We start from the raw sequence: 52,470 nt of genomic DNA, 5'->3' as shown, positions 1-52,470 counted from the left end.
CCCCTAGTCGTCTGGATGGTGGCTCAGCCCCACCCGGTTGCCCTCCGGCTCCCGCACGTACAGCGTCCAGCGCGTCTCGTGCTCCAGCGCCACCCCCGCGCGGGACAAGGTCTCCACCACCCCACCCCGCGCCTCGCGCGGAATCCGGAACACCAGCATCAAGAGCCCCGGCGCCGGGTGGCGGAACGGCACCACCTCCGGCGTCCCGTCCACCGCCTCGATGGCCAGGAAGGCGCCCCCTGGGACGCCTACCCAGACGCTCCGCAGGGTGCCGTCCTCACGCAGGTGGCGCTTGAGTTCCGGAAAGCCCAGCAGGTCGCGATAGAACGCCGTCACGCGCTCCACGTCCTTCGCCTGGATCGCCACGTGGTGGAAGCCCTGAACGTCCTTCATGGGGTTGATGGTAGGGTCTGCCGGCCCATGGCGCGACTGCTCATCGTGGAGGACAACCAGGAACTCGCCTCCCTCATCGCCACGGTCGCGCAGACCCGGGGCCATGAGGCGCTCACCGTCTTCACCGGCGAGTCCGCGCTGGAGGCCCTGGGTCCCCACTCGCGCTTCGACGCCGCGCTGGTGGACCTGCTCCTGCCGGACATCCGCGGCAGCGAGGTGCTGGGAGCCCTGCGCGCGCACGGCATCCCCGCCATCGCCGTCAGCGGCGTCTACAAGGGCGACCGCTTCGCCCAGGAGGCCACGCAGGTCCACGGCGCGCGCGCCTTCTTCGAGAAGCCCTTCGAGCTGGACACCGTGATGGACGCGCTGGAGGAGGCCGCCGGCGTGCCGCCCGTGACGCACGGCGAGCTGCTCGACGAGGTGGACCTGCTCGTCCTGGAGGAGCTGGTCCAGGAGGAGACGCCCGCGCAGGAGGAGTCCGCGCTCGAGCCCGTCTCCGAGCCCGTCTCCGAGCCCGCCTCGGAGCCCACCTCCGAGCCCACCTCCGAGCCTGCTTTCGAGCAGCCCGAAGCCGTGCCCCCGGAAGAGGCCGCCGGTGTGTCGGAGGCCCTGCCCCTGCCCTTCGCCCAGCGCGATGCCGTGTGGACGGAGGCCGCGCCCGCGCCGGTGCGTCAGCGGCGCCAGCTGCCGGAGTGGTCGCTGGCCGGAGACCTGTCGCACACGTCCGTGCCGCGCCTGCTCAACGCCTATTACGAAGCGCGCCACCACGGCGAGCTGAAGCTGCGCCAGGGCACGGTGCTCAAGGTCGTCTACTTCGAGGCGGGCCGCGTCGTGTACGCCGCCTCCAACCTGGCCCCGGAGCGCTTCGGCCGCTTCTGCCTGCGCAAGGGCGCGCTCACGGAGGCCCAGCTCGCGGAGGCCGCGGGCTACGCGCGCGAGCACTCGCTGCGCACCGGCGATGCGCTGCTCAAGCGGGGCCTGCTGAGCCCCAAGCAGCGCCGCCACCTGCTGGAGGAGCAGGTGAAGGACATCCTCTGGTCCACCTTCGCGTGGACGGAGGGCCAGTACGGCTTCAGCCCCATGCGTCCGCAGCGCGCGGACCTGGTGCCGTTGTCGCTCTTCCCGGGCGACCTCATCCTGGAGGGCGTCGCGCGCACGGAGACGCTGGTGGCGTTGCGCCAGCGCATGGCGCCCGGACGCCGCCTGTTCCCCACGGCGGATCCGCCCTACGGCCTGCACGAGCTGAAGCTGACCGGACCGCAGGCGATGCTGCTCGCGTTCGCGGACGGCACGAAGACGGTGGAGGACCTGCTCGCCCTCACGGACCTGTCCGAGCGCGAGGCCCTGGCCACCCTGCGCGGCCTGGAGCTGTCCGGCGTGCTGGAGGAGCGTCAGCAGACGCCCAACCGCCGCCAGCGCATCAGCTTCGGGCTCTGACGCCGCGCCTGCGCCGCGCGGCCCACGCCAGCGCGCCCAGCCCGAACGCCGTCACCCCCGAGCCTCCACCAGAGCATCCGCAGCCCGACGTGGAGGGAGGCGGCGGCTCCGCCTTCGACACGGCCACCTCGCGCAGCGTCGCCGTGCCCGAGTACCGCGGCGGGGCCAGGAGCGCCGTGCGCACCACGTACGTGAGCGTCGCGGTGGAGCCCGCGGGCAGCGGCACCGGCGCCACCGCGAAGTGCCCCTCGGATGACTCCACCGGCGTCACCGGCTGGCCATTCAGCGTCATGCTCTGGGGCACCACCTGCGCGCCGGTGACGGTCTCGTCGTAGCGGATGGAGCTCACGTCGCAGGCGGTGTCGTTGCGCAGCGTCACCGTGACGCCCACCTGGCTGGAGTTCATGCCCGAGCCCGTCTCCGTGCGGCGGTCCACCGTCACGAAGGGCCGCGCGCCGATGCGCACCGAGTGCTCGCGCGTCGCCTCGCTGGCCCCATCGCCCGCGGCCGTCACGTCCAGGGTGACGTGCTCGCCCACCAGGGACTCCAGCTGCGTGTCCACCGTGGCCACCGTCACCGAGTCGCCCTGGATGACCAGCGGCTCCAGCGCCGGTCCGACGCCAGGCTTCCACGTGAGGTCCACCGACGAGCAGGCGCCTTCCGGAATCGTCTGGCGCAGCGTGCCCCGGGCCCCTTCGCCGCAGGTGGCGATGAGCTCGCCGGACAGCTCGCCCAGAAGCACGTTGCGCGCGTCCCGGGTGAAGGGCGTGAGCACCTCGGGCGCCGCGACGGTCCTGTTCACCTGGTTCTCCACCGTGCGCACGCGCAGGGCGTAGTCGCCGCTGCCGCAGGTGGGGGGCAGCTCCAGCTCGAACGTGCCGGCGGCCCACGGGTAGGTCTTCGTGTCGAACACGCGCTTCGGGTCGGCCGGGTCCTCCAGCGTCACCACCGTGGTGAGGTTGCGCGTGCTCGCGCAGTTGACCAGGGGCAGCGTCGTCACGCGGCCGCGCACCTTGCGCTCCTCCACCGCCTCCAACGTCACCGTGGGCGTCACCGAATCCAGCGGCACCCAGCGCGGCTGCACGGTGACCTCCACGTCGGACGTGGGGCTGTCCAGCGAGAAGCCGTCCACGGTGATGCGGTTGAAGGCGTGCAGCTTCACCTTCATCGCCTCCACGCACGTCGCCGAGGCGAGCAGCACCGAGCTGCCCTCGACGAACTCCGTGCCCACCCGCCGCCGCGCGTTGCCCGAGAGGGCCAGCACCTCCAGGCCCGGCGGCTCGTCCTGCAGTGACCAGAACGTCGACACCGGAGGCAGTCCAGGGGGCGCCGGAGGCTCCGCGCACAGGTGGAACTGCTGGGGGGCCAGCGCCGCTCCGGAGAAGACCTCCCGCGAGGTGGCGGTGAACGGCGCCTTGGGCGCACCCCACGGGTGGATCCGCACGGGGACGGTCGCGGGCGCGGACTTCACCACGCCGTCATCCGCGCGCACCTCGTACGAGTAGACGGTCGTGCCCGGCTTGCAGCGCTGGTCCAGGGTGGATGGAGGCGTGAGCGTGGCCACGCCTCCGTTCACGTCGAGCCTCGGTGCCCCCGCGAGCGGAGTCCAGGTGTACGTGACGGGCTCGCAGCCGGTGGTGCCCTTCGTGGGGGTGAGGGTGCCGGTGGGCCCGCCCATGAAGAAGGCGCCGCCCTCCACGGATTCGACAGCGCCCTGGGGTGCGCCAGGAGGGAGCGTGTGCTGATGCACCAACGCAATGGCCTTCGGCGTGTCGTGCGCGCGCAGTCCGTCCGAGGCCATCACGTCCAGGTACGACGTCTGGGACGCGCAGATGCCCGTGGGCGCGGTGAGCGTCAGCTTGAGCCCGCTGTCCTCGCCCGCGCCGAGCGGCGCCTGTTCGACGGCGATGGGGCTGCCCGGCGCGCGCACCGTGGCGGACAGCCGCACGGCGTCTCCGTCCGGGTCGCGCAGCCGGAGCTCCACGACCTTCCTCTCGCCCTCGTTCACGCTGATGGTGTCCGGCAGGTCGCTCACACGGGGAGGGCTGTCGTTCCGGTAGATGAGGATGTTGTTCGTGGGTGCGTTGAAGATGGCGACGCAATAGGACGCGTCCGCGCAGGCCATCTGCAGCGCGGCCTGGGGCAGGCCCGCCGGCAGGTCCTTGCTCCGGCGCCACACCGAGCCCGGGAGCGCGGGCGGAACCACCGGCTCCGCGCTGTACGCCGCCACCCGGCCGTCCGAGGCCTGCTTGAGCAGCAGCAGGCCGAAGCCCGTCCCCTCGCTGGAGCCGCTCGCCACGTCGAACGCGAGCGCGTCCACCGCGCCGGGCGCCAGCGTGATGGGGGCGAACGGGTAGCCGGTGCCAGTGCCACCCAGGATGGCCCGGAACAGGCCCACGTCGTTGCCGAAGAACGCGAGCGGCCTGTCCGGCGTCTCGCCCGGCAGCAGCGCCACGCTGTGGGCCGAGTTCGGCGGGGTGATGCCCGAGGCCACGTAGGACACCGCGGACGTGCCCCGGTACCAGAGGAAGTTGGCCTTGGTCGAAGATACGGAGAACAGCGCCTGCGGCTGGCCATCCGACTGCGGCGGCAGCACCGCGAGCTGCGGCTGCGCGTTCAGGTCCGCCACCGGGGGCGTCAGCTTGCCCCACACGGCCCCACCGCTGGGTGGCACGAGCGAGGAGCGGAACTCCGGGCTCGCCAGGGGCGGCTGGACGGCGACGGCGTAGCCCACGCCCCCATCCGCCGTGACGCGCACGGCCTTCACCGCATAGTCGAGGCTGTCCTCGGGGAACAGACGCTTGCCGTCATCCGGCGTGAAGCAGGCGCCCACACTCTGGAGCATCCCGTCCGTGCGGATGCCCACCACGCAGTCGGGCCCGCGCAGGAAGCTGCCCGCCATGCCGTTGTTGACGGGCGTCACGCTGCCATCGCGAGACACGTACAGCTGCGTGTCGGTGGCCACGGCGAAGAAGCCGGGCCGGAAGACCGTGAGGCTCTGGGGGACGCCCGTCTGGGTCTGGGCGACGGACCATTCCGCGCGAGCCACGCCCGCGCACAACCCCAGCCCCAGGATGATCCACCCGACTCGCACGTTCGACGTCCCTCTGCCCGGCGACTACCAGGCCACTTCCGCCCGGAGATAGAGGCGATCCGGAGCATCCCCCGGTTCGGTCTCCAGACCCAAGCCGCTGAAGCCCAGGACGGTGTACCCCAGGGCCACCCGCATCCGCTCGTCCAGCCGCCAGGCCACTTCCGGCCGCAGGGCCGTCAGCCCCTGGTCGTCCGCCGCGGACGTGCGTTGGGCAGCCTCCACCGCGACCTCCAGTCCGCCCAGCACCCGCACCGAGGGCCGCAGCGTGCCCGTCCACACCCAGCGCGAGGACTCGCCCAGGCTGGAGCGGCCGACGTGCAGGCCGGACGCCACGGAGAGCCGCTCGCCCAGCCGCACCGCCGGCATCAGCGACACCGTCTGGAGCACCCGGTCGCCAAAGGCGAAGCGGGCGCCGGGGGACAGCTCGCGCGTGAGGCCGTAGCGGGCCACCACCAGCCACGGCCCGGGCCGCCAGACGAGCGCAGCGAACCCCTGCGCGAACCGGGCCTCCAGCCCCTCGCGGCCCGCGGTGTGCGCGAAGTCCAGCCGCCCGGAGGCCGTGACGTCCTTCATCAGCTGGCCCTCCGCGGCCAGCGACAGCACCACCTGGGTGCGGTCCACCGGGCCCGAGCCGCCGCGCGCGGGAGTGCCCTCTTCATGGCGCAGCTCCGCGTGCACGTCCGCGCGGAAGCGCTCGCGCAGCCACTGCGCGGACACGCTGGCCACGTCGCGCGTGAGGTCGCTGGCGATGTCCAGCGGGTTGCGCACGCCGCGCTCATAGCGGGCGCCGGCGCTGAAGCCGCTGTCGCCCGCCGCCCACTGGAAGCCCACGGCGCGGGCCTGCCGCACGGAGATGGCGTCGTGCGCGCTCACGTCCTCCACGAACACGGTGGTGCCGTCGCCCACCTCCGTGCGAGCCCCCGTCACCGCGCGGCCCAGGCCGAAGTCCGGCCCGTCCACGTCCACGGAGTAGCCGCCGTAGTACGTCTCCCTGCCGCGCCGCGCGCGCGCATCCAGCCACACCTGCGGGCCCAGCTTCGGGCCCCAGCCGCCCTTCACGCCCACGGATGTGTCGTCGTCCAGGTCCACGGCCACGCCCGCGGAGGTGAACGTGTCGTTCATGCTGCCCGGGCCGGCGCCGCGCTCGTGCAGCCGCTGGCGGTGGCCCGCGGACACGGTGAGGTGGGAGGTCAGCATGCGGGACACGGACACGCCCAGCGACGTCCGGCCGCCCTCGCGCGCGTCGCCCTCGCCGGGCACGTCCGTGGCGCGCAGCCAGCTGTCGCGCAGCTCCAGCCGCACGGTGCCTTCGTCGTGCTCGTAGGCCACGCCAGCGCCCAACGTGCGGGCGCCGAAGGGCGTGTCCTCGAAGGGCAGGCGCGGATCCGCCGTCCGGCGCTCGTCGCCCATGAGCGTGAGGGCCAGCGGGCCCACGGGCTGCGTGACGCGCAGGGACAGCTGCCGGAAGCGGGCGGCGTCCACATGCGCGCCGTCGGAGAAACCCCGGGAGCGTTCACGCCACGCGGCCTCCACGGAGCCGCCCTTCGAGGGGCCCAGCACGCCGGGGCCACTCAGGCGCAGGGTCACCGCGCCGCCATGGTCGTCCTGCGTGCCCACCGGGCGGAGGAAGGACAGGCCGCCGTCGTCCGACACGCCGAACACGCTGGACTCCACCGCCAGCCCCCGGCTGCTCGCGGCCTCGGCGAGCAGCGAGTAGCCCCACAGCTTCGTCTGGCCCCGGCCTGACAGGAGTTGGAAGGGAGCGCCCAGCCGGCGCTCGCGCACCGCGGACAGGGCGACGGTGGAGCCCCGCCAGCGCGCCCAGGCCTCGCCGCCCACGGAGTCGCGCGGGTCGCCCGAGTGCAGCACGGCGTAGTCCACGACGAGCACCGGCTCCGGCGCCTCGGTGAGCGCGTCCGTGCTCAGGAGCGACGCGCCGGTGAGGAACGACAGCGGCCGCGCGAGGAGGATGCGGCCCGCGAGGTAGTCGATGTCGTAGTCGCTGCCCCGGATGAGGTGCCGTTCGCCCAGCGGCAGGCCGGTGATGCCATCGCGCACCTCCACGCGGATCAGCTCGGAGCCCTCCGCCACGGTGCCGCCGCCCAGGTAGTAGAGGCTGCCGCCGGTGGCCCGCAGCTCCTCGTGCGCGGGCGTCGCGGCCAGGCCGCGCGTGGGGTCCACCAGCCCGCCGGCGAACGCGTCCAGGCCCACGCTCACGGGGCCCAGCTGTTCACGCAGCTCCGCGTAGGGACCGAAGAGGGGGCGGTGGTAGCGGCCCACCTCGCGGTCCTGCAGGAGCGCGCGGTAGGTGCCGAAGCCCGCGCGGCCGTACCGCTCATGCCGCGCTTCCAGGCGCAGGCGCCCTTCCGTGGGGTTGGGCGTGAGGGACACGGAGGTGTCGCCCCACTCCGCCGGGGCGAGGTCGGGGTCGGGCCAGCGGTCGAAGCGCTCGGGCAGCCGGGGACGCAGCCAGTCCGCGAGCGGCGCGTCGTCCAGCTGGCGCAGGTCGGTGTCGGTCAGGTCCAGCTCGCCCACCAGCTGCACGGGCCCCACCTGGGCCTCGCCGTGGAGGGCGCCACGCCCCCGCAGCCGGAAGCCGCCGCCGGCCGGCGCGATGCTGGCCTCCAGGTCGAGCAGGCCCACGACGAAGGGTTGGGCGCGCGCTTCGACGGTCACGGTCACGGTTCCCCCGGGCGTCTGGGGAGGGGCCAGCGACATGCGGACGGTGTTGCGTCCCGGCACCAGCCGCACGGGCAGGCGGACCTCGCCGTCGGGGCCCGCGGTGACCTCCGCTTCGGGAGTCGTCACCCGGGTGCCGGGGGCGACCTCCAGGCGCAGGAAGGTGTCTCCCGTGGGCAGGGGCGCGTCCGGGGACAGCCCGCGCACGGAGCCCAGGCGCGCCTTCGCGCGAGGGATGACGATCCAGCCGTGCTCGCCGCGCCGGACCGCGTCGAAGGACTGCTGGGAGAACTCCACCGCGCCGCCGGGCGACGTGGTGGTGATGGCGATGACGTTCTCGCCCGGATGCATCAGCACGGTCGCGAGCCAGGCGCCGGAGTCCTCCACGGTGGCGTCCACGTCGCCCGCGCGGACCTGGTCGCCGGGAGAGGCATGGCCGCTGATGAGGAAGCGCAGGTTCCCGTGCTCGGCCGTGCGCGCTTCGGGAGGACGGCTGGCGGCGGAGGTGGGGGCCGCGCGCGGGCGCGTGGGTGGAGGCCTCACGGCGAAGTCCTGGAGGACGGCGGCACCCCAGGGCACCTCCACGGTCGCGACGCGGGGGACCACCTGGCTGGAAGCCGGCAGGCTGCGTGGATCCACCTTCAGCGCATGGCGGCCGGGACGCAGGTGCGGACCGCCAGTGAGATCCGGCACGCGCGAGTCCACGCCGGTGAGGTGGTAGCGGCCGAAGGCATCGGTGCGAACCTCGCGGCCGGTGGCCAGCACCAGTCGCACACCCGCGAGCCCGGGCTCGTCGGGGTCACAGAGGCCATCACCGTTCAAGTCCACGCAGACGCGCCCGGCGATGGTCGAAGCCTGCGTCGGCAGGTCCGCCGACAGCGACTGCGCGGAGGCCACGGAGGACAGCAGGAGCAGCGCGAGCAGGAGGCACGCAGTGGCGCCCGAGCGCGCGGCCCAACGCCACGCCACGGCACCCGCCTGGACCCTTCCGCTCACATGCGCGCCGTCACGCATCGCCGCGCATGCAGGCGCTTGCGCCGGGTCCATCCCGGTCGCGTGCGCGGCTCCATGCGCCGGGCGCGAGGGCCTCAAGGACGCACCTCTTCCACCGCCGTCACGCCGGAGCGCACGTCCGCCACGGACACGCTCACGGGACCCTTCGCGCCGCGCACGGTGAAGCGCGTGAGCCCGTCCTCCACGGACAGGTCTCCCCGCTCGCCCTCGGACAGCGCGACGTGCACCGGGCGGTCCTTCAGCACCTTCCCGTCCGGGTCCTCCACCCAGCACGTCACCCGGGCGCCCTCCACGCGCACGCGCACGTTGACCGGCAGCGGTGGCGCCAGCTTCACCCGCTCATGGATGCGCGCGGGCACCAGCGGCTCCGACAGCGGGAACACCGGCCCCTGGGGGCCCAGCACGTGCACCGTGACGTCGAGCCCCGGCCACACGGCGTGCGACACGCGCACCTTGCCGGGCACCATCCCGGACACGACCACCGTCCCGTCCTCCCCTGTCGTCCACTCCTTGCCATTCACCCGCAGCGGCTGACGGGGCACCGGCCAGCCCGCCAGGTCCACCACCCCCGCGACGAGCCCCGAGTCATTGCGCCACACCGCGAGCCGCGCGGGCTCCGTCCCGAGCGGACCGTACGCGCGCGCCGTCACGAGCGCGTCCACCCCGGAGCCGTTCGCCGTCCACGGGACCGTGAACGTGCCCGGCGGAGACTCCACCGCCGGCCCCACGGCCCCGTCGTTCGACAGCACCTCCACCTTCGCCTCCGGGCGGGGTTGCCCGGCCGCGTCCCGCGCCACCACCACCACCCGCGCCACCGAACCCGCGTGCACCATCGGGTCGGACAGCGACACCGTCACGTCGCGCACCGCACCCTGCACCAGCTGCATCGGCAGCGACTCGCGCGACCCCGGGCCCCGCTGCGGCCACGCCGCCTCGATGCGCTCATCCGCCGCCAGCGTGCGCGGCGCCGTGTAGCGCCACTCCAGCATCCCGTTCGGGTCGCGCACGGGCCCGTCCAGCCGGCCGTACTTCGCCTTCGCCGTGACGCGCGCATCCACCACGGGGAGCCCCTTCGGATCACTCGTCGCGCACAGGAGCCGGGCCTGGGACACGCCGTCCGCGGGCAGCCGCTGCGGGTTGAGCACGCACGCCAGGCCATCCGTGGGCGGCAGCTGGAGGTCGAAGGCGATGCTCGACACGCGGCCCGATTCGTCCTTCACCTCGCCCCGGGCCAGCGGGTAGCCCGGAGGCACCACCAGCGGCAGCACGAAGCGCCCGTTCGCGTCCACCGGCACGGGCCCGAAGCGCGTCCCAGCCACCTCCAGCGACACCTGGCCTCCGGGCTCGCTCTTGCCGGGCAGGTTCACCGACGTGGCCAGCGGCACCAGGAGCCGCCCGTACGCCCCATGCACCGACTGCGGATGCGGCCACGCGGACAGCGCGACGAGGATGGCGGCCTCCGGCAGGCGCGTGGGGGGCAGCACGTAGCGAGCCGTGTACGTCCCCGGTCCGGCGTGCCGGAGCGCCTCCACCTGCCCGGTGCTCGCGCGCAGCACCGGAGGCGCGCCGCTGTCATCCGGCGACCCGTCCGGCCGCAGCCGTTTCACGGTGAGCGTCGCCTCCGTGTCGCGTCCTTTCACCGGCAGCGCGGGTTCCAGGGACAACTCCATGCGGCTCGCGGGCGGCCCGACCTCGTAGCGGGCCTGGGCCTCCTCGCCGTCGCCCTTCACGCGCACCACCACCTCGCGCGCCTGGGCCTTGGGCACCACGACATACGTGCGCAGCGGCGGAGCGTCCGGTCCGGTCTTGAGCTCCGCGCCCTCCGCCGTCACCGACGCCGGGGTGAACGCCACCGGTTGTCCGCTGGCGTCCCGGCGCACCACCGCGACCGTGAAGCCCTCGGGGGCCACGGGCACGTCCGGGCCGAGCAGCTCCAGCGAAGCCGCCCAGACCGGGGCACAAACCAAGACCAGCGCGGAGAGCAGGAGACGTTCCAGGGCTTCCCGACTCTACAAGGCCCTCCGCAGGGACTGCACGACTTTGCTGTCCCTGGCGCCCTACTTGAAGAGGCCCTCGGTCTCCGGCTTGAAGATCACCGGCTTGGGGGGCTTCGGCGGCGGAGGTGTTTCGAAGGTCAGCACCTGCTGTTCGGTCTGGTGCGCGCCACCGACCCCCATGGCGCTCACCTGGATCGGGTTGGGGCCCTGGTTGAGCGGCAGGGTGAGCTTGAAGCGCCCCTCCTCGTCCGTGGGCACGCTGGCGCCGGCCACCATCACCCGGCTGCCCGGGTCGGTACGGCCGGCGATGACGACCTCGCCCTTGGTCTGCTTCGCCGCGGGCCACTCCATCTTCAGGAACACGGTGCTGGGGATGGGGGCCGGCTTGGAGGGACCTTGGCCGGGACGGACGATGGACTGCTGGCCGGCGCGGACGATGACGTACCTGCCCTCCTTGTCGGACAGCTTCACGTCGCCATCGCGCGTGCCCACGCTCACGGTGCCCTTGCCGTTGTTGCTCATGGTGAAGGTGCCCTGGGCGGTGCTGGCCTCCGCTTCGGCGCCCTTCGCCTTCAGGATGAAGGTGTGCCGGACGTTGGGGCGGCCCCGCACGGTGGCGGTGGCCATGCCGTTGTTCAGGAGGAACTCCGACAGCTGATCCGACAGCTCCGCGACGGAGACCTCCGTCTCGGCTTCCATCCGCAGCTCCACGGCCTCGCCGTTGAGCACCACGGCCCAGGAGCCGCGCCCGGTGCGCACCACGTCCGTGGGACGCAGCGGCATGTCCTTGGTGGCGGGCATCCAGGCTCCGGCCTCGCCGTGCTTCACGTCCACGGAGCCCTCGAAGGAGCTCAGCACCAGCTCCACGGCCTTCTTCACCTCCACCGGCGTGGCGACACGGGGAGGCTCGGGCGGCGGCAGCGGCGCGGGAGGCTCGCGCAGGAACACGAACCAGCCCACCGGCAGCGCGGCCAGGATGAGCACGAGCCCGATGAGGAACGGCGCCTGTCGCCTGCGGGAAGGGGGAGCAGCCATGCGATGGCCCTAGCTACCACACGCGGCGGGCTTCATGCCCGGGGCAGCACCACGGTGAAGCGGGCCCCCTGCCCTTCTTCCGAGCGGACCTCCAGCGTCCCCCCGGCCTCCGTGACGATGCGCCACGCGACGCTCAGGCCCAGGCCCACATTGGACCAGATGTCCTTGGTGGTGAAGAACGGCTCGAAGATGCGCGGGCGGATGCTCTCCGCGATGCCCTTGCCCGTGTCCTCCACCTCCACGATGCACATCCCGTCGCGCTCACCCGTGCGCAGCGTGAGCTTCTTCACCGGCGTCTTCAGCATCGCGGTGCGCGCGTTGGACAGGAGCGCCAGCACCACCTGGGACAGATGCCCCGGATCCGCCTTCACCCGAGGCACCGCCGTGCTCAGCTCCGTCAAGAGCTCGATGCCCTCCCCGAGCGTCTGGTTCTCCGTGAGGCTCAGCGCGTCGCGCACCACCGCGTTCAGGTCCACGGGCCGCAGGTCCGGGCGCTCGCGCTGCTGGGAGAAGCGCAGCAGGTTCTGGGTGATGTCCTTGCAGCGCTTGGCGCTCTGCTCGATCTTCCGCAGCGTCTCGAAGTCCACGTCGTCCGCGCCCCGGTCCAGGAGCAAGAGCTGCACGTTGCCCAGGATGCCGGCCAGCGGGTTGTTGATTTCGTGCGCCACGCCCGCGCCCAGCTGGCCCACCGCCGCCAGCTTCTGCGCCTCCACCAACTGGAGCTGCGCCGCCCGCAGGTCCGCCGTCGCCTCTTCCACGCGCACGCGCAGGTCGTCGTTCCAGCTCATCAGCCGCGCGCGGGACGCCTCCAGCTCCTCGCCCATGCGGTTGAACGTGGACGCCAGCTCGCTCAACTCGTCCTGGCCCTCCACCGGCAGGCGGCGCTCCAGTTCACCGCGGCCATAGGCCTCCGCGCCCTGCACCACCTGCGCGAGCCGCCGGTCCAACCGCCGCGTGAAGAGCGCGCCCAGGGCCAAGAGCACCAGCAGCGCGCCCGCCACGGACGCGAGCACCGTGGTGCGCAGCTCGCGCACCGGCGTCAGCGCCAGGGCCTCGTCCTCCGTCACGACGACGCCCATCTCCAGCGTGTTCACCCAGGCCACGCTCACCCGGCGCGCGGGGTCCTTCAGCTGGAAGCTGCGTCCGTCCTCCACGCCCTGGGCGGACGCCAGCGCCGTCTTCAGCTCCGGCTCCAGCGCCGCCATGCGCCGCGCGGGCTGGGAGCTGGCCACCACCCGTCCCTGGCTGTCCACCACGTCCAGCCGCTGGCCGTCACTCGCGCGCCGCGCGAGCAGCGCCTCCAGCTGCGTGAAGACAAGCTCCGCGATGGCGTAGGGCGCGTCCATCGAAGCGCCCAGCTTCACCGCCACCGCCACGGCGGCCACCCCGGAGCCCGCGTGCACGTACGCGCTGCCGAGCGCCGCCTGGCCCTTGCCTCCGTCCCGGAACTGCCCCACCGGCACCGCGTGCGCCAGCTGCGCGACGCCCGCGGCGTCGAAGGCGGGGTGCTGCTCCAGCGGCTCCGCGCTCCGGAACACGGCGGGCCCCAGCGGCTGGCCGTCCGCGTCCGCCTGGATGACCGCGCTCACCGTGGTGGACTGGCCATACAGGAGCATCAGCATGCCGCGCACCTCTTCGGGCGTGGCGCGCTCCCAGGGCAGGAGCTCCGCGGAGCGGGCCAGTCCGTTGACGACCTCCATCAGGCTCGCCTCCACGGCCTCGGCGGTGGAGGTGGCCAGCGAGCGCTGTTGCTCGTCGATGCGCTGGGCCAGCGCGAGCTCCGAGCGCGACAGCAGCAGGAAGCCGACGATGGCCAGGGGCAGCACCGTCGCGGCGAGCATGAAGAGGATGAGCTGCTGGTAGAGCCTCATCCGGTGACGGAGCGGACCACGCGCTCCAGGTCGCTGCGCAGGTAGACGGAGCCGGGAATGGCCTTCGCCCGCTTCTTCATGTCCGCGGCGCGGCGGGCCAGCTCCGCGTGGTCATGCGCCACGCCGTCCGCCATCACCGCCACCACGGACACGCTCATGATGGGGAACTGGCGCTTCTCCCCGAAGCGGTCCTCCGCCTCGATGTGGCCGCGCTCCCGGTCCTGCCGGTCGTAGTAGAGCGGGATGATCCGGTCGAACTGCTCGATGGCCCGCTGGCACACCCGGTCCACCGACTCCACGGAGGTGATGAAGACGAAGTCGTCCCCGGCCACGTGGCCCAGGAAGTCCCCCGGCGCGCCCTCCTGCTGGAAGACCTCCCGCATCAGGTCGCCCGTCTGGCGCACCACGCCGTCCGCCTTCGCGAAGCCGTAGTAGTCGTTGTAGGCCTTGAGGTTGTCCAGATCCAGGTAGCAGAACGCGAAGGGCTGGCGCGCGCCCAGCCGGCGCTGCACCTCGCGCTCGATGGCGGTGGAGCCCGGCAGCTGCGTGGTGGGCGACGAGGACAGCTCCTGCTCCTTGCGCCGCAGCATGCTCTCCACGCGCGCGCCCAGCTCCAGCGCGTCGAAGGGCTTGGTGATGTAGTCGTCCCCGCCCAGCTTCAGCGCGCGGACCTTGGAGGACGTCTCCGTGCGCGCGGAGATGAAGATGACGGAGATGTGGCCGCTGGCGCGCTCGGCCTTGATCTCCTCCAGGAACGCGAACCCGTCGCCGTCCGGCAGCGTGACGTCCAGGAGCACCGCGTCCGGCCTGCGCTCGCGCAGGGAGCGCCGGCCCTCCTCCACGCCGTGCGCGACGTCCACCTCGAAGCCCAGCCCCTCCAGCACCTCGCGGCAGATGGAGGCGATCTTCACGTCGTCGTCCACCACCAGCACGCGCCCGTGCTGTGCCCCGCCGCGGCCGCGCGCCAGCGAGTCCACGGTGGCCAGCAGCTTGTCGCCCGCCAGGGGGCGCACGAGGAACGCGTCCGCGCCGGCCCGGAAGGCGCGCTGGCGCTCGTCGAACGCGGAGGTGAGCAGCAGCGGCGAGCGGCGCGTCTCCGGATCATTGCGGAGGATCTCCGCCAGCCGCAGGCCGTCCACGTCCGGCAGCCGCACGGACACCAGCACCACGTCCGGGTGCAGGTTGCGCGCGGCGGACAGCCCCTCCTCCGCGGTGGACGCCAGGCGCACCCGGTAGCCCCGGGCGCCCAGCAGGGCCTTCATGATGTGGCCCACCTCCGGCTCGCCCTCGATGATGAGCACCTTGCCGCGCGAGTCCGCGCGGATGGGCTGCGGCGACGGCAACAGCGTGTCCACGGCCGCCTGGCTGAGCACGTCCTGGGGCGGCTCCGTGGGGAGCACGGCGATGAAGCGCACGCCGGTGTGGGAGGGCTCGGACCAGATGCGGCCGCCGTGGGCCTCCACGATGTTGCGGCAGATGGGCAGGCCCAGGCCGGTGCCGCGCACGGTGCGGTTCGCCTGGGTGCGGGCCTGCTCGAAGCGGTCGAAGATGCGCTCCAGGCTCTCTTCCGGAATGGGGTCGCCGCTGTTCCAGCAGGACAGCACCACGTAGCCGGGCAGGCTGGACGTGGCGCGCAGCTCCACGCGCACCTCGCCGCCCTCCGGCGTGAACTTCACCGCGTTGTTGAGCAGGTTGTTGAGCACCTGGTTCACGCGGTTGGGGTCCACCATGGCGCGCAGCGGGTGCTGCGGCAGCTGCGGCAGCACGCGGATGCGCTTCTCCGCGAAGGCGGGGCCGTACTTCTCCACCACGCGCTGGACCAGTTCCTCCAGGTAGATGCGCTCGAAGCTCATCTTCAGCCGGCCCTGCGCGTACTTCGACAGGTCCAGCAGGTCATCCACGATGCTGTTGAGCTTCTCCGCGGAGTCCTTGGCCAGCGACAGGTAGCGGTGCTGCCGCTCGTTGATGTCCCCCGCCATCCGGTTGAGCACCAGGTCCAGCGCGCCGGTGATGGAGGTGAGCGGCGTGCGCAGCTCGTGGCTCACCATGGAGACGAAGGTGTCCTTGCGCTCCTCCAGCCGCTTCTGGTCGGTGATGTCGCGCAGCACCACGCACACGCCACGCAGGGTGCCGCGCGCGTCGTTGACGGGCGTCACGGTGGTCTGCACGGTGCGGTCGAAGAGCTTCACGTCCTCGCGCATCACCTGGTGGCCGCTGTACTCCAGGTTGCGCACCAGCTGGAACGGCTGGAAGCCCAGGCGCTCCTCCAACAGCCGGTTGGAAGGGCCCTGCTCCTCCTCCCCCGCGCGCAGGATGCGGCGGGCCGCGGGGTTCATCACCACGATGTCGTTCTTCTCGTCGGTGAGCACCACGCCGTCCGCCATGGACGCGACCATGCGCTCCATGCGGTGGCGGGCCTCCTCCTCCGCGGAGCGCAACGACTGGATGGCGTCCGCCGTCTGGTTGGCGAGCACGTCCAACAGCAGCCCGTCGTCCTCCGTGAACGCGTCCGCGCGGTGGGAGAACAGCGACAGCATGCCCACGGGCTTTCCGGCCGCGGTGAGGTTCACCGTGAGCTGGTTGGGGTAGACGACCGGGGACGCGGAGTCCTTGGTGGTGGTGCCGGTGACGCGGGTGATGACCCGGTCCTCCGGGAGCGTCAGCCCGCTGCTCTTGCGGTACGCGCCGAGCATGGACTCCTTGACGCCCAGCAGCGCCTCTTCGCCGACGTTGCCCACGCAGCGCAGGCGCAGGGTGGCGCCGCGCTGGCCGTCCGGCGCGATGAGGGCCGCGCCGCAGTCGTACGGCAGCACGCGGGCCACTGCGGTGAGCACGCGGTCGATGATGGCGTCGTAGCTGGCCGGGTCGTTCGCGCTGGCGCGGCTGACCTCGTAGAGGACGAAGAGGGCCTCCACCCGCTGGTGCAGCTGGCGGATGAGCTTCTCCTTGTCCTTCCTGAGCTGGGCGAACTCCACCGCGTTCTTCACGGTGATGAGCAGGTCGTTCACGTCCCAGGGCTTGGTGACGTAGCGGTACACCTGGCCCTGGTTGATGGCGGCGATGATGTCCTGCGGGTCCGTGTAGGCCGTCAGCAGGAGCGTCGTGACGTCGATGCCCTCCGCCCTCGCCGCGTTGACCAGGTCGATGCCGGTCATCTCCGGCATGCGCTGGTCGGTGACGAGGACGTCCACGGACTCGGTCCGCAGGATTTCCAGGGCTGCCTTGCCGTGGGGGGCGGTGAGGACGCGATAGCGTCGCTGGAACATCCGGCTGAGGATGTCCAGGACGTCGGCCTCGTCATCGACGAAGAGCAGCGTGTGGCGGAGGTCGGACACGGCGGCGCCAAGTGTACGCCGAGATCAACGCGCCGCCTCAAGCTGCGAGAAGGACAGGCCGAGGACAGCACGCACGGTATGGGTGGGGGTACTGAACAGATTGACTCTACACGTATGTTCAGGGAGCATGGGCCACTGAAATTCTGTTGCCCATCACCGCCAGAGCAGGCGGGCGACCGAGCGAAGGAGTGCGGCCATGGAAGAGCTCACGGAGCGCCAGCGCGAGATCCTGACATTCATCGTGAAGGAGACGGAGGTCCGAGGCTTCCCCCCGACCATCCGGGAGATTGGGGAGCACATGGACATCCGCTCGACCAACGGGGTGAACGACCACCTGAAGGCCCTGGAGCGCAAGGGCTACCTCACCCGGGGCGAGCAGCAGAGCCGCTCGCTGGTGCCCACCAAGCGGGCGAGGTTGCTCCTGGGCCTCGGGATGAAGAGCCGGGACTCGGGCATGATCGAGATCCCCCTCCTGGGCAAGGTGGCGGCGGGTGCGCCGGCGCTGGCGCAGGAGCACATGGAGGACTCGGTCAAGATCGACAGCTTCCTTCTGGGCGGGGTGAACGGCCGGGAGGTGTTCGCGCTGAGGGTCAAGGGCCAGTCGATGATCGACGACGGCATCCACGACGGGGACTACCTCTTCGTGAAGAAGACGCCGTCGGCGCAGCCGGGGGAGATCGTGGTGGCGCTCATCGAGGACGAGGCCACGGTGAAGCGCTACTACCCGGAGACGGACCGCATCCGCTTCCAGCCGGCGAACGCGACCATGCAGCCCATCTACGTGAACCGCGCGGACTTCCGCTCCACGATGATCCTGGGGCAGGTGGTGGGCGTGTACCGGAAGCTGCAGGGCGGCCGGACGTAAGGAAGTGGCATCCGCCCGGGCACGGTGGGCCCGGGCGGTCAGCGGACGGGGCAGGCACCGCAGTCGAGCGAGGCGCCGCAGCCGTCCGGCACCACGCTCCCGCAGGAGCGGCCCAGGGACGCGCAGGTCGCGGGCGTGCAGCAGGTGTTGTCCTGGGTGCAGGTCTGGCCTTGAGGGCACCCGCCACAGTCGATGCGGCCGTGGATGGTCTCCGTGAAGCCACAGGCGACGTGGATGCTGGCACAGAGTTCGGGCGCGTGGACCCCGTTCATGGACCTGCGGCCCCCGACCTTCTCCTGGAGCACTTCCAGCGAGAGGTATGAGGAGACAGGTGCGTCCGCGGAGGGCGTCCGGATGTTCACCCCACGGCCCTTGGGACCCAGCTCGCGAGCCTGAGCCTTCTTGAAGTCAGCCCCGGGCTGCGGTGCGACTTCCCAGGGAAGGGTCATCCACAGGCCGACCTCGGTGTCTGGAGGGGGCGCTTCCGTGAGGATCACGGTGGCGGGCCGGAAGGCGAAGGGATCCACGATCATGTTCACGTAGCTGTCCCCCAGCACGAGGGAAGGTGGCGGCATGGCTCGGGGCATGAACTCCGTCCAGCTCAGGCCCTGGAGCTTGATCAACAGCCCGTCGTGAACGGTGACCTCTTCTTGCGTATCGCCGCGAAGGACCGTGAAGCCCCGGGTGATGTGCACCCGTTCCACCGAGGTCACGGTCCCCAGGTCCGAGTTCTGGGAGCGAGGCCAGGTCCGGGGAGTGGCTGGAGGAGATGCCCCCGTGCAAGCCAGAGTCAGGCCCAGCATCAGCAGACTGCAGAGTCGCACCATGTGTCGTTCCCCCTCGGCGCGACAATCAAACTTCGGTGAACCGTATTCCCGTGGCGCGGACGCGCTCCAGGGCGAGCTTGATGTCCTCGGAGACGATGAGGGCGATGGACCAGCCCCACGTCCTGAATACCTGCGCATCGCCCACCTGGGCTGGGTCGATGCGCATGCCGTCAACGTCGCGATACTGCCCGACCCGCTCCGGCCGGCCATCCTGAGGCGTCCATCGGATCACCTCGTCGGAAGCGTCGTCATCAATGCAGCGGATGAGCCGAGTCGCCACGAGGATGCAGTACGGCCGCTCATGTCCCTGGACGTCCACGGGCACAAGCTGGATGTCCTGTGCTGCCAGTTCCGAAAAAACAGCTGCGACCCGCGCACTGACAACGGGCGTACTGAAGCCAGCCAGGGAGAAGTCGAGGGGCGTTCCCGGATGCTCCAGGGGAACGAGCAGCGCTTGTCGCGGAGGAACGGGTCGCCCCTCTCTAAACATCCACGGGTCCTCGACCTCGTTCCCACCCGCATCCAGAGGGATGCCCAGCTCCCATCGGCCTGGGAGGGTGACGTCATCAAGAAGCCGGAAGCAACGCCGTGGCAAAGGTCACACAGGGGTGAAGTGCACGCCCGTGGCGCGAATGCGCTCCAGCGCGAGCTTGATGTCTTCGGAGACGATGAGGGCAATTTTCCAGCCCTCGGTCCGAAACACCTTCGTGGTGCCGACCTTCTTCACATCGATGTGAAGATCATCCACGGCGTAGTACGTCCCAACCTTCTCTGGCAATCCGTCCTCAGCGGTCCAGAACTGGACGGCCGAAGCCTGCTCATCAATGCAGAGGATGCACTTCGTGGCCACGAGGATGACGTACTGGTCGGGCATGCCCTTGATGCTGACGGGAATGAACTGGACATCCTCGGAGGCGAGTTCAGCGAAGACGGATGCCACCTTCACATGGACAACGGGCGCCAGTCCGACTCCAGCGGTCGAGAAGTCCAGCGCACGCCCCTGCTGATCAATGGGCACGGTCAACCTGCCGGAGACTGACACCGGACGACCTGCCCGGAACTGCCAGGGATCCTCGACCTCCTGGCCCTGCTCATCAACAGGGTCGCCGAGGTACCAGGTTCCGGCCTGGACGTCTTCAGACAGCTCGAAGTAGCGAAGTGTCATGGGGCTCCAGGTTTTCAACCGCCTCGGGTGACGAGCAGGTTGAGCTCTGTTCCAGGCGTTTTGACTTCCTTGGCCAGGATTTCAAGCGCTCGGACCAATGCCGCACGGCAGTCTTTGACCGTCCGGCAATTCGCAGTGGCGCTGTTGAGTCGCGCCATCACTCGCTGATGGTACCTCTGAGGATGAGGCCCGCGATGTCCCGGGACCTCGACAATGTTCTCCGGGTCCTTCAGCTCCATCCCCGCCTTCTTGAAGATGCGCTGGAAGCGCGGCGTCCACGGTCCCCCGCGCTGCGTGGACACATTGTTCCGTAAGGTCGCCAGGTGGTGTTTCTGACTGCCACCTCGCGACGACATGGCGACGGCATTGGGCGCCAGGGCGATGGTGAATCCATCCGCGGCCATGGCCACGGACCGCACGCCACCGATGCCCGCGTAGGCGAAGCCCGCCTGGGACTCCACCGCGAGCGCCGCCTGCGCGGAGCCTGGAAGCCCTGGTGCCTTCGCCGCGAGCCCCACCGTGCTACCCACCGCCGCCGTGGCCAGCATCACGAAGACCCGCGCGGCGTTCTTCCCCAGCACCTTCCCGTAGCCCTCCCCTGCCTCGCGCAGTTCGTCGAACGTCAGCGCCCGGTCCGCCTGCTTCACCAGCGTCAGCCACCCGTCCAGCAGCCCCCACACCGTGTCCACGCCCAGGTACGCGATGGCCGTCGCTGTCATCAGCGCCGCGATGCCCTTGGACACAGGCTCCGGCAATGACCACAGCAGCAGGTACACGGTCACGGAGGCCGTCACGGTGGCCAACACGGCCTGCGGGTTCACGACGCCCCGGAGCGCGTCCGCCGTCTCGTCCCACACCGAGTCCATCGCCAATGCCAGGGCCAGCGCATACCGGCCATCGCTTCCCAGCAGCGGTCCCTCTTCCAGGAGCGACAGGCAATCCCGGCCCTGCTTCTTGCGCTCACACCAGCGCCCATAGGCGCGCGCCAGCTCGGCCGACGCATCGTCCACCAGGTGCAGCTCGCGTGCTTCCTCTTCTCCCAGAGGACGGATCCGACGCGTGCGAACCTCATACCCGAACACGCCACTGCGCTCCGGCACACCAAACAACAAGCGGGCATCCCGCAGTGGATGCGAGAACGGACGGACATCCCTCGCGAGCACCGTGACGGCCTTCTTGAATTCGGCCCTCCCCAGCTCCGCGTCCTCCAGCGGAGCCTCCTCCTCCACCCGGGGCGTCACGACAACCAGGGCCTCACGCCCTGTATCCAGGCGCACGACCCGGCCGGACGCGCAGCCCGTCAGGAGGCACAGCAGCAGCAGGCGCAGCCACCCACGACACATACCTACGGGCACTTCACCACGCCACCATCCGCTGCCGCCGAGGCCACGCGGGCACAGGCGGCCTGCACGGTCGCCGTGTCCTTCAAGTCACGCGCGAGCCTCGCGGTGGACAGCTGCAGGTCCACGTTCTTCGCGTGCCCCGGCTCCGCGCCCAGGCTCGTCAGAATGCGCAGGGCGTCCTGCTTGCGCCCCATCGCGGAGAGCAGGTCCGCGAGCTCCTGCATCTCGCTCACGTCCGCCCCCGACACCGTGTCCAGGGCCTTCTGCAGCTCCGCCTCCGCCGCCGCCCGGTCGTCCACCGCCAGGTGTGCCTTCGCGATCGCCACGTGCACGACGGCGCGGTCCTTCACCTTCAGCGATTCGCCATAGGCCTTCAGCGCTTCCTCGCGCTTGCCCAGCTTGAGCTGGATCTCCGCCACCAGCTCCCACAGCGTCGGATCCTTCGGCGACTTCTTCGCGGCCTCTTCATACGCAGCCGCTGCTTCCGGCAACCGGCCCGCGCGCACCTCCGCGTCTCCCAGCGCCGTCAGCACCTCCGGCGTCCGCACGCCCTGCCCCGTCACCTTGCGCAACAGCCCGGCCACCTCATCCTGACGCCCCTGCTTCGTCAGCACGTCCACCGCCCGCACCAGCAGGTCGGACTTCGACGCGTCCGGCGCGGCCTCCGCCGCCTGCGTGAAGTCGCGCACCGCCTCGTCGTGGTCGCCGCGCTCCTCGGCCAGTTCGCCCAGCTGCTCCAGCGCGTTGAAGTCCTTCGGATGCAGCGCCAGCGCCTTCTGCAGCGACTGCCGTGCCTCGTCCTTCTTGCCCAGCTGCGCCTGGATGAAGCCCAGCCGGCTCCAGTTCGTGGAGCGCTTCGGGTCCAAGCGCAGCGCGGCCGCGAACTCCTTCTCGGCCTCCTCCAGCCGGCTCATCGACAGCAGCACCTCGCCCCTCGCGGCGGGCAGGCGCGGGTCTGCCGGCGTCAGGGCCTTCATCTCGTCGAAGGACTTGAGCGCGGCGTCGAAGTTGCCCTTGAGGTACTCGGAGTTGGCCTGGAGGTAGAGCCCTTCCGCCTGGTCCTTCGGATCCAGCTTCGGCGTTTCAGTACAGGCCCCGGAGGCCAGCAGGGCAAGGAGCGGAAGGGCGCGCAGACGCGAGGACATGAGAGGCTCCGGAAGACTCAGAAGTGGTACGCGATGCCGGCGTTGACATCGAAGTTGAGGCCGTCGCCCGCGCCGTCTTCCGCGAGCCCCAGCACCGCCTGCGCGATGTTCGTTCCCAGCTCCAGCTGGAAGCCCACGTGGCCCGCCAGCAGGTACTCCAACCCCACGAAGCCCACCACGGACGGCAGCGGGCCTGTGTTCTGGAAGATGCCGTAGTCGCCAAAGGACAGCTGCACGCCCAGGCCGAAGCCCCAGTACGGCCGCAGGTCCTTCTCCAGGCGGTGATAGTGCCGCGCGCCCACGATGCTGGGCAGCACGTTGAGCTCGCCCTCGACGTCGCCGCCCGCGTGCACCCAGGTGAAGCCCACCTGGAGGAAGCCCTGCCACTCCGGGTGGAACCAGTAGCCCATCTCCAGGTCCAGGCCGGGGTTCAACGAGGACAGCTTGTCGATGAAGCTGTTGTTGAAGCGCAACCCCAGCGTCAGCCCACCGCCCGGCGACGACATGACCGCGCCGCCCAGCAGCGGCCGGGCCGTGACGGTTTCACCCGGGGACTCCAGCGCCACACTCAGCTCGTCGGACACGGCGACCACCGTGCGCACCAGCTCGCCGTCATCCGAGGCCTCCGCGCGCGGCCGGCCGATGCTGCGGCCCTCGCGCGTGTCCATCAGGCTCGCGGAGAGGAGGTACTGGCTCCCGAACCGGTCCAGACGGCCCATGAGGATGTAGCGCGCCCCCGTGAGGGAGGTCAGCGCCTGGAGGCAGTCCGCTTCCTCACACGACGTGCTGCCCACGAGCTCCCGCTGGCGCTCGGCGTCGACCTTCGATTGCACCTCGCGTTGGGACAGCACGCGCAGCCGGGGCGACTCCGCGAGCCGGCTCGCGATGAGCGCCGTGATGCCCGTCGCGGCGTCCTTCGCCGCCGCGTTGGACTGCAGGGGCAGCACCGCCACCGTGGACGGCGCGGGGACGTCCGTCCCCTCCTGCGCGAGGACAGGCGATGCCAGGAGTACGAAGCAGGAGATGAAGAGCCGGGGGAGGCGTGACACGGCCCACACTCTACCCTTTCCCCGCCCGCTCAGCCCTGCTGGTTGAGCTTCGCCGCGATGGAGCGCACCACGACCCGGGGGCTGAACCGCACCGAGAAGGCAGCCAGCCAGTTGAGCGCGCCGGGGATGGCCACCACCCGCCCCTTCATCATGGCCGCGTAGGCATGGCCCGCGACCTCGGGCGCCTCCGCCACGCCTGGCCGCTTGAAGAGGCGCGACTCCGCGTTGCCCGCGCGATTGGCGAACTCCGTCCTCGTGGCCCCCGGGCAGTGGCAGGTCACCGTCACGCCCGTGCCCTCCAGTTCGACCGCGAGCGCCTCCGTGAAGGACAGCACGAACGCCTTCGTCGCGTAGTACGTGGCCATGTACGGCCCCGGCTGGAAGCCCGCGGTGGACGCGATGTTGAGGATGCGCCCCGCTTTGCGCTCGCGCATGGGGCGCGCGAACAGGTGCGTGAGCTTCAGGAGCGCGGTGCAGTTGACCTCCACCATCTCCGCCTCTTTCGCGATGTCCTGCTCCAGGAACGGCCCGGCGGAACCAAACCCCGCGTTGTTGACGAGGAAGTCCACCGCGAGCCCCAGCTCCCGCACGCGCGCGAAGAGCTGCTCTGGCGCGGAGGGCTGCCCCAGGTCGGCGGGCAGCACGTGCGCCTTCACGCCGTGCGCCTGCTCCAGCTTCCGGGCCAGCTCCTCCAGCTTCGCCACGCCGCGCGCCACGAGGATGACGTCGTGCCCGTCCTTCGCGAACTGCTCCGCGAACTGAACCCCGAGCCCCGCAGATGCACCGGTGATGAGCGCCACTTTCCGCGACATGGTGTGCCTCCCGGCGGGCCGATATAGCAGCATTCGGAAGCAAGCCCGGGGAGGTGGGACGTGGAGCCTGGCATGGAGCGCAAGGACACCCTCGAAGCGCTGCTCGCAGCCGGACGGACGGAGGACGTAGCGCTCGGTGCGCCCGGCAGGCAGGGCATGAGCTACGGCGCGCTGCGGGAGCTCACCGCCAACGTCCGCGAGCAGTTGAACGCATGGGGCCTGGGCCTGGGAGACCGCGTCGCGCTGGTGCTGCCCAACGGGCCGGAGATGGCGGCGGCCTTCCTCGCCGTGGCCAGCGCCGCGACGACCGCGCCGCTCAATCCGGCCTATCGCGCGGACGAGCTGACGTTCTACCTGGACGACCTCCAGGCCCGTGCGCTCGTCGTGCTCGAAGGAACACAGGAGCCGGCCCGCGAGGTCGCGCGTGCACGCGGCATCCCGCTCATCGAATTGCGTCCGGCGCTGGACGGACCCGCCGGACACTTCACGCTCCAGGCCGCGCAGCCGATGTCCGGAGCGGCGCACCGTCCTGGCCTCGCGAACCCTGACGACGTCGCGCTGGTGCTGCACACGTCGGGCACGACGGCGCGGCCCAAGCAGGTGCCGCTGACGCACGCGAACCTCCGCGCCTCCGCACGGCACATCGGCGCGCAGCTGGGCCTGGGCCCCACGGATGCGTGCCTCAACATCATGCCGCTGTTCCACATCCACGGGCTCGTGGCGGCGGTGCTGTCCAGCCTGGGCGCTGGGGGCCGGGTGGTGTGCACGCCCGGCTTCAACGCCCTGCGCTTCTTCTCCTGGTTCGAGGAGGTCCGTCCCACCTGGTACACGGCCGTCCCCACCATGCATCAGGCGCTGCTGGAGCGCGCCCGGCGCAACGCGGGCAGCCTGAAGGACCATCACCTGCGCTTCATCCGATCCTCGTCCGCGTCGCTGCCGCCGCAGGTGATGGAGGAGCTGGAGCGCGTCTTCGGCGTGCCCGTCATCGAGAGCTACGGCATGACGGAGGCCGCGCACCAGATGGCCTCCAACCCGCTGCCGCCGCGTCCCCGGTACGCGGGCTCGGTGGGGCTGGCCGCCGGGCCGGAGGTCGCCATCATGGACGACGCGGGCACGCTGCTGCCTCCGGGGGCGCTGGGTGAAGTGGTCATCCGGGGCCCCAACGTCATGTCCGGCTACGTGAACAACCCCGACGCCAACGCGCGCGCCTTCACGCACGGGTGGTTCCGCACGGGTGACCAGGGCACGCTCGACGCGCAGGGCTACCTGCGGCTCACCGGGCGGCTGAAGGAGCTGATCAATCGCGGCGGGGAGAAGGTGAGCCCGCTGGAGGTGGACACCGTGTTGCTGGAGCATCCCGCCGTGCAGCAGGCCGTGACGTTCGCCCTGCCCCACCCCAAGCTCGGCGAGGACGTGGCCGCCGCCGTCGTCCCGCGCGAGGGCCACACTCCCACCGAGCGCGAGCTGCGCGACTTCGTGGCGTCACGCGTGGCGGACTTCAAGGTGCCCCGCCGCATCGTCTTCCTCACGGAGCTGCCCAAGGGACCCACCGGCAAGGTGCAGCGCATCGGGCTCGCGGAGCGGCTGGGGCTCACGTCATGAGGATCGCCATCTTCGGCGCGGGAGCCATCGGCGGGTTCCTGGGCGTCAAGCTGCTCCAGGCCGGCGCGGACGTGACCTTCATCGCGCGAGGCGCCCACCTGGACGCGATGCGCACTCACGGCGTCACGCTCACCAGCGGCGGCGAGACGGTGACGGTGCGCCCGCATTGCACGGACTCGCCCGACGACGCGGGCCCGCAGGACTACGTCTTCCTCACGCTCAAGGCCCACGCCCTGCCCGCCGCGGCGCCGCAGATTGCCCGCCTGCTGGGTCCAGAGACAGCGCTCGTCACCGGCATCAACGGCGTGCCCTACTGGTACTTCCACGGACTCGAAGGCCCGTACACGGGCCGCCACGTCGAGAGCGTGGACCCAGGCGGCGTGATTCTGCGCACCCTGCCTCCCGAACGCGTCATCGCCACCGTGGTGTATCCGGCCGCGGAGGTCGTCTCTCCCGGCGTCATCGTGCACACGTACAACGACCGCGTGACGCTGGGCGAACCCGACGGCAGCAAGAGCCCGCGCATCCAGGCGCTGTCACAGCTCATGATGAAGGCCGGGCTCAAGTCGCCCGTGCGCCCCCGCATCCGCGATGAAATCTGGGTGAAGCTCTGGGGCAACCTCGCCTTCAACCCGCTGTCGGCGCTCACCGGCGCGACGCTCGACGTGCTCAGCCGTCAGCCGGACCTGCGCGCGGTGGCGCGCACGATGATGCTGGAGGCGCAGGCGGTGGCGGAGACGCTGGGGACGCGCTTCCTCATCGACGTGGACCAGCGCATCCAGGGCGCGGCCCAGGTCGGCGCGCACAAGACGTCCATGCTCCAGGACCTGGAGCGCGGTCGCCCGATGGAGATCGACGCGCTGCTGGGCGCGGTCGTGGAGCTGGGACACCTCACCGGCAAGCCCATGCCCACCTGCGAGAACATCCTCGCCCTGGTGCGCGAGCGTGCCCGTCACGCCGGATGCTATCCGCCCCGCGCAACACTTCCTGCTCCCGAAGCGACCTAGTCGTTCGCGGACGGCATCACGCCCAGGTACTCCAGCGGATCCGCGGGCTTGCCGTCCACGCGCACCTCGAAGTGCACGTGGGGGCCGGACGTGCGGCCGGACTCACCCACCGTGGCGATGACCTGCCCGCGCCGGACCTTCTGCCCCGTCTTCACGCGCAGGTCGCGGTTGTGCGCGTAGAGGGTGATGAGCGGCGACGCGTGCTCCACGATGACGATGAGGCCGTAGCCCTTCTGCTCGCCCGCGTAGAGGACCGTGCCCTCCTGCGCCGTCTTGATGGGCGTGCCCGCTGGCGCCGCCAGGTCGATGCCGTCGTGCGGCTCCTTGCCCTTCTTGCCGAAGCGGCCATACAGCACGCCTCGCAACGGCCAGTCGAGCATCCCCTGCGTCGCGAGCCTCGGACGCGACGGCGCGCCCGGACGCCCCGACACCACGCGCGCCCGGGGCGGATCCTCCCGGCGCGACACCGCGGGCACCGAGCGGCGCGGCGTGGACACCGGCGCCTGCCCCGGCTTGGAGAGCACCAGCTCCGGCTCCTCGTCGGACAGCGGCCCCGGGTCGCCGTACTTCGGCGGCTCACTGCCCGGAATCAGCAGGTCCTGGCCCACCGCCAGCTCGCGCGGATCCTTGATGCCGTTGGCCTGCGCCAGCTCCTCCACCGTGATGCCGTACGTCTTGGCGATGCGGTACATCGTCTCGCCCGCCGCCACGCGGTGGCGCACCGCCACCAGCTCCGGCTCCTCGTGCGTGGGCCTCAGCGCGAAGGACAGCGGCTTGCCGTTGCTCGTGGACTCGGGCCTGACACCGGCCGTGTCCAGCTGCGAGGAGGAAGCGGCCTGGGTGCTGGCGCAGCCGCCCAACAGCGCGGCCGCGAGCAACACCCAGAGCGCCCTGCCCGCTCGGCTGGAGCCGCCCGGCCCCAACCTCAGTCACCGCCGCCCGGACCGTGCCGCTTGAAGCCCTGCAGGTTCCACCCTGACAGCTCGGGGATGCGGCCGTGGTCCGTCATCTCGAAGTGCATCGGCGTCACCGACACGCGCTTCTCGTCGAAGACCGCGTTGCAGTCGCTGCCCGGGATGTCGTCGTGCGCGTACTCCGTGCCGCCAATCCAGTAGTACTTGCGGCCGCGCGGGTCCTCCTTCTCCACGACGTTCTGGCCGTACGAGTGCCGCCCCTGCTTCGTGATGACGTAGCCGTCCGGCTCCACGCCGCCAGGGATGTTCACGTTGAGGAGCATCCGCGGCGGCAGGGGCCGCGACAGCGCCTCCGTCACCAGCGCGCGCGCGAAGCGGCCCGCCGGCTTGAAGTCGAACGGCCCCCGCGTCACCAGGCTGAACGCGATGGCCGGGATGCCCAGGAACGCGGCCTCCATGGCCGCCGCGACCGTGCCGGAGTACATGACGTCGTCCGCCAGGTTCGCGCCGTGATTGATGCCGGAGACCATGAGCTGGGGACGATTGTCCTTCAGCAGGTGGTTCACCGCCAGATACGAGCAATCCGTGGGGGTGCCGTCCACGGAGAACCACCGCTCGCGCACCTCCTTGATGCGCAGCGGCCGGTGCAGGCTGATGGCATGGGAGGCGGCGCTCTGCTCGCGGTCAGGCGCCACCACCCACACCTCGCCCAGGGGGCTGACCGCCTCCACCAACGTCTGCAGCCCTTCGGAGAAGTAGCCGTCGTCGTTGGAGACGAGGATGCGGGGGCGAGAAGTGCTCACGGTCACTGCTTCTTCGCGAGCGAGCGGAAGGCGGTGCGGCCCGCGTAGCGCGCCCCGGCGCCCAGCTCCTCTTCAATCCGCAGGAGCTGGTTGTACTTGGCCACGCGGTCCGAGCGCGACGCCGAGCCCGTCTTGATCTGCCCGCAGTCCAGCGCCACCGCCAGGTCCGCGATGGTGGTGTCCTCGGACTCGCCGGAGCGGTGGCTCATGATGGACGTCATGCCCGCCTTGTGCGCCATGCGCACCGCGTCGAACGTCTCCGTGAGCGAACCAATCTGGTTCACCTTCACCAGGATGGAGTTCGCCGTGCCCGTCTCGATGCCCCTGGACAGGCGCTCCACGTTGGTGACGAAGAGGTCGTCGCCGACGAGCTGCACCTTGTCACCCAGCGCGTCGGTGAGCTTCTTCCACCCCTCCCAGTCATCCTCCGCCATGCCGTCCTCAATGGAGATGATGGGGTACTTCTGGGTGAGCCCCCGGTAGTACTCCAGCAGGCCCTGCGAGTCGTACTCCTTGCCCTCGCCCTTGAGCTTGTACTTCTTGGAGCCCTTGTCGAAGAACTCGCTCGCGGCCACGTCCAGCGCCAGGAACAGCTGCTCGCCGGCCTTGAAGCCCGCCGCGTCGATGGCCTCCATGATGAGCTTGAGCGCCTCTTCGTTGGCCGGCAGGTCCGGGGCGTAGCCGCCCTCGTCGCCCACGCCCGTGGCCAGCTTGCGGCCCTTCAGAATCTTCTTGAGCGCGTGGAACACCTCCGCGCCCCAGCGCAGGCCCTCCGCGAACGTCTTCGCGCCGGCGGGGACGACCATGAACTCCTGCACGTCCACGCGGGTGTCCGCGTGCGCGCCGCCGTTGAGGATGTTCATCAGCGGCACGGGCAGCGTGCGCGCCTGCAGGCCGCCCACGTAGCGGTACAGCGGCAGGCCGTGCGCGTCCGCCGCGGCGCGCGCGGTGGCCATGGAGACGGCGAGGATGGAGTTGGCGCCCAGCTTGGACTTGGTGGACGTGCCATCCAGCTCAATCATCCGCTTGTCCACGGCCACCTGGTCCACGGCGTCCATGCCGATGAGCGCCGGCCCGATGGTGTCGCGCACGTGGTCCACGGCCTTCTGCACGCCCTTGCCCAGGTAGCGGCCCTTGTCGCCGTCGCGCAGCTCGTGCGCCTCGTGCTCACCGGTGGAGGCGCCGGAGGGCACCGTCGCGCGGCCGCGCGAACCGCCCACGAGCAGCACTTCGGCCTCCACGGTCGGGTTGCCACGGGAATCGAGCACTTCACGCGCCAGGATTTGAGCGATCTCGGTCATAGGCGGCCGTTTCTACGAGGCACGGCCGGAACGGGCAAGCACGCTCGCACCGGCCGCCTGCTACAGTGTCCAGCCGCCGAATGCCTCCTCCTCCCAAGCGCCGCGCCACGGGGCCCGACCCGCTGCCCGGTCAGCGTGCCCGGGGCGCCCTCCTGGGCCTCGCCATTGGCAACGCCCTGGCCGTTCCCACCGCGGGGAGGCCCTTCTACGCGCCGGCCTTCCCCCAGCTCGCCGAGGGGCCCTACCAGGGCATGCACGGGGGCGGTCCGCACGACCTGCGCAAGGGACAGGTGACGGAGCCCGCCCAGCTGGCGGTGGCGCTGGCCCTGAGCCTGCGCGACATGAAGCGCTACGACGCGGGCGACGCGCTCAAGCGCTACCGGGCCTGGCAGCCGCACGCCATCTCCGTCAGCGAACACATGAAGGAGCTGTTCCAGGAGTGTGACTCCAGCCTGCCGCCCCAGGTGAAGGACGCCGGCAAGCGCGTCTGGCAGAAGAACTTCCGGCGCCCGGCCCCCGCGGGCGCCCTGCCCCGCGTGGTGCCCCTGGGCATCCACCTGGCCAGGGACTCCTTCGCCCTGGCGAAGGCGGCGCTGGAGGACACCGCCCTCACGCACTTCGACCCGCGCAGCCAGCTGGCCGGCGCGGGGCTGTGCGCCGCCATCGCCAAGGCGATGACGGGCGGACCGGACCTCAAGGCCGCGGACCTGCTACCGGCCGCGGAGGTGGGCATCTCCCTGGCGGCCGCCGCCCTGGGCAAGCAGGAGAAGGACTACGTCCAGGAGGTCTCCCAGGCCGCGGCCCTGCTGCGCGAGGACCTGGCCCTGGCCGCGAAGGACGACCCGCAGCTCTACGGTCCGGAGCTGCACATGCACCGGCCCGGCAACAACGCGGTGCGTGCCGCGTTCCGGCTGGCCTTCTGGGAGCTGCTCCACGTCCCCACGGCGGAGGCCGCGTTGCTGGACGTCATCCACCGGGGCGGCGACACGGAGATCCACGCCTCCGTCACCGGCGCGCTGGTGGGCGCCTTCCACGGCGAGGGGGCGCTGCCAGAGGAGTGGCGCCAGAAGGTCCTCCTGGCCCTCCAGCCCTACAACCCCCTCCAGAAGGGGACGGTGCTGTGGGAGGTCTACCACCCCCGGCACCTGCTGCTGCTGGCGCCGGCCTAGTGGAAACCCCGCAAGCGCGAAGCCCGCGGGGGCTGTCCGGTGAGGGACAGCCCGTCCGCGGGCTCCGGGACACGCCGTGGCCAACGGGCCACGGGTGGGATGGGGTCATCAGCCGAGCAGGTCGATGACGACGACGCCTCGTGACGGCTTCTCTTCCTCGGTGTCCGTCCTCCGGTGGGGACGGTCATCGGGTGCAGGCAGTGGGAGTTCCACCACCGGCCGCTCGTAATCCTCGCGGCGGAGCCGCTCGCGGCGCTTGATCTCTTCAATGATGAACGCGTCGAGCATGGGTTCGGTTTCTCCCTCAGCCTACGTACCCCGATGTACGCCCGCCGTCCCGCCCCCTTACCACTTCCACATCTCTTTGATGCAAATTAAGAACCCCGGTTTCTTTCTGGGGATGGCACCCTGATTCCGCATGGCTGCTCGTCCACCTCCCGACATCCGGGACAGAGCGACCGTGCCACGGATGTCAGGGAGACGTCCGTGGACGTTCAAAATTCGCCTGATCCTAATGCGTCCGCCGCGCGCCGCAACACGACTCATTTCAGGTGGCCTTTCGCCCCTCGCGCGGCACGGCTCCAGCCGAAAAGGGCCCGCCCGCCCTCCTGCTCCCTTGCACGGCACGGACCGTACGGGATGACAGGCAGGCGGGCGGAGACCTGACGCGAAATGTCAGTGGTGACGCGGGCCGTCGACGAAAACGGTCAGGTCGTTTCGGCGCGGCGCTTGAAGGCCTCCAGCATCTTGGGGAGCTGGGTCTCCGTGAGGGTGTTGATGATGGCCTTGGGGATGAGGGCGCCCAGGGCCATCTCCACGTTGTAGGTCGCGCGCGTCTTGCCCTCGCCCTCGGGCTCCAGCGTCCAGCTGCCCTTGTTGTCCTTCATCACCTCGCCCTCGACGAAGGTCCAGGACATGCGCTTGGGGCGCTCCTCGGTGACGCGGATGGTGTAGCGGATGCGCTTCACCACATCGACCTCGTAGTGCACCTGGACGGTGTTCCCCTGGCGCTGGGAGGTGGAGACCTTCTTCACCTCCGGGAGGAACTCCGCGTAGCGGTCGTAGTTCGTGATGATGTCGAAGACCTTCTCGACGGGAGCGTTGATGGTGATGGTGCGCGTGGCGCCGGCCATGGCGGTGTCTCCGGTGGAGTGAGGGACAGGGCTGACGGACAGCTTACGGCGCGTAGCCCGGCTTCTTGTCGAACTTGTGGATGGACTGGATGAAGCGGACGGTGCCCGTCTTGCTGCGCATGACGACGGAGTGCGTCTCACAGCCGCCGCCGAAGAAGCGCACGCCCTTGAGGAAGTCGCCGCTCGTCACACCCGTGGCCGCGAACATCACCTCACCCCGGGCCAGCTCCTCCGCGGTGTAGATCTTGTGGATGTCGGTGATGCCCATCTTCTTCGCGCGCTCGATCTCGCCCTGGTTGCGGGGCACCAGCCGGCCCTGCAGGTCACCGCCGGTGGCGCGGATGGCGGCCGCGGCGATGACGCCTTCCGGCGCGCCGCCGATGCCCATGAGCACGTCCACGCCGGAGCCCTCGAAGCAGGTGGCGATGGCACCCGCCACGTCACCGTCCTCGATGAGGCGCACGCGGGCACCCGCGGAGCGGACCTCCTTGATGAGGTCGGCGTGGCGCTCGCGGTCCAGAATCATGACCGTGAGGTCCTCCACATAGAGCTTCATGCGCTCCGCGATGGAGCGCAGGTTCTCCGTGGGAGACTTGCGCAGGTCGATGGCGCCCCGGGCGCGCGGGCCCACGGCGAGCTTCTCCATGTACGTGTCGGGCGCGTTGAGCAGGCCGCCGTGGCTGGACATGGCCACGACGGAGATGGAGCCCGGGCGGCCGTAGGCGCACAGGTTGGTGCCCTCCAGCGGGTCCAGGGCGATGTCCACCTCGGGGGCGCCGGCGTTGCGGGCGCCTACGCGCTCACCGATGTAGAGCATGGGCGCCTCGTCGCGCTCGCCCTCGCCGATGACGACCGTGCCGTCGATGTTCAGCGCGTCGAAGGCGCGGCGCATCGCGTCCACGGCGGCCTGGTCGGACTCATCCTTGTTGCCGCGGCCCATGAGGCGGGCGGAGGCGATGGCCGCCATCTCGGTGACGCGCACGACCTCCATTGCCAGGTTGCGATCCATTTTCGGGTGCTCCTCGTTCGGGAATTCGGGAAGGGAAAAGGGTTCAGGTCTCGGAGTCGTCCGCGGCCTTCAGGCGGGCGATGGCTTCGGGGAGCCGCTGCGGTTTTCCGTCACGCCCCACGCAGGCGTGCATCGTGCGGCCGGTGCACAGGAGCGTGGGGGCGTCACCGTCGCGCAGAAGCTCGTAGGTGAACACGAGTGACGCGCGGCGCAACTCACCCAGGGTGGTGCGGATGAGGAGCATGTCGTCGTAGCGCGCGGACGCCTTGTAGTGGGCGCTGGCCTCCACCACGGGCAGCAGGAGCCCGGTGCTCTCCAGTTCGCGGTAGCTGCCTCCGTGGGCACGGAAGAACTCACTGCGGGCGAACTCGAAGTAGCGGAAGTAGTTCGCGTAGTAGACGACCCCCATCTGATCCGTGTCGCCGTAGATGACGCGCAGCCGTGCCTCGACCATTGGGCCGCCCATATCAGGGCGGGGTGGCGTGTCCAAGCGGTGGGCGCGCATGTTGGTTGCTTCTGTTCATCCGGCGGAAGAGGCTGCCGCACCATGTCGCGCCTGATCGCCGCCCTCCTCGTCCTGTTCGCCCTGCCCGCCTCCGCCAAGGCCCCGAAGCTCACGCTGTTCATCAGCGTGGACGCCATGGGCAGTGACCTGCTCCTGCGAAGCCGCCCGCGCCTGACGGGGGGCCTGGGCCGGCTGCTCTCCACGGGCGCGTACTACCCCTACGCCCGGTACGCCTACGCGGAGGCGCGCACGGCGCCGGGCCACGCGACGCTGGCCACGGGCGCGAACCCCTGGCGCCACGGCATCGTGGACAACGACATCTACGACCGCGCGTCCGGGCAGGCGGTCCAGGTCTACACGGACCCGACGCATCCGGTGCTGAACGCGGAGACGCCCCCGGGGTCGGACACGAGCCCGGTGAACCTGATGGCGGAGACGCTGGCGGACCGGCTGCGCGTGTCCACGCAGGGCCGGGGCAAGGTGGTGGCGCTGTCCTACAAGTCGCGAGCCGCCATCCCGCTGGCCGGGCGCCAGGGCCAGGCCTGGTGGTTCGATGAGGCGACGGGGCGGATGGTGACGAGCACCTGGTACGCGAAGCAGGAGCCCGCGTGGATGCAGGCGTTCAACGCGCGCAAGCTGCCGGACGCGGCGTTCAGCAAGACGTGGGAGCTGTTGCGTCCGCGCGCCGAGTACGTGGGCGAGGACGACCGCCCGATGGAGCCGGAGGCCTACGGCATGGGGCGCGTGTTCCCGCATGCGCTGAAGGGCGGGCTCCAGGCGCCCGGGCCCGCGTCGTACCGGGCGTTCGCGGTGTCGGGGTACTCGCATGACCTGCTGGTGCAGGCGGCGAAGGCGGCGCTGGAGGGCGAGGGCCTGGGCCAGGACGACGTGCCGGACATCCTGGCGGTGAGCTTCAGCGGGACGGACGCGGTGTTCCACGCGTTCGGGCCGTACTCGTGGGAGATGCAGGACACGATGCTGCGGTTGGACCAAGCGATGGGAGAGCTCATCGCCGCCGCCGAGCGCGCGGCGGGTGGGAAGGCGAACCTGGTCATCATGCTGTCGGCGGACCACGGCGGCGCGGAGATCCCGGAGGCGTGGGCGCAGGCGGGCATGCCGGCCGCTCGGCTCAATCCGGTGGAGGCGGCGAAGGGGCTGGCGCAGGAGCTGAAGGCGAAGTTCGGCGTGGACGTGACGGTGAAGCTGCTGGAACTGGACGTGCACCTGGGCGGCAAGGCGCTGGAGTCCGGCCAGCTGGACGCGGTGGCGGTGCGGCGCGCAGCGGCGGCGTGGCTGGCGAAGCAGCCCTATACGGTGTGGGCGGTGGCCAAGGACGACCTGGCCACGGCACAGGACCCGGATGGACTCCTCGCGGCGATGCGGCGCGGCTACTACCCGGCGCGCAGCGGTGACGTGGTGTTCATGGCGAAGCCGTTCCAGGTCGTGAGCGACTATCCGCGCGGAACGAACCACGGCACGCCGTATTCGTACGACACGCAGGTGCCGGTGGTGTTCGCGGGCAAGGGCGTGAAGCCGGGGCTGTACCTGGAGGAGATCAACCCCGTGGACGTGGCCCCCACCCTGTCCGCGCTGCTGGAGATGGGCATGCCCGCGTCGGCGGAGGGCAAGCCGCGCGTGGAGGCGCTCACCGGGGCGCGGTGAGCGTTACTCCTGTCCTGAGTGGTGGGTCCGCGACTTGATGGATTCAAATCCCGTCGCGGACCAACACCGACGCATTGAAGACATCTGGGGAGCGGCTCGTCCAGTAGACGAATCCGCCTGACGCCGTCGCCACGAACACAGCCACTTCGAAAGCGCTCTTCTCTCGTCCGGCGCGGAGGGCCTCCTCCAGGTCGCCGCTCTCGAAGAACGTCGACCAGCGGGCTCCCTGTTTCTCCTTTGTGGCCACGTAGAAGCGAAGTCCCAGCTCGCGTGCTCGCTCTGCGTCTGTCATGGCCTGGCGTCCGAGGTTCGTGGGCCGAAGCAGGCGATGGCGAGGAACATCTCACCGCGCATCGCCTGCTTCTTCGTTCCGCGTCAGCCCTACGAAGAGCGGGACTTGCGCGCGGGCTTCTTCGTCGTCGCGATCTCCAGCGACAGGTCCATGGCCCGCGCCGAGTGCGTCAGCGCGCCCATCGACACGAAGTCCACGCCCAGCTTCGCCAGCCGCGGCAGCCGGTCCAGCGTGACGCCGCCCGAGACTTCGATGGGCACGCGGCTGGCCGTCAGCTTCACCGCTTCGCGGATCTGCGCGTCGTCCATGTTGTCCAACATGATGACGTCCGCGCCCGCGGCGATGGCCTCCTCCAGCTGCTTGAAGTTGGTGACCTCCACCTCAATCTTCACCAGCCGGGGACCGTTCAGCTTCGCGCGCCGCACCGCTTCCGTGATGTCTCCACCCACGGCCGCGATGTGGTTGTCCTTGATGAGGATGCCGTCGAAGAGGCCGAAGCGGTGGTTGGACGCGCCGCCCATGCGCACCGCGTGCTTCGCCAGCCCGCGCATGCCCGGCGGCGTCTTGCGCGTGTCCAGCACCCGCAGCTTCGAGCCCCGCACGGAGGTCATCGCCTGCTGGGCCAGCGTCGCGATGCCGGCCGCGCGCTGCACCAGGTTGAGCGCCGTGCGCTCCGCGGCCAGCAGCGAGCGCAGCTTGCCGTGGACGCGCGCGGCGACCACCTTCGGTTTGATCTCCTCGCCGTCGCGCTTGAGGACCTCCACCTCCACCTCCGCGTCCACCATGTGGAAGACGCGGACGAAGGCGTCCAGGCCGGCGACGATCATCTGCTCCTTCGCGACCAGCTCACCGCTGCCCTCCGCTTCCGCGGGGACCACCGCCAGCGAGGTGACGTCCCCCGCCGCACCCAGGTCCTCGTCGAGGGACAGCGCGATGAGCCGATCGAGATAATCCTGCTGCACTTCCGCCTCCTACCGGCGCGCCTTGCGCGCCGGCTTGCCCCGAGTGGTCTTCTTCGCCGCGGCCGTCTTCTTGCCCGCCGCCTTCTTCGCGGAGGCCTTCTTCGCCGGGGCCTTCTTCACCGCCGCCTTCTTCGCGGCCGTCTTCTTGCCCGCTGCCTTCTTCGCGGAAGCCTTCTTCGCCGGGGCCTTCTTCGCGGCGCCCTTCTTCCCCGCCGCCTTCTTGGCCGAAGCCTTCTTCGCCGGAGCCTTCTTCGCCGGAGCCTTCTTCGCAGGGGCCTTCTTCGCCGGAGCCCGCTTCGTGGAAGCCTTCTTCACCGGCTTCGCCGAGCCCTCGGGCGCCTCGCGGGTGTCGCCACCCTCCTTGGCCCGGTCGAACTCGCGCATCGCGTCGTCCACGAGGCCCATGCTCATGTACGCGACGCCCAGGTCGTGGTGGTCCGCCGGGGACAGCCCTTCCTTGGTGCCCTCGCGCAGCTTGTTGAGCGCCTCCTCCACCACCGGATCCGCCGCCTGGGGCGCCTGCGAGGCCTCTTCCGCCTCGATCTCGCCCTTCAGCTCCTGGCCCAGGTTCACCCCTTCGTCCTTCGGTGCCCGCGGCTCGGTGGCCACCTTCACCTGTGCAGTTTCAGGCGCGGGGGACTCGGACGCTTCAGGGGCTTCGGACTCGGTGCTGCCCGGTAACGGTGACGGCGTCTCGGACATGGGGGGCTCCGGGGCGATGCGCTGGAGGTGATCCTGCAGCTTGACCGTGCGCTCCTGGAGCTCCGCCACCCGGGCCTTGTCCTTCTCCACCACGTCCGGCGGAGCACGGGCCACGAAGTTGGGGTTGTCCAGCTTGCGCTGCAGACTGGCGAGCTCCTGCTCGGAGCGGGCGATCTCCTTCTTGAGGCGGTCGCGCTCCGCGTCCAGGTCCACCAGGCCCGCCAGGGGCACGTAGATCTCCAGGTTGCCGCTCACGAACGCCGCCGCCTGCGGAGGCTTGGCGCCCGGGGGGCCCACCACCACCTCGGACAGGCCCGCGAGCGGCATCAGGTACGCACGCCAGCGCTCCAACAGATCGCGCGTCGTCGCGTCCGGGCTCTGCACCACCGCCTTCACCTTGGCGGCCGGCGACAGGTTGCTCTCGCCGCGCAGCGTGCGCACGCCCTCGATGGCCGCGATGACCGGCGCCATCTCGCCTTCCGCGGCCGCGTCCACCCGCGCCGCCTCCGGCTCCGGGTACGCCGCGATGCAGATGCTCTCCGTGGGCCGGGACATCGGCAGCTTCTGCCAGATCTCCTCGGTGATGAACGGCATGAACGGGTGCATCAGCCGCAGGATGCGGTCCAGGCACGTCACCAGCACCGCGCGCGTGGTGTCCTTGGCCTCCGCGTCGTCGCCGTACAGCGAGCCCTTCGCCAGCTCGATGTACCAGTCGCAGAACTCCGCCCACAGGAACTGGTACAGCGTGGACGCCGCCTCCGCGAAGCCGAACGCCTCCAGCGACGCACGCGTGGACTCCGTGGCCTTCTGCAGCCGGGAGAGGATCCACCGATCCGCCAGCGTGAGCTTGCGGCCCTCCAGCGGCGTCTTGTCCAGGCTGAAGTCGCCCATGTTCATCAGGGCGAAGCGGCTGGCGTTCCACAGCTTGTTGCAGAACGCCTTGTAGCCACCCAGGCGATCCATGGACAGCTTGATGTCACGCCCCTGCTGCGTGAGCGACGCCAGCGTGAAGCGCAGCGCGTCCGCGCCGTGCGCGGGCATGCCCTGCGGGAAGCGGTTGCGCAGCGAAGGCTGCAGCGCGTCCGCCTTCGCGCCCAAGATGACGTCCAGGGGGTCGATGACGTTCCCCTTCGTCTTGGACATCTTCTCGCCCTTCTCGTCGCGCACCATCGCGTGCAGGTACACGGTGCGGAAGGGCACATCCCCCATGAAGTGCAGGCCCATCATCATCATCCGGGCGACCCAGAAGAAGATGATGTCGTGGCCCGTCTCCATCACGGACGTCGGGTAGAAGGTCTTGAGGTCCGCCGTCTCGCGCGGCCAGCCCAGCGTGGAGAACGGCCACAGCGCGGACGAGAACCAGGTGTCCAGCACGTCCGGATCCTGCGTCAGGTCCTTGCCGCCGCACTTGGGGCAGGACTCCGGCGGCGTGCGCGAAACGATGACGTCCGCCGTGTCCTTGGAGCGCTCCTCCGCGGGCGTGCACGCCGTGCAGTACCACGCGGGGATCTGGTGGCCCCACCACAGCTGGCGGCTCACGCACCAGTCGTGGATGTTGTTCATCCAGTGGAAGTACGTGTTCGTCCAGGACTCGGGGACGAACTTCGTGCGGCCCTCCTCCACGGCCTGGATGGCCGGCTTCGCCAGCGGTTCAATCTTGATGAACCACTGCGGAGACAGGCGCGGCTCCACCACCGTGGCGCAGCGCTGGCAGGTGCCCACGCTCAGCTTGTGCGGCTCCTCCTTCTCCAGCAGGCCCTGCTCCGTCAGGTCCGCCAGCACCTGCTTGCGCGCCTCCGCGCGATCCAGGCCCGCGTACTTGCCGGTGTCCTTCGTCATCCGCGCCGCTTCGTCCAGGATGGACAGCATCGGCAGCTTGTGACGCAGGCCCGTCTGGTAGTCGTTGAAGTCGTGCGCGGGCGTGACCTTCACCACGCCGGTGCCGAACTCCATGTTCACCAGCTCCGCGTCCGCGATGATGGGGATCTCGCGGTCGGTGAGCGGCAGGCGCACGCTGCGGCCCACGAGGCCCAGGTAGCGCGGATCCTCCGGGTGCACGGCGACGGCGGTGTCGCCCAGCAGCGTCTCCGGGCGCGTCGTGGCCACGGTGAGCGTCCGGTCGCTGTCCTTCACCGGGTAGCGGATGTGCCAGAGCGAGCCGTTCTTCTCCTCGTGCTCCACTTCCAGGTCGGAGAGGGCCGTGCGGCAGGACGGGCACCAGTTGATCAGCTTCTGGGCCCGGTACATCAGGCCCTCTTCGTACAGCCGGACGAACACCTCGCGCACCGCGGCCGAGGACTGCTCGTCCATGGTGAAGCGCTCGCGGCTCCAGTCCAGCGACGCGCCCAGGTAGCGGTGCTGCTCGCCGATGCGCGCGCCGAACTTGCCCTTCCACGTCCAGACGCGCTCCAGGAACGCCTCGCGGCCCAAGTCGTGGCGGCTCTTGCCTTCCGTCTTCTTGAGCTCCTTCTCCACGACCATCTGCGTGGCGATGCCCGCGTGGTCCGTGCCCGGCAGCCAGAGCGCGTTGAAGCCGCTCATCCGCTTCCAGCGCGTGAGGATGTCCTGGATGGTCGCGGTGAGCGCGTGGCCGATGTGCAGGCTGCCCGTCACGTTGGGCGGCGGCAGCACGATGCTGAACGGCGGCTTGGAGGAAGGGGCTTCGGCGCGGAAGTAGTCACGCTCCAGCCAGTGGTTGTACCACCGCGCCTCCACCTCGGAGGGCTCGTAGGCCTTGGACAGTTCAGTCGTGTCAGTCATTGCAAGCGGCCGGCCCCCGACGGGGCCGGCGGGGAATCAGGGGGGACTGCGAATCAATGCTGGGTCTCGCGGTCCTTGATGAGCCGCTCCAGCTCCTGCCGGATGATGGTCTCCGCCAGCTGCGGGACGACCTCCCAGGCAATCTTCTCGATGACCTCGCGGGAGGCCTTGGACAGCGCCTCGCGAAGCAGCGCCTCGCCGCCATCCGCGGACGGACGGGCCTGCTGCGCGGGCGTGGCGGCCGGCGCCGGGGGCCCGCCAAGGTCCAGCGAAATCTCCTCCGCGCCGCTGGGCTCGGGCAGCGAGTCCTCGATGCGGATGCTCTCCGTGCGCGCCTGGGCGGCGGGCGGAGCGGACGGGGCGCCCAGGCCGAACGGATCCCGGGCACGGGCCGCCGGAGGCACCGCGGCGGGCGGGGGCGCGGACGGCAGCGCCGCGGCGCCCGGAGGACGCGGGAAGCCCCCCGGAATGTTCGGAGCGCCAGGGCCCGGAGGACGCGCGGCCATGCCCGGAGGCGGCGCACCCGGAGGACGCGCGCCCGGAGGCACGGCACCCGGAGGAGGACGCGCACCCGGCGGCATGGCGCCCGGAGGCGGCGCACCCGGAGGACGCGCGCCCGGCGGCATGGCACCCGGAGGAGGACGCGCACCCGGCGGCATGGCGCCCGGAGGCGGCGCACCCGCGGGACGTGCACCCGGCGGAACGGCGCCCGGCAGCGGACGCGCGGCGCCCGGAGGCGGAGGAACACCGGCGCCCGGAGGACGCGCGCCCGGAGGCGGCACGCCCGGCCCCGGAGGACGCGCACCCGGCGGAACCGCGCCCGGAGGCGGCGCACCCGCGGGACGCGCACCCGGAGGCGCGGCGGCGGCGGGCGGCGCAGCGGCCGGGGCCACTGGAGCGGCGGTCTGGGGCAGCACGCGCGTCGCGGCGGACGCGGGCATGGTGTTGGACTTCTGGCCCACCAGGGCCTTCACCTTGTCCAGGAGGATCTGGCTCTCGAAGGGCTTGGTGATGTGGTCATCCGCCCGGGCGGCCTTCGCGCGGTTCTCGTCGAACGCCTCGAAGGTGCCGGCGAGCAGCAGCACCGGGATGGCCTGCGTGGCGGGGTCGCTCTTGAGGGCCTCGCAGACCTCGTAGCCGCTCTTGCCCGGCATCATCACGTCCGCGAGCACCACGTCCGGACGCAGCTCGCGCGTGCGGGAGATGGCGTCCAGCCCGTTGTCCACCGCGGTCACCTGGAAGTCTTCCGTCGCGAAGATCATCCCGATCACCTTGCGGATGGTGAGCGAGTCGTCGGCGATCAGTAGATTCTTGGGCATCGGCTCCGGCCTCGGGGGGCGCATACCCCCCTGAATTCGTTTGAGATTTCGGGCGAGCAAGCCTGCCTGCACGCCCTGTGTCAATCGGAGAAGCTTAGGATTCGCGCTTTGGGCCGATCAAGAAAACATGCGCTGCAGGTCCAGTAACATCACCGGATCCGGCAGCCCCGGTGCCCGGAACGTTCCGGGCAGCTCGGCCGGCTTGAATTTCTGCAGCACGCCAAGCACCCGGGTGGCCGCCAGCCCCACGTTCCGGCCGGCGAGCTCCGTGAGGACGAACAGCTCCTCCACCCGGGCTGGCGCCCCCAGAAGCGCCGGGACCGAACAGATGGGCCAGAGCGCCTGCGCGTGCGGATAGACGCCCGCCACCGGCCCGCTCTGCACCGGGAGCACGCTGAAGGCCTCGCCCCGGGGCACCACCTGGGAGACCGAACCCAGGGGGACGCCGAAGAGCACCCCCTGTGACTCCAGCACCAGCGCCCGCTCCGGGGGCGCGTCCGCCCAGTGCACGGGCCGGAGCTCCGGCGGGGCCGCGCGGGGGCCCGCCCGGTGCGGCAGCGCCTCCACGATGAGCTCCAGGTACAGCCGGTCCTTGTGCAGCACCGCGCCCCGGCTCAGGGGCGCCAGCGAGTCCGCCAGCCCCGGAGGCAGGAGGAAGAACGGATCCCTCGCGACGTCCGCGACCTCCACCACCGAGCGCACCCGCACCGCGAGCGTGGGGCTGACGTCCAGCACCACCACCATGCCCGGCACGTCCTCGGGCGGGCCGCCGAGCAGCGAGGAGAGATCCTTCACCTCGAGTACGCCACGCAGGCTCGCGCCGCGTGCGCCCGGCATCGCGACCTCGATGACGGACGTGGCCTCCACCGCGTAGCGCGTCTCACCGGCCTCCACCAGCAGGCAGAGCCGCCGTCCGCTTTCAAAGGGCACGGGTTGGGACCCTAGCAGCCTTCCAGCGTTGGGTGCTAAGCCCTGAACAAGTCATGGCGCGCCTGCTCCTCGTCGACGACGAAAAGATCGCTCGCAACCTGTACGGCGACTACCTCACGGCCGCGGGCCACTTCGTCACGGCAGTGGCCACCGTGGCGGACGCGAAGGCCGCCCTCTCCGCGCAGCGCTTCGACGCGGTGGTGACCGACCTCATCCTCCCCGGCGGCGACGGCATGGAAGTCTTGCGTCACGTGCGCGAGCGCTACCCCGGCGTGGAGGTGCTGGTCATCACCGGCCTGGACAAGGTCGCCCCCGCGGTGCGCGCCATCAAGAGCGGCGCGGCGGAGTACCTGGTCAAGCCCGTGGCGCCGGAGGCCCTGGAGCACGCGCTGCGCCGCGCGCTCACCACGCGCGACCTGATGCGTGAGAACGCGTCCCTGCGACAGCACGTCGCGCTGCTGGAGGCGGGCCAGCGCATCGCCACCACGCTCGACCGCGAACGGCTGGCCGTGGCCACCTCCGACGCGCTGGAGTCCATGGCCAACGCCTCCGCGGTGATGCTCCTGGAGCGCGACCCCACCGGCACCGGCTTCCGCTCGCACGGCATGCGCGGGCTGCCGGTGGACCTGCACGAGGCGCTGGTTCCCCAGCTCATCGAACGGCTCGCGGGCTCGCGCACGGCCCAGGCGCTGGACGGCCTGCAGGTGCCCTGGCCGCGCACCCTCTCCTTCCCCGCCGTGGACGGCGACCTGGTGCTGGGCCACGCGGTGCTCTTCCACGACGGCGCGCCCCCGGAGCACCACCCGGAGACGGTGGGCTTCCTCGTGCGCAACTGGGCGCTGGCCCTGCGCAACCTGGGCCGCTTCGCCGCCGTGGAGGACCTGGCCTACGTCGACGACCTCACCCGCCTGTTCAACACGCGCTACCTGCACCTGGTGCTGGACCGCGAGGTGAACGAGGCCCTGCAGACGGAGCGGCCCTTCTCCCTGCTGTTCCTGGACCTGGACCGCTTCAAGGCCATCAACGACACGCACGGGCACCTGGTGGGCTCGCGCGTGCTGGTGGAGGCCGCGCGCGTGCTCAAGGGCTGCGTGCGCGATCCGGACGTGGTGGCGCGCTTCGGCGGCGACGAATACGTGGTGCTCCTGCGCGGCACGGACTCCGGCGGAGCCCTGAAGGTCGCCGAGCGCATCCGCCGCACCATGGAGACCCATCAGTTCCTGGGCCGCGAGGGGCTGGCGCTCAAGCTCACCACCTGCATCGGCGTGGCCAGCTTCCCGGAGCACGCCCAGGACAAGGACCACCTGCTGGACCTGTCCGACCGCGCCATGTACCGGGGCAAGCGGGGCACCCGGAACGTCGTCTACATGGCGGCGCAGGACCTGGAGGCCACCCCCGCCGAGCGCCGGCAGAACCCACCGCCGGCGCAGGGCCAGGGCTGAAGCGCGCTACTTGCGCAGGCTGCCCACGGTGAGGCGCTTGGGCAGCTCCACCTCCGCGGGCTCGCCGCCACCGCCCTCGCTGACCGCCTCCACCTCTTCGTGGGACGCGCCGGTGGTGATGAGGCGGTACTTCTGGGACGCCTCGCGGTCGTGCTGGGCCTGCTCCGGATCCAACCGGGCGATGAGCTGCCAGAACAGGGCGGCGTGCTCGCGCTCCTCGTCCATGACGTGGCGCAGGATGGCCTTCGCCTCCTCGTTGTCCGTCGCGTCCAGGTGCGCGGCGTAGAGGTTGATGGCGTCCAGCTCCGCCTCGATGTTGAGCCGGATGGAGCGGGCCAGTTCGGAGTCCGTCAGCTTCCGGGGCACCAGCGAGTGGAACGGGTTCGTCTGCGGCATGGGGGCCTCTGCGACAGGGAGAGTCCCCAGCAGGCGAGCGGGCAACATGCGTCCCGTCAGGCCCGGCTGGAGGGCGGTCGCGAGCATCCGTTCGCTCGCGGGCGGGGTCAACCGAATCCCGCCGGGGGTGCGTTGCGTGTGAACACCCGCCTCCGCCATGCTCCCGCGCATGGAGACCCCCTCGCCGCTCGCGCAGCTGCTCCAGGCCCTGGACGCGGGGGACCTGGACAAGGCCCGGCTCGCGGCCGTGGCCCTGCAGCGTGCCAACGCCCACACCCACCAGGTCGCCGCGGAGGTCCTCCACGAGCTGCGCCAGCCGCTCCTGGGCGCCAAGGCCTACGCCCAATTGCTCGCGGAGGAAGGCGGCTCCAGCGGTCCGTTGAAGCTGCTGCTCGCGCAGGTGGAGCGGATGGAGCAGATCGTCTCCGACTTCATCCGCCTGGCCAGCGAGCGGCCGGCCCCGCAGCAGCGGCTGTCCCTGGCCGCGCCCATCTGGGCGGCGGCGAAGGTGTTCAGCGTCAACCCGGACTCGGCGCGCATCTCGCTGGAGGTGGAGGCCCCCGAGGACCTCACCATCCAGGGCAACGCGCGGCTGATTGAGCAGCTCACGCTCAACCTGCTCAACAACGCGCGCGACGCCATGTCTGGCCGGGGCCGAGTGAAGGTGACGCTCGCGCGCGAGGGCGCGTCCGCGGCCCTCTACGTGTCCGACTGGGGCCCGGGCATTCCGGACGAGCTCAAGACGCGCATCTTCGAGCCCTACGTCTCCGCCAGCAAACGCGGCACGGGCCTGGGGCTCGCCGTCTGTCGCCGCATCGCGCAGGAGCACCACGCGCAGATTGCCCTGGTGCCGCCCACGACGCTGCGCGAGGTGCCGCCGCCCGCCACGGTGTTCCGCGTGCTCTTCCCGCCCACGGACGCGCCCCGACCGCCGCGCAAGCGCCTCTTGGTGGTGGACGACGAGGGCATCATCCGGATGGTCTTCAAGGACCTGATGGACAAGGAGTGTGAAGTCATCGAAGCGGCCACGGGCGAGGCCGCGCTCGAGATCCTGCGTGCGTCGCCCGTGGACCTCATCGTCACGGACAAGAACCTGCCTGGGATATCCGGCCTGGAGCTGGCCCAGCACGCGCGCAGGCTGGACCCCGCCTCGCGCGTCATCCTGATGACGGGCTACCCCTCGCTGGTGACGACGCAGCAGGCGCTGCAGCTGGGCGTGGTGGACTACCTGCTCAAGCCTTTCGACGACATCCGCCAGGTGCGCGCGTTGTTGCGGCAGGCGCTGTACACGCCGGCCGCGCCGCCCGCTCCGGCCCCCAGCGCCGCCATGCGCCGGGTGGACGTGCTGGAGGACAACCCGGCCACCGCGCGGCTGATCTCGGAGGCGCTGACCCTGCTGGGCCTGGAGGCGCGCATCGTCGCGAGCGCGGAGGCGGCCGCGATGGAGCCGCCCGTGGGCGTGGTGGTGTCGTGGGACTTCGCGCCGGCCTACGGCAAGAAGGCGCTGGAGCTGGCCCGGGGCCTGAGCCAGGGCGCGCCCTTCGTCGTCCTGGCGGAGCACCTCACCATGGAGACGGCGCTGGCGTCGCTGCGCGCCGGGGCCGCCGCGTGCCTGCCCAAGCTGCTCTCCGACACCACGGCCCTCAGCCGTGAGCTGGGCCTGGCCTTCAAGAAGGCCGCTTCCTGAAAAAGACTCCGGCCCCGGGTGCCCCGCTCTCGCGAGGCCCACGGGGCCGGAAGAAACCCTACGGTGCTACCGAGCCGTCACGCCGGCTCAGTAGTCCATGTCGTCGCCGCCGTACTCCGGCATGGCGCCGCCGCCCGCGCCGCCCTTGGCCTTCTTCTTCGGGCGCTCGGCGATCATCGCCTCGGTGGTGAGCAGCAGGGACGCCACGGAGGCGGCGTTCTGCAGCGCGGTGCGCTCGACCTTCGTCGGGTCGATGACGCCGGCCTTCTCCAGGTCCTCGTAGGTCTCCGTGCGGGCGTTGAAGCCGAACGCGCCGGTGCCGTCCTTGACCTTGTTGATGACGACGGCGCCCTCGACGCCGGCGTTGCTGGAGATCTTGCGCAGGGGCTCCTGCAGCGCCTTGCGGATGATGTCCACGCCGAAGTCCTGCTCGCCGCCCAGCTTCAGGCCGTCCAGCGCCTTGAGGCTGCGGATGTAGGCCACGCCGCCGCCGGGGACGATGCCCTCTTCGACGGCCGCGCGGGTCGCGTGCAGCGCGTCCTCCACGCGGGCCTTCTTCTCCTTCATCTCCACTTCGGTCGCCGCGCCGACGTTGATGACCGCCACGCCGCCCACGAGCTTCGCCATGCGCTCCTGGAGCTTCTCGCGGTCGTAGTCGCTGGTGACCGTCTCGATCTGGGTGCGGATGAGCTTGATGCGGCCCTCGATGTCCGCCTTCTGGCCGGCACCGTCCACGATGGTGGTGTTGTCCTTGTCCACCGTGATGCGCTTGGCGCGGCCCAGGTCGTTGAGCGTCAGGTTCTCGTACTTGTGACCCAGCTCCTCGCTCACCACCATGCCGCCCGTCAGCGTGGCGATGTCCTTGAGCATCTCCTTGCGGCGGTCACCGAAGCCCGGCGCCTTCACCGCGGCCACGTTCAGCACGCCGCGGATCTTGTTCACCACCAGGGTGGCCAGGGCCTCGCCCTCGATGTCGTCCGCGATGATGAGCAGCGGCTTGCCCGCGCGCGCCACCTGCTCCAGCAAGGGGATCATGTCCTGCATCGACGAGACCTTCTTCTCGCTGATGAGGATGTAGGGGTCCTCGTGGACGACCTCCATGCGGTCGCGGTTCGTGACGAAGTACGGCGACACGTAGCCGCGGTCGAACTGCATGCCCTCCACCACGTCGAGCGTCGTCTCCAGGCCCTTGGCCTCCTCGACGGTGATGACGCCCTCCTTGCCCACCTTCTCCATCGCGTCCGCGATGATGGTGCCGATGGTCTCGTCACCGTTCGCGGAGATGGTGCCCACCTGCGCGATGGCCTGCTTGTCGGACGTGGGCTTGGAGAGCTTCTTCAGCTCCGCAACCACCACCTCCACCGCCTTGTCGATGCCGCGCTTGAGGTCCATGGGGCTGTGGCCGGCGGCCACCAGCTTCAGGCCCTCCTCATAGATGGCGCGCGCGAGCACGGTCGCCGTCGTGGTGCCGTCGCCGGCCTTGTCGGAGGTCTTGGACGCGACCTCCTTCACCATCTGCGCGCCCATGTTCTCGAAGCGGTTCTCGAGATCGATCTCCTTGGCGACGGTGACGCCGTCCTTGGTGATGGTGGGCGAGCCGAAGCTCTTCTCGATGACCACGTTGCGGCCCTTGGGACCGAGCGTCACCGCGACCGCGTCCGCGAGAATCCGGACACCGCGCAGGATGGAATCGCGCGCGGACTGGTGGAAGAAGATTTCCTTCGCTGCCATCGTAACCTCCTGAAATACCTGGGGAATCTACTGCGAATGGGGGTGGCCGTTAGCACTCGGCCATGTCGAGCGCCAACATAAGGGCCGCATCGACGATGTCAACGGAAAGGGGCAGGCGTGTGGGCCTGAGGACGCCTTCCAGCCCGCCCGGACGGGGGGCCCGGGGCCTCCAGGAAGGCCCTACTCCGCGAAGCGCACGAGGTTGAGCAGTTGCCCCATGTCCAGGGGCTTCTGCAGGGTGATGGCGACACCCTTGCGCAGGCCGCGGTCGGAGATGTTGGCGTCCGTGCTGGCGGTCATCATCAGGACGGAGATGTTCTGGAAGCGGGGGTCCGCCTTCAGCATCTCCGTGAAGTGGATGCCGTCCAGGTGGGGCATCAGGTAGTCGGTGATGACCAGCCCCACGGGATGACGCTCCATGATGTCCAGCGCCTGGAGCGCGTCCGACGCCGAGAACACGGTGTAGCCATGCATCTCCAGGTAGCGAGAGAGCATGGTGCACAGCTCGTAATCGTCGTCGACGACCAGGATGTTCACGGGGTTCGGGCCAAAACGGGGCGCTGGAAGGTAACAGCGACGCCGGTCGTTGACAACGCGAAGGGCGGCTTCTTAGCTGCCGGCCCGTATGGCGAAGCGCATGGCGAACCAAGGGGAGGCGCGGGACGTGGACGCGCGGCTGGACGGGGTGGCGGACGCCTTCGAGGCGAGGGATTTCGAGGCCGCGCTCGCCAGCGCCGACGCCCTGCTCCGGGACGTTCCGGACTCACCAGAAGCCCTGCACTACCGGGCCGCCGCGCTGGTGGAGGTGGGCCGCCTGGAGGACGCCGGCAAGGCCTACGGCGCCGCCCTGAAGCGAGCCCCGGAAGACCTGGAGATTCTTTTTGGCGCAGCGGAGTTCCTCGTCTGCCGCACCGGTGAGGACCGCGAGGCCGTGGAAGAGGGCCTGGAGTGGTGCGGCCGCGGGCGCAAATTGGCGCAGAAGGCCGACGACGTGGAGCTCGTCTACGAGTTCCTCCTCCTGGAGGGCATGGGGCTCAACCAGCTGGGTGAGTGCGAGTCCGCGCTCAAGAGCCTGGACCAGGCGCTGACGCACATGCCGCGCTCGCCGGACGCGCAGCTGGAGCGGGGCATCGCGCTGTTCGAGCTCTGCCGCTTCCAGCCCGCGCAGGAGGCCTTCGAGCGGGTGCTGAAGGACGCGCCGGACGAGGCGTGGGCGCACCACTACCTGGGGCTCATCGCGGAGCGGCGCAAGGACGCGAAGGAGGCGAAGAAGCGCTTCGCGCGGGCGCAGGCGCTGGCCCCGGAGGAGCTGCCGCCGCCGGTGGCGCTGGAGGAGGCCGCGTTCGACCGCGCGGTGGAGGACGCGATGCGCGCCCTGCCCTCGCAGGTGAAGCAGTACATGGACAACGTGACGCTGGCGGTGGAGGACCTGCCCTCGGACGAGGACCTGCTGGGTCAGCAGCCGCCGCTGTCGCCGTGCATCCTGGGCGTGTTCCGGGGCACGCCCGTGGGCGAGCGCAGCGTGATGGACGCGGCGGATCACTTCCCGCCCGCCATCGTGCTGTACCAGAAGAACCTGGAGCGCTTCGCGCGCACCCGCGAGGAGCTGATCGAACAGATCGGCATCACGGTGATGCACGAGGTGGGTCACCTGATGGGTCTGGATGAAGACGACCTGTGGGAGCGGGGACTGGACTAGCGCGCGTCTCCCCTGCCCTGATGCACGCCATGCGTGCATGGATGAGGCTGGGGCTGATGTCGGTGCTGGGTCTGACGGGCTGCCTGGGTGACGGCGAAGAAGGGCCGCGCACGTGTCCGCAGGTGGTGGTGTTCGCGCGGTCCACCACCGAGACGTGCAAGTCCTTTCCGACGCCGTGCGACGTGCCGGAGGGCTGGGTCGAGTGCTGCGGCGGGCTCTTCGGCGGCTGCGCGGGCAACGTGTCGGGGAACACCTGCGTGGATGATCCGACCGACACGTGCCAGCCCGGCGGCAGCGCGGACTGCCCGGGCATCTGCCAGTAGTCTCAGGCGGCGCGCGTCGTGCCCTTGTCCTCGAAGTAGGCGCGGCGGGCGCGGGCGCACGCGGGGCACTGCCACTGCACCAGGGTGAGGTGGCGCTCGCCCAGGATGACGGCCTCGTGGCGGAGCGCCTCCCATTCGCACTCGCTGCTGGTCCCACAGGCGCAGCGCAGGCGGCTGATCGTGGCCAGCAGTTCGTGGGCGTTGGCGACGGGGATGGCGGAGCCCGCGCTGTCGCCCTGGGAGTCGCCGTCGAACTTGCGCGCGAAGGCGCGGCGGCGGCCCCAGGCGCGGCCCTTGCGCCAGAGCTCCGCGGGGGTGCCCTGCGAGATGATGAACCAGAGGAAGGCGCAGCCGGCGATGACGCCCAGGAGGGCCAGGCCCCCTTCCGTGGAGGGCGGCGCGGACCGCTGGAGCCGGGCGCTGCCTCCGCGGAGCCGGAGGCCATAGCCGCCCTGCTCCTCCGCGTCGTGCACCGCCTTCAGGTGCTCCGCGATGCGCTCCGGCGGCACGGAATCCGCGACGCTGCGGTAGCGGTAGTCCAGCACCAGGGTCTTCCCGTCGGCGCGGGTGTCGGACTCGAAGTGGAAGGCGGGACCTTCGACGAGCTCATGCTCGGAGGTGATGTTCAGGGGCTCGTCCGACTGGAACGTGATGCGGTGGCGGGCGAAGACGGGGTGCTCCACCTCCAGCGGGAAGGCGCGGCGGGAGAAGCCGGGCTCGGAGAGGTACTGGTGGAGGGAGTGGGCGCTGAAGTCGCGCTCGCCCTTGGAGGACCAGAAGCCGTCGATGCGGTAGTGCTCGCGCAGGACGAGCACGTTCTTCACCGGGTCGTCGTCCACCGTCATGGGCTTCACGACGGCCAGCTTCGCGTCCGTCTTGGCGTAGTAGTTGACGTAGTAGCGGGACAGCTCCGCCACGGACACGCCCGCGAGCATGCGGCGCATGGAGTTGGCGGACTCGCCCGTGCGCGTGGTGACGACCTCCAGCGTCGTCGGCCCGTCGCGGTCCTGCGCGACGTAGGTCTCGTCCACGAAGACGGAGGGCTCCGCCAGGGCTGGCGAGGGGATGACGGTGAGGGCCTTGGTATCCGGGGCGACGATGAGGGCCCGGGCGTAGGGAGGCGGCTCGTAGCTGTCGAGCCCGCCGCGCTCCAGCGTCGCGGTGGGATCCACCCACAGCTCGCGGCCGGCCACGGTGGCGTGGACGATGGCGTGGTCGAACGCGATGGCGGTGGGGAGCCATTCATCCAGGCCCTGGCGGGTCTCGGTGTCCACAAGCACTGGCTGCGCGTCGATGCCCAGCCCCTTGAGGAGCGTCACCAGCAGGAACGACTTGTCCTTGCAGTCGCCGAAGCGGCGCTCCAGCACCTCGTCGGGTGCATGCGGCTGGTGGGAGTTGGGGCCCATCTCGATGCCCAGGTAACGCACCTCGTCCTGGACGAAGCGCAGCGCGGCGAAGAAGCGCGCCTCGGGGGTGGGCTCCTTCGCGAGCCGGGCCATCTCCTGCTCCAGCGCCTTCGAGTTCGCGGGAACCTGGAAGAGCGTCGAGGCCCAGCGCGCGACCTCGTTCCAGTCCTTGTATTCGCTGAGCTGGATCCAGGGGTAGACGTGCTGCCAGCTGGGGACCTTGTCCTCGGAGCGGACGGCGGGCACGTCGCGGCGCTCCAGGACGATTTCGCGCTCGCCGTTCGTCACCGACTCCGAGTGCTTCACGCCCGGCTCGGCGAACTCCCGGATGAAGAGCGGGCGGCCTTCCGGCCACAGCAGCCGGTAGGCGAAGTGGACCACGGGGTACGGCTGGCCCACGGAGACGACGTCGGAGAAGCGCCCGCCGAAGACAGGGTTGGCGCCTTCGAGCGAGTACGCGACCTCCACGGTGTCGCCGACGCGCACGTCGCGCAGGAAGGGCACCACGGAGAGGGTGCCGTTGTAGAGGCGGTTCTGGAGTTCGCTCTCCTGCTGGATGACGCGGGCGCCGGCGGGCTGGAAGACGTCCTCGCGGCGGCCCTCGCGGATGCGCCAGATGCCGTGGACGGTGAGCGTCTCGTAGGACGGGTCGAAGTGGATCTGGATGTCCGTGACGCGGTCGATGCCCTGCGGAGACAGGACCTTCCGGGCCGAGTGCCGGTACTGCACGCGCGAATGGCCAGACACGCGAACCTGTTCCTCGTTCAGCAGGCGCAGGACGCTGGTCTCCTCTTCCCCCGCGGACATGGGGCCGGGGTCCGCGGGAATGGGGAGCGGCTTCACCCATGCGGCGGGAGGCCCGACCTGGAAGGGCAAGGCGGACGGCGCTGCGCGCGCGGACCCGGCGCCCAACGACAGACACAGCAGGATGAACGCCGGAAGGAGACCCGGTGTCGGGAGGACGGGACGGAAGTTTCGGCGCATGGCGGAAAAGAGCGCTCATCATGGAGCGCGGATGACACGCCGGGCAAGACGCCCCCCGGGACAGCAGCCGGGCATCCCCTCTCCTTTCACCAGTGAAAACCGACAAGTTGGCCAGGCCCGGAATCGACGTGACAAGGGCTAGGGTCGAGGCCCTCGGTAGGAAGGCCAAGGAGGCATGGGATGCTCAACGTGAGGCAGCTGGCGACGCGGCTGAAGAGTGCGTTCCTGGCGGACCCGGAGCGCTTCTACACGAAGGAGACGGGAGCCTGGGTGGCGGGGATGCCCACGCCCCAGGACATCCAGGTGACGACGGGCCGGGAGCCCTTCTGGATCAACCTGGGCTACTGGAAGCACGTGGAGCGCGTGGACGACACCAACGTGGAGCGCGTGGGAGAGCTCTTCCGCTCCGCGCAGGCGGAGATGGCGCGCCTCCTGGCGAGGACGGCGAACCTGGGGCCCGGGGACGCGGTGTTGGACTGCGGCTTCGGGTACGCGGATCAGGACCTGCTGTGGGCGGAGGAGTTCAAGCCCGCGAGCATCCTCGGCGTGAACATCACGCCGAACCAGGTGCGGGTGGGTCGGGAGCGGGTGAAGCTGACGGGGCTGGAGGAAGTGGTGCGGTTGGAGGTGGGGAGCGCGACGGCGCTGCCGGGGGCGGGAGCGTTCGACGT

At 70.7% G+C, this 52,470-nt stretch carries 41 protein-coding genes; 11 read left to right on the top strand and 30 right to left on the bottom strand.

Annotated features, from left to right (window positions below; genetic code table 11):
- Window positions 1-3: 3 nt before the first annotated feature.
- On the bottom strand, window positions 4-393 hold the full coding sequence (locus D7X55_RS01900) for a VOC family protein (protein WP_121722039.1): 390 nt from the start codon (window positions 391-393) through the stop codon (window positions 4-6).
- Window positions 394-420: 27 nt separating this feature from the next.
- On the opposite strand from D7X55_RS01900, the gene D7X55_RS01895 reads away from it, so the two are divergent.
- Entirely contained in the window at window positions 421-1,830 is a 1,410-nt protein-coding gene (locus D7X55_RS01895) for a response regulator (protein ID WP_120546608.1), read from the top strand.
- Here the strand turns inward: D7X55_RS01895 and D7X55_RS01890 are convergent.
- From D7X55_RS01890 to D7X55_RS01865, 6 genes are all read right to left on the bottom strand, one after another.
- A complete protein-coding gene (locus D7X55_RS01890) occupies window positions 1,814-4,924 on the bottom strand; it encodes a hypothetical protein (RefSeq protein ID WP_147470002.1) in 3,111 nt (1,036 codons plus the stop codon). The two genes, D7X55_RS01895 and D7X55_RS01890, sit on opposite strands and share 17 nt — an antisense overlap.
- Before the next feature lie 24 nt (window positions 4,925-4,948).
- Window positions 4,949-8,572, bottom strand: coding sequence for a flagellar motor protein (locus tag D7X55_RS01885; protein ID WP_233609477.1), 3,624 nt, complete (start codon window positions 8,570-8,572; stop codon window positions 4,949-4,951).
- A gap of 119 nt (window positions 8,573-8,691) precedes the next feature.
- Window positions 8,692-10,590, bottom strand: coding sequence for a hypothetical protein (locus D7X55_RS01880; RefSeq protein ID WP_121769107.1), 1,899 nt, complete (start codon window positions 10,588-10,590; stop codon window positions 8,692-8,694).
- A gap of 84 nt (window positions 10,591-10,674) precedes the next feature.
- The gene (locus D7X55_RS01875; RefSeq protein ID WP_120546611.1) at window positions 10,675-11,649 is read right to left on the bottom strand and encodes a FecR domain-containing protein; all 975 of its coding nucleotides are present in this window, start codon (window positions 11,647-11,649) and stop codon (window positions 10,675-10,677) included.
- Window positions 11,650-11,681: 32 nt separating this feature from the next.
- A complete protein-coding gene (locus D7X55_RS01870; RefSeq protein WP_121722037.1) occupies window positions 11,682-13,520 on the bottom strand; it encodes a sensor histidine kinase in 1,839 nt (612 codons plus the stop codon).
- Window positions 13,517-16,855: a response regulator gene (locus D7X55_RS01865; RefSeq protein ID WP_120546613.1), complete on the bottom strand. Its 3,339-nt coding sequence runs from the start codon at window positions 16,853-16,855 to the stop codon at window positions 13,517-13,519. Before D7X55_RS01865 ends, D7X55_RS01870 begins: the two co-directional genes overlap by 4 nt.
- A 196-nt stretch (window positions 16,856-17,051) precedes the next feature.
- On the opposite strand from D7X55_RS01865, the gene lexA reads away from it, so the two are divergent.
- Window positions 17,052-17,720 carry a transcriptional repressor LexA gene (gene lexA, locus D7X55_RS01860; protein ID WP_120546614.1) on the top strand — a complete coding sequence of 223 codons (669 nt, stop codon included), beginning with the start codon at window positions 17,052-17,054 and terminating at the stop codon, window positions 17,718-17,720.
- Window positions 17,721-17,758: 38 nt separating this feature from the next.
- On the opposite strand, the gene D7X55_RS01855 is transcribed toward lexA, so the two are convergent.
- The 7 genes from D7X55_RS01855 to D7X55_RS01825 all read right to left on the bottom strand — a co-directional run bounded on the left by D7X55_RS01855 (window position 17,759) and on the right by D7X55_RS01825 (window position 24,061).
- A complete protein-coding gene (locus tag D7X55_RS01855; RefSeq protein ID WP_147470001.1) occupies window positions 17,759-18,433 on the bottom strand; it encodes a hypothetical protein in 675 nt (224 codons plus the stop codon).
- Between the two features lie 139 nt (window positions 18,434-18,572).
- Window positions 18,573-19,142, bottom strand: coding sequence for an imm11 family protein (locus D7X55_RS01850; RefSeq protein WP_121722035.1), 570 nt, complete (start codon window positions 19,140-19,142; stop codon window positions 18,573-18,575).
- Between the two features lie 3 nt (window positions 19,143-19,145).
- Window positions 19,146-19,712 (bottom strand): imm11 family protein, encoded by a 567-nt coding sequence (locus tag D7X55_RS01845; protein WP_120546617.1) that lies wholly within the window; start codon window positions 19,710-19,712, stop codon window positions 19,146-19,148.
- Between the two features lie 14 nt (window positions 19,713-19,726).
- Window positions 19,727-21,055, bottom strand: coding sequence for an AHH domain-containing protein (locus D7X55_RS01840; protein ID WP_121722034.1), 1,329 nt, complete (start codon window positions 21,053-21,055; stop codon window positions 19,727-19,729).
- A gap of 2 nt (window positions 21,056-21,057) precedes the next feature.
- Window positions 21,058-22,200: a lipopolysaccharide assembly protein LapB gene (locus D7X55_RS01835; RefSeq protein ID WP_120546619.1), complete on the bottom strand. Its 1,143-nt coding sequence runs from the start codon at window positions 22,198-22,200 to the stop codon at window positions 21,058-21,060.
- A gap of 17 nt (window positions 22,201-22,217) precedes the next feature.
- The gene (locus D7X55_RS01830) at window positions 22,218-23,249 is read right to left on the bottom strand and encodes a hypothetical protein (RefSeq protein WP_233609476.1); all 1,032 of its coding nucleotides are present in this window, start codon (window positions 23,247-23,249) and stop codon (window positions 22,218-22,220) included.
- Between the two features lie 29 nt (window positions 23,250-23,278).
- Window positions 23,279-24,061, bottom strand: a complete 783-nt coding sequence (locus tag D7X55_RS01825; protein ID WP_121722032.1) for an SDR family oxidoreductase — start codon at window positions 24,059-24,061, stop codon at window positions 23,279-23,281.
- Window positions 24,062-24,133: 72 nt separating this feature from the next.
- Between D7X55_RS01825 and D7X55_RS01820 the strand changes: the two genes are divergently transcribed.
- The gene (locus tag D7X55_RS01820) at window positions 24,134-25,663 is read left to right on the top strand and encodes an acyl--CoA ligase (RefSeq protein WP_121722031.1); all 1,530 of its coding nucleotides are present in this window, start codon (window positions 24,134-24,136) and stop codon (window positions 25,661-25,663) included.
- Window positions 25,660-26,670 carry a 2-dehydropantoate 2-reductase gene (locus D7X55_RS01815; protein ID WP_121722030.1) on the top strand — a complete coding sequence of 337 codons (1,011 nt, stop codon included), beginning with the start codon at window positions 25,660-25,662 and terminating at the stop codon, window positions 26,668-26,670. The genes D7X55_RS01820 and D7X55_RS01815 overlap by 4 nt, the downstream gene beginning before the upstream one ends.
- Here the strand turns inward: D7X55_RS01815 and D7X55_RS01810 are convergent.
- Genes D7X55_RS01810 through eno form a run of 3 tightly spaced genes read right to left on the bottom strand, consistent with a single transcriptional unit; the run spans window position 26,667 to window position 29,688 of the window.
- A complete protein-coding gene (locus D7X55_RS01810; protein ID WP_233609475.1) occupies window positions 26,667-27,551 on the bottom strand; it encodes a M23 family metallopeptidase in 885 nt (294 codons plus the stop codon). The two genes, D7X55_RS01815 and D7X55_RS01810, sit on opposite strands and share 4 nt — an antisense overlap.
- A 44-nt stretch (window positions 27,552-27,595) precedes the next feature.
- A complete protein-coding gene (gene surE, locus D7X55_RS01805) occupies window positions 27,596-28,387 on the bottom strand; it encodes a 5'/3'-nucleotidase SurE (protein WP_120546625.1) in 792 nt (263 codons plus the stop codon).
- A 2-nt stretch (window positions 28,388-28,389) separates the two neighbouring features.
- Window positions 28,390-29,688 (bottom strand): phosphopyruvate hydratase, encoded by a 1,299-nt coding sequence (eno, locus tag D7X55_RS01800; protein WP_121722029.1) that lies wholly within the window; start codon window positions 29,686-29,688, stop codon window positions 28,390-28,392.
- A gap of 80 nt (window positions 29,689-29,768) precedes the next feature.
- Between eno and D7X55_RS01795 the strand changes: the two genes are divergently transcribed.
- On the top strand, window positions 29,769-30,857 hold the full coding sequence (locus tag D7X55_RS01795) for an ADP-ribosylglycohydrolase family protein (RefSeq protein WP_121722042.1): 1,089 nt from the start codon (window positions 29,769-29,771) through the stop codon (window positions 30,855-30,857).
- A gap of 108 nt (window positions 30,858-30,965) precedes the next feature.
- On the opposite strand, the gene D7X55_RS01790 is transcribed toward D7X55_RS01795, so the two are convergent.
- The 4 genes from D7X55_RS01790 to D7X55_RS01775 all read right to left on the bottom strand — a co-directional run bounded on the left by D7X55_RS01790 (window position 30,966) and on the right by D7X55_RS01775 (window position 33,453).
- Window positions 30,966-31,145 carry a hypothetical protein gene (locus D7X55_RS01790; RefSeq protein WP_043321424.1) on the bottom strand — a complete coding sequence of 60 codons (180 nt, stop codon included), beginning with the start codon at window positions 31,143-31,145 and terminating at the stop codon, window positions 30,966-30,968.
- Between the two features lie 419 nt (window positions 31,146-31,564).
- Complete coding sequence (locus tag D7X55_RS01785; protein ID WP_121722028.1) at window positions 31,565-31,990, bottom strand: type II toxin-antitoxin system RatA family toxin; 426 nt, start codon at window positions 31,988-31,990, stop codon at window positions 31,565-31,567.
- 43 nt (window positions 31,991-32,033) lie between these two features.
- Window positions 32,034-32,999: a class II fructose-bisphosphatase gene (gene glpX, locus D7X55_RS01780; protein ID WP_121722027.1), complete on the bottom strand. Its 966-nt coding sequence runs from the start codon at window positions 32,997-32,999 to the stop codon at window positions 32,034-32,036.
- A 43-nt stretch (window positions 33,000-33,042) separates the two neighbouring features.
- Entirely contained in the window at window positions 33,043-33,453 is a 411-nt protein-coding gene (locus D7X55_RS01775) for a thioesterase family protein (protein WP_121722026.1), read from the bottom strand.
- A 93-nt stretch (window positions 33,454-33,546) separates the two neighbouring features.
- On the opposite strand from D7X55_RS01775, the gene D7X55_RS01770 reads away from it, so the two are divergent.
- Window positions 33,547-35,166 (top strand): alkaline phosphatase family protein, encoded by a 1,620-nt coding sequence (locus tag D7X55_RS01770; RefSeq protein ID WP_121722025.1) that lies wholly within the window; start codon window positions 33,547-33,549, stop codon window positions 35,164-35,166.
- A 43-nt stretch (window positions 35,167-35,209) separates the two neighbouring features.
- Here D7X55_RS01770 and D7X55_RS01765 read toward each other — a convergent pair whose 3' ends face one another.
- The 5 genes from D7X55_RS01765 to D7X55_RS01745 all read right to left on the bottom strand — a co-directional run bounded on the left by D7X55_RS01765 (window position 35,210) and on the right by D7X55_RS01745 (window position 42,131).
- Entirely contained in the window at window positions 35,210-35,458 is a 249-nt protein-coding gene (locus D7X55_RS01765; RefSeq protein ID WP_121722024.1) for a hypothetical protein, read from the bottom strand.
- 89 nt (window positions 35,459-35,547) lie between these two features.
- Window positions 35,548-36,420, bottom strand: a complete 873-nt coding sequence (nadC, locus tag D7X55_RS01760) for a carboxylating nicotinate-nucleotide diphosphorylase (RefSeq protein ID WP_199746833.1) — start codon at window positions 36,418-36,420, stop codon at window positions 35,548-35,550.
- A gap of 9 nt (window positions 36,421-36,429) precedes the next feature.
- Window positions 36,430-39,882, bottom strand: coding sequence for a valine--tRNA ligase (locus tag D7X55_RS01755; RefSeq protein WP_121722023.1), 3,453 nt, complete (start codon window positions 39,880-39,882; stop codon window positions 36,430-36,432).
- Window positions 39,883-39,935: 53 nt separating this feature from the next.
- Window positions 39,936-41,201, bottom strand: a complete 1,266-nt coding sequence (locus D7X55_RS01750; RefSeq protein WP_120546633.1) for a PleD family two-component system response regulator — start codon at window positions 41,199-41,201, stop codon at window positions 39,936-39,938.
- 117 nt (window positions 41,202-41,318) lie between these two features.
- Window positions 41,319-42,131 (bottom strand): chemotaxis protein CheW, encoded by an 813-nt coding sequence (locus tag D7X55_RS01745; RefSeq protein WP_121722022.1) that lies wholly within the window; start codon window positions 42,129-42,131, stop codon window positions 41,319-41,321.
- A 53-nt stretch (window positions 42,132-42,184) separates the two neighbouring features.
- Here D7X55_RS01745 and D7X55_RS01740 point away from each other — a divergent pair, with 53 nt between their 5' ends.
- Window positions 42,185-43,573, top strand: coding sequence for a diguanylate cyclase (locus tag D7X55_RS01740; protein WP_121722021.1), 1,389 nt, complete (start codon window positions 42,185-42,187; stop codon window positions 43,571-43,573).
- 6 nt (window positions 43,574-43,579) lie between these two features.
- Here the strand turns inward: D7X55_RS01740 and D7X55_RS01735 are convergent, their stop codons facing one another.
- A complete protein-coding gene (locus D7X55_RS01735) occupies window positions 43,580-43,969 on the bottom strand; it encodes a demethoxyubiquinone hydroxylase family protein (protein ID WP_121722020.1) in 390 nt (129 codons plus the stop codon).
- Between the two features lie 169 nt (window positions 43,970-44,138).
- On the opposite strand from D7X55_RS01735, the gene sinK reads away from it, so the two are divergent.
- Window positions 44,139-45,656, top strand: coding sequence for a hybrid histidine protein kinase/response regulator SinK (gene sinK, locus D7X55_RS01730; protein WP_158626297.1), 1,518 nt, complete (start codon window positions 44,139-44,141; stop codon window positions 45,654-45,656).
- A gap of 87 nt (window positions 45,657-45,743) precedes the next feature.
- On the opposite strand, the gene groL is transcribed toward sinK, so the two are convergent.
- Together groL and D7X55_RS01720 are read right to left on the bottom strand one after the other, a co-directional pair.
- The gene (gene groL / locus D7X55_RS01725; RefSeq protein ID WP_120546638.1) at window positions 45,744-47,387 is read right to left on the bottom strand and encodes a chaperonin GroEL; all 1,644 of its coding nucleotides are present in this window, start codon (window positions 47,385-47,387) and stop codon (window positions 45,744-45,746) included.
- 180 nt (window positions 47,388-47,567) lie between these two features.
- Window positions 47,568-47,924 carry a response regulator gene (locus D7X55_RS01720; RefSeq protein ID WP_120546639.1) on the bottom strand — a complete coding sequence of 119 codons (357 nt, stop codon included), beginning with the start codon at window positions 47,922-47,924 and terminating at the stop codon, window positions 47,568-47,570.
- Window positions 47,925-48,024: 100 nt separating this feature from the next.
- On the opposite strand from D7X55_RS01720, the gene D7X55_RS01715 reads away from it, so the two are divergent.
- Together D7X55_RS01715 and D7X55_RS01710 are read left to right on the top strand one after the other, a co-directional pair.
- The gene (locus tag D7X55_RS01715; protein ID WP_233609474.1) at window positions 48,025-49,086 is read left to right on the top strand and encodes a metallopeptidase family protein; all 1,062 of its coding nucleotides are present in this window, start codon (window positions 48,025-48,027) and stop codon (window positions 49,084-49,086) included.
- Window positions 49,087-49,142: 56 nt separating this feature from the next.
- Window positions 49,143-49,409, top strand: coding sequence for a hypothetical protein (locus D7X55_RS01710; protein WP_233609473.1), 267 nt, complete (start codon window positions 49,143-49,145; stop codon window positions 49,407-49,409).
- A gap of 2 nt (window positions 49,410-49,411) precedes the next feature.
- Here D7X55_RS01710 and D7X55_RS01705 read toward each other — a convergent pair whose 3' ends face one another.
- Window positions 49,412-51,622 (bottom strand): DUF3857 domain-containing transglutaminase family protein, encoded by a 2,211-nt coding sequence (locus D7X55_RS01705; protein WP_158626296.1) that lies wholly within the window; start codon window positions 51,620-51,622, stop codon window positions 49,412-49,414.
- A 357-nt stretch (window positions 51,623-51,979) separates the two neighbouring features.
- Between D7X55_RS01705 and D7X55_RS01700 the strand changes: the two genes are divergently transcribed.
- Window positions 51,980-52,470, top strand: a 491-nt coding sequence (locus tag D7X55_RS01700; protein WP_199746831.1) for a cyclopropane-fatty-acyl-phospholipid synthase family protein, incomplete at its 3' end; no start/stop codon positions are given.

The sequence above is a fragment of the Corallococcus sp. AB049A genome (assembly GCF_003668885.1).
GTDB lineage: Bacteria > Myxococcota > Myxococcia > Myxococcales > Myxococcaceae > Corallococcus > Corallococcus interemptor.
This window is presented reverse-complemented; position numbering and strand designations above follow the sequence as displayed.

What these genes read in the sequence shown, in the direction of transcription:
- D7X55_RS01785 (WP_121722028.1), bottom strand. Translation starts at nt 31,990, where the DNA reads ATGGCCGGCGCCACGCGCACCATCACCATCAACGCTCCCGTCGAGAAG.
- D7X55_RS01875 (WP_120546611.1), bottom strand. Translation starts at nt 11,649, where the DNA reads ATGGCTGCTCCCCCTTCCCGCAGGCGACAGGCGCCGTTCCTCATCGGG.
- D7X55_RS01765 (WP_121722024.1), bottom strand. Translation starts at nt 35,458, where the DNA reads ATGACAGACGCAGAGCGAGCACGCGAGCTGGGACTTCGCTTCTACGTG.
- D7X55_RS01755 (WP_121722023.1), bottom strand. Translation starts at nt 39,882, where the DNA reads ATGACTGACACGACTGAACTGTCCAAGGCCTACGAGCCCTCCGAGGTG.
- eno (WP_121722029.1), bottom strand. Translation starts at nt 29,688, where the DNA reads ATGACCGAGATCGCTCAAATCCTGGCGCGTGAAGTGCTCGATTCCCGT.
- D7X55_RS01790 (WP_043321424.1), bottom strand. Translation starts at nt 31,145, where the DNA reads ATGCTCGACGCGTTCATCATTGAAGAGATCAAGCGCCGCGAGCGGCTC.
- D7X55_RS01735 (WP_121722020.1), bottom strand. Translation starts at nt 43,969, where the DNA reads ATGCCGCAGACGAACCCGTTCCACTCGCTGGTGCCCCGGAAGCTGACG.
- D7X55_RS01870 (WP_121722037.1), bottom strand. Translation starts at nt 13,520, where the DNA reads ATGAGGCTCTACCAGCAGCTCATCCTCTTCATGCTCGCCGCGACGGTG.
- D7X55_RS01710 (WP_233609473.1), top strand. Translation starts at nt 49,143, where the DNA reads ATGTCGGTGCTGGGTCTGACGGGCTGCCTGGGTGACGGCGAAGAAGGG.
- D7X55_RS01705 (WP_158626296.1), bottom strand. Translation starts at nt 51,622, where the DNA reads ATGTCCGCGGGGGAAGAGGAGACCAGCGTCCTGCGCCTGCTGAACGAG.
- sinK (WP_158626297.1), top strand. Translation starts at nt 44,139, where the DNA reads ATGGAGACCCCCTCGCCGCTCGCGCAGCTGCTCCAGGCCCTGGACGCG.
- D7X55_RS01900 (WP_121722039.1), bottom strand. Translation starts at nt 393, where the DNA reads ATGAAGGACGTTCAGGGCTTCCACCACGTGGCGATCCAGGCGAAGGAC.
- D7X55_RS01770 (WP_121722025.1), top strand. Translation starts at nt 33,547, where the DNA reads ATGTCGCGCCTGATCGCCGCCCTCCTCGTCCTGTTCGCCCTGCCCGCC.
- D7X55_RS01845 (WP_120546617.1), bottom strand. Translation starts at nt 19,712, where the DNA reads ATGACACTTCGCTACTTCGAGCTGTCTGAAGACGTCCAGGCCGGAACC.
- D7X55_RS01840 (WP_121722034.1), bottom strand. Translation starts at nt 21,055, where the DNA reads ATGTGTCGTGGGTGGCTGCGCCTGCTGCTGCTGTGCCTCCTGACGGGC.
- D7X55_RS01815 (WP_121722030.1), top strand. Translation starts at nt 25,660, where the DNA reads ATGAGGATCGCCATCTTCGGCGCGGGAGCCATCGGCGGGTTCCTGGGC.
- D7X55_RS01795 (WP_121722042.1), top strand. Translation starts at nt 29,769, where the DNA reads ATGCCTCCTCCTCCCAAGCGCCGCGCCACGGGGCCCGACCCGCTGCCC.
- D7X55_RS01715 (WP_233609474.1), top strand. Translation starts at nt 48,025, where the DNA reads ATGGCGAACCAAGGGGAGGCGCGGGACGTGGACGCGCGGCTGGACGGG.
- glpX (WP_121722027.1), bottom strand. Translation starts at nt 32,999, where the DNA reads ATGGATCGCAACCTGGCAATGGAGGTCGTGCGCGTCACCGAGATGGCG.
- groL (WP_120546638.1), bottom strand. Translation starts at nt 47,387, where the DNA reads ATGGCAGCGAAGGAAATCTTCTTCCACCAGTCCGCGCGCGATTCCATC.
- D7X55_RS01835 (WP_120546619.1), bottom strand. Translation starts at nt 22,200, where the DNA reads ATGTCCTCGCGTCTGCGCGCCCTTCCGCTCCTTGCCCTGCTGGCCTCC.
- D7X55_RS01820 (WP_121722031.1), top strand. Translation starts at nt 24,134, where the DNA reads ATGGAGCGCAAGGACACCCTCGAAGCGCTGCTCGCAGCCGGACGGACG.
- D7X55_RS01775 (WP_121722026.1), bottom strand. Translation starts at nt 33,453, where the DNA reads ATGGTCGAGGCACGGCTGCGCGTCATCTACGGCGACACGGATCAGATG.
- lexA (WP_120546614.1), top strand. Translation starts at nt 17,052, where the DNA reads ATGGAAGAGCTCACGGAGCGCCAGCGCGAGATCCTGACATTCATCGTG.
- D7X55_RS01825 (WP_121722032.1), bottom strand. Translation starts at nt 24,061, where the DNA reads ATGTCGCGGAAAGTGGCGCTCATCACCGGTGCATCTGCGGGGCTCGGG.
- D7X55_RS01895 (WP_120546608.1), top strand. Translation starts at nt 421, where the DNA reads ATGGCGCGACTGCTCATCGTGGAGGACAACCAGGAACTCGCCTCCCTC.
- D7X55_RS01740 (WP_121722021.1), top strand. Translation starts at nt 42,185, where the DNA reads ATGGCGCGCCTGCTCCTCGTCGACGACGAAAAGATCGCTCGCAACCTG.
- D7X55_RS01750 (WP_120546633.1), bottom strand. Translation starts at nt 41,201, where the DNA reads ATGCCCAAGAATCTACTGATCGCCGACGACTCGCTCACCATCCGCAAG.